48 protein-coding genes, 1 tRNA gene and 1 pseudogene are annotated in these 45,882 nt (G+C 58.7%); 17 read left to right on the top strand and 33 right to left on the bottom strand.

Annotated elements, in window-relative coordinates; genetic code table 11:
• The coding region (locus Q1J43_RS07145) for a DUF6701 domain-containing protein (RefSeq protein WP_301100814.1) at positions 1-433 on the top strand (433 nt) is incomplete at its 5' end.
• Positions 434-441: 8 nt separating this feature from the next.
• Here the strand turns inward: Q1J43_RS07145 and Q1J43_RS07150 are convergent.
• From Q1J43_RS07150 to Q1J43_RS07175, 6 genes are all read right to left on the bottom strand, one after another.
• Positions 442-1,179: an SDR family oxidoreductase gene (locus Q1J43_RS07150; protein ID WP_301101741.1), complete on the bottom strand. Its 738-nt coding sequence runs from the start codon at positions 1,177-1,179 to the stop codon at positions 442-444.
• Between the two features lie 160 nt (positions 1,180-1,339).
• Complete coding sequence (locus Q1J43_RS07155; RefSeq protein ID WP_301101742.1) at positions 1,340-2,614, bottom strand: FAD-binding oxidoreductase; 1,275 nt, start codon at positions 2,612-2,614, stop codon at positions 1,340-1,342.
• A 1-nt stretch (position 2,615) separates the two neighbouring features.
• A complete protein-coding gene (locus Q1J43_RS07160) occupies positions 2,616-3,551 on the bottom strand; it encodes a lysylphosphatidylglycerol synthase transmembrane domain-containing protein (RefSeq protein WP_301101743.1) in 936 nt (311 codons plus the stop codon).
• 139 nt (positions 3,552-3,690) lie between these two features.
• Positions 3,691-4,791, bottom strand: coding sequence for a tRNA 2-thiouridine(34) synthase MnmA (gene mnmA, locus Q1J43_RS07165; protein WP_301101744.1), 1,101 nt, complete (start codon positions 4,789-4,791; stop codon positions 3,691-3,693).
• Positions 4,778-5,332 carry a hypothetical protein gene (locus tag Q1J43_RS07170; protein ID WP_301101746.1) on the bottom strand — a complete coding sequence of 185 codons (555 nt, stop codon included), beginning with the start codon at positions 5,330-5,332 and terminating at the stop codon, positions 4,778-4,780. The genes mnmA and Q1J43_RS07170 overlap by 14 nt, the downstream gene beginning before the upstream one ends.
• Positions 5,329-5,775: an NUDIX hydrolase gene (locus Q1J43_RS07175; protein WP_301101747.1), complete on the bottom strand. Its 447-nt coding sequence runs from the start codon at positions 5,773-5,775 to the stop codon at positions 5,329-5,331. The genes Q1J43_RS07170 and Q1J43_RS07175 overlap by 4 nt, the downstream gene beginning before the upstream one ends.
• A gap of 103 nt (positions 5,776-5,878) precedes the next feature.
• On the opposite strand from Q1J43_RS07175, the gene Q1J43_RS07180 reads away from it, so the two are divergent.
• The 6 genes from Q1J43_RS07180 (at position 5,879) to Q1J43_RS07205 (ending at position 11,212) form a co-directional block, all read left to right on the top strand.
• On the top strand, positions 5,879-6,799 hold the full coding sequence (locus Q1J43_RS07180; protein ID WP_301101749.1) for a branched-chain amino acid transaminase: 921 nt from the start codon (positions 5,879-5,881) through the stop codon (positions 6,797-6,799).
• Positions 6,800-6,849: 50 nt separating this feature from the next.
• Positions 6,850-7,047: a zinc-finger domain-containing protein gene (locus Q1J43_RS07185; RefSeq protein ID WP_301101750.1), complete on the top strand. Its 198-nt coding sequence runs from the start codon at positions 6,850-6,852 to the stop codon at positions 7,045-7,047.
• 36 nt (positions 7,048-7,083) lie between these two features.
• Positions 7,084-8,133, top strand: coding sequence for a lipopolysaccharide heptosyltransferase II (gene waaF / locus Q1J43_RS07190; RefSeq protein WP_301101751.1), 1,050 nt, complete (start codon positions 7,084-7,086; stop codon positions 8,131-8,133).
• A complete protein-coding gene (locus Q1J43_RS07195; RefSeq protein ID WP_301101753.1) occupies positions 8,130-8,573 on the top strand; it encodes a nuclear transport factor 2 family protein in 444 nt (147 codons plus the stop codon). Before waaF ends, Q1J43_RS07195 begins: the two co-directional genes overlap by 4 nt.
• Before the next feature lie 94 nt (positions 8,574-8,667).
• Positions 8,668-9,927: an EAL domain-containing protein gene (locus Q1J43_RS07200; RefSeq protein WP_301101755.1), complete on the top strand. Its 1,260-nt coding sequence runs from the start codon at positions 8,668-8,670 to the stop codon at positions 9,925-9,927.
• Positions 9,928-9,955: 28 nt separating this feature from the next.
• Positions 9,956-11,212, top strand: a complete 1,257-nt coding sequence (locus Q1J43_RS07205; RefSeq protein WP_301101757.1) for an HDOD domain-containing protein — start codon at positions 9,956-9,958, stop codon at positions 11,210-11,212.
• A gap of 14 nt (positions 11,213-11,226) precedes the next feature.
• On the opposite strand, the gene Q1J43_RS07210 is transcribed toward Q1J43_RS07205, so the two are convergent.
• Together Q1J43_RS07210 and Q1J43_RS07215 are read right to left on the bottom strand one after the other, a co-directional pair.
• On the bottom strand, positions 11,227-11,871 hold the full coding sequence (locus Q1J43_RS07210; RefSeq protein ID WP_301101758.1) for a 3'-5' exonuclease: 645 nt from the start codon (positions 11,869-11,871) through the stop codon (positions 11,227-11,229).
• Positions 11,849-12,526, bottom strand: a complete 678-nt coding sequence (locus tag Q1J43_RS07215) for a carboxylesterase (protein ID WP_301101759.1) — start codon at positions 12,524-12,526, stop codon at positions 11,849-11,851. Before Q1J43_RS07215 ends, Q1J43_RS07210 begins: the two co-directional genes overlap by 23 nt.
• Before the next feature lie 946 nt (positions 12,527-13,472).
• On the opposite strand from Q1J43_RS07215, the gene Q1J43_RS07220 reads away from it, so the two are divergent.
• Positions 13,473-13,616, top strand: a complete 144-nt coding sequence (locus Q1J43_RS07220; RefSeq protein ID WP_301101760.1) for a hypothetical protein — start codon at positions 13,473-13,475, stop codon at positions 13,614-13,616.
• Positions 13,617-13,956: 340 nt separating this feature from the next.
• Here Q1J43_RS07220 and Q1J43_RS07225 read toward each other — a convergent pair whose 3' ends face one another.
• The 4 genes from Q1J43_RS07225 to Q1J43_RS07240 form a co-directional block, all read right to left on the bottom strand.
• Positions 13,957-14,835, bottom strand: coding sequence for a nucleotidyl transferase AbiEii/AbiGii toxin family protein (locus Q1J43_RS07225; protein ID WP_301101761.1), 879 nt, complete (start codon positions 14,833-14,835; stop codon positions 13,957-13,959).
• Positions 14,832-15,431 (bottom strand): AbiEi antitoxin N-terminal domain-containing protein, encoded by a 600-nt coding sequence (locus Q1J43_RS07230; RefSeq protein WP_301101762.1) that lies wholly within the window; start codon positions 15,429-15,431, stop codon positions 14,832-14,834. Before Q1J43_RS07230 ends, Q1J43_RS07225 begins: the two co-directional genes overlap by 4 nt.
• A 313-nt stretch (positions 15,432-15,744) precedes the next feature.
• On the bottom strand, positions 15,745-16,605 hold the full coding sequence (locus tag Q1J43_RS07235; protein WP_301101763.1) for a hypothetical protein: 861 nt from the start codon (positions 16,603-16,605) through the stop codon (positions 15,745-15,747).
• Entirely contained in the window at positions 16,602-17,129 is a 528-nt protein-coding gene (locus tag Q1J43_RS07240; RefSeq protein ID WP_301101764.1) for a hypothetical protein, read from the bottom strand. The genes Q1J43_RS07235 and Q1J43_RS07240 overlap by 4 nt, the downstream gene beginning before the upstream one ends.
• A 431-nt stretch (positions 17,130-17,560) precedes the next feature.
• Between Q1J43_RS07240 and Q1J43_RS07245 the strand changes: the two genes are divergently transcribed.
• Positions 17,561-18,169, top strand: coding sequence for a hypothetical protein (locus Q1J43_RS07245; protein WP_301101765.1), 609 nt, complete (start codon positions 17,561-17,563; stop codon positions 18,167-18,169).
• A gap of 130 nt (positions 18,170-18,299) precedes the next feature.
• On the opposite strand, the gene Q1J43_RS07250 is transcribed toward Q1J43_RS07245, so the two are convergent.
• Both Q1J43_RS07250 and Q1J43_RS07255 read right to left on the bottom strand, forming a co-directional pair.
• A tRNA-Ser gene (locus tag Q1J43_RS07250) sits at positions 18,300-18,392 on the bottom strand.
• Between the two features lie 53 nt (positions 18,393-18,445).
• Positions 18,446-19,672 (bottom strand): aspartate kinase, encoded by a 1,227-nt coding sequence (locus Q1J43_RS07255; RefSeq protein ID WP_301101767.1) that lies wholly within the window; start codon positions 19,670-19,672, stop codon positions 18,446-18,448.
• 250 nt (positions 19,673-19,922) lie between these two features.
• On the opposite strand from Q1J43_RS07255, the gene Q1J43_RS07260 reads away from it, so the two are divergent.
• Positions 19,923-20,225: a helix-turn-helix domain-containing protein gene (locus tag Q1J43_RS07260; RefSeq protein ID WP_301101769.1), complete on the top strand. Its 303-nt coding sequence runs from the start codon at positions 19,923-19,925 to the stop codon at positions 20,223-20,225.
• 12 nt (positions 20,226-20,237) lie between these two features.
• On the opposite strand, the gene Q1J43_RS07265 is transcribed toward Q1J43_RS07260, so the two are convergent.
• Positions 20,238-21,071, bottom strand: coding sequence for a radical SAM protein (locus Q1J43_RS07265; protein ID WP_301101771.1), 834 nt, complete (start codon positions 21,069-21,071; stop codon positions 20,238-20,240).
• 96 nt (positions 21,072-21,167) lie between these two features.
• Between Q1J43_RS07265 and queD the strand changes: the two genes are divergently transcribed.
• Entirely contained in the window at positions 21,168-21,611 is a 444-nt protein-coding gene (gene queD / locus Q1J43_RS07270; protein ID WP_301101772.1) for a 6-carboxytetrahydropterin synthase QueD, read from the top strand.
• A 36-nt stretch (positions 21,612-21,647) separates the two neighbouring features.
• On the opposite strand, the gene Q1J43_RS07275 is transcribed toward queD, so the two are convergent.
• The 8 genes from Q1J43_RS07275 to Q1J43_RS07310 form a co-directional block, all read right to left on the bottom strand.
• Positions 21,648-22,109: a hypothetical protein gene (locus tag Q1J43_RS07275; protein ID WP_301101773.1), complete on the bottom strand. Its 462-nt coding sequence runs from the start codon at positions 22,107-22,109 to the stop codon at positions 21,648-21,650.
• Positions 22,110-22,136: 27 nt separating this feature from the next.
• Positions 22,137-22,736 carry an ABC-type transport auxiliary lipoprotein family protein gene (locus Q1J43_RS07280; RefSeq protein WP_301101774.1) on the bottom strand — a complete coding sequence of 200 codons (600 nt, stop codon included), beginning with the start codon at positions 22,734-22,736 and terminating at the stop codon, positions 22,137-22,139.
• Positions 22,733-23,614: an MlaD family protein gene (locus Q1J43_RS07285; RefSeq protein WP_301101775.1), complete on the bottom strand. Its 882-nt coding sequence runs from the start codon at positions 23,612-23,614 to the stop codon at positions 22,733-22,735. The genes Q1J43_RS07280 and Q1J43_RS07285 overlap by 4 nt, the downstream gene beginning before the upstream one ends.
• 16 nt (positions 23,615-23,630) lie before the next feature.
• Positions 23,631-24,431 (bottom strand): ABC transporter ATP-binding protein, encoded by an 801-nt coding sequence (locus tag Q1J43_RS07290; RefSeq protein ID WP_301101777.1) that lies wholly within the window; start codon positions 24,429-24,431, stop codon positions 23,631-23,633.
• 161 nt (positions 24,432-24,592) lie between these two features.
• A complete protein-coding gene (locus Q1J43_RS07295; protein ID WP_301101779.1) occupies positions 24,593-25,393 on the bottom strand; it encodes an ABC transporter permease in 801 nt (266 codons plus the stop codon).
• Complete coding sequence (locus tag Q1J43_RS07300; RefSeq protein WP_301101780.1) at positions 25,386-25,715, bottom strand: STAS domain-containing protein; 330 nt, start codon at positions 25,713-25,715, stop codon at positions 25,386-25,388. The genes Q1J43_RS07295 and Q1J43_RS07300 overlap by 8 nt, the downstream gene beginning before the upstream one ends.
• 9 nt (positions 25,716-25,724) lie before the next feature.
• Positions 25,725-26,135 (bottom strand): ATP-binding protein, encoded by a 411-nt coding sequence (locus tag Q1J43_RS07305; RefSeq protein WP_301101781.1) that lies wholly within the window; start codon positions 26,133-26,135, stop codon positions 25,725-25,727.
• Positions 26,135-27,403, bottom strand: coding sequence for a GAF domain-containing SpoIIE family protein phosphatase (locus tag Q1J43_RS07310; RefSeq protein ID WP_301101782.1), 1,269 nt, complete (start codon positions 27,401-27,403; stop codon positions 26,135-26,137). The genes Q1J43_RS07305 and Q1J43_RS07310 overlap by 1 nt, the downstream gene beginning before the upstream one ends.
• 134 nt (positions 27,404-27,537) lie before the next feature.
• Between Q1J43_RS07310 and Q1J43_RS07315 the strand changes: the two genes are divergently transcribed.
• On the top strand, positions 27,538-28,092 hold the full coding sequence (locus tag Q1J43_RS07315) for a hypothetical protein (RefSeq protein WP_301101783.1): 555 nt from the start codon (positions 27,538-27,540) through the stop codon (positions 28,090-28,092).
• On the opposite strand, the gene Q1J43_RS07320 is transcribed toward Q1J43_RS07315, so the two are convergent.
• The 5 genes from Q1J43_RS07320 to Q1J43_RS07340 form a co-directional block, all read right to left on the bottom strand.
• Positions 28,054-28,758 carry a transposase gene (locus Q1J43_RS07320; protein ID WP_301101785.1) on the bottom strand — a complete coding sequence of 235 codons (705 nt, stop codon included), beginning with the start codon at positions 28,756-28,758 and terminating at the stop codon, positions 28,054-28,056. The genes Q1J43_RS07315 and Q1J43_RS07320 overlap by 39 nt on opposite strands.
• A 252-nt stretch (positions 28,759-29,010) precedes the next feature.
• Complete coding sequence (locus Q1J43_RS07325; RefSeq protein WP_301101786.1) at positions 29,011-30,180, bottom strand: FAD-dependent monooxygenase; 1,170 nt, start codon at positions 30,178-30,180, stop codon at positions 29,011-29,013.
• Positions 30,173-31,471 carry an aminopeptidase P N-terminal domain-containing protein gene (locus tag Q1J43_RS07330; RefSeq protein WP_301101787.1) on the bottom strand — a complete coding sequence of 433 codons (1,299 nt, stop codon included), beginning with the start codon at positions 31,469-31,471 and terminating at the stop codon, positions 30,173-30,175. The genes Q1J43_RS07325 and Q1J43_RS07330 overlap by 8 nt, the downstream gene beginning before the upstream one ends.
• On the bottom strand, positions 31,468-32,160 hold the full coding sequence (gene murU / locus Q1J43_RS07335; protein ID WP_301101788.1) for an N-acetylmuramate alpha-1-phosphate uridylyltransferase MurU: 693 nt from the start codon (positions 32,158-32,160) through the stop codon (positions 31,468-31,470). Before murU ends, Q1J43_RS07330 begins: the two co-directional genes overlap by 4 nt.
• The gene (locus Q1J43_RS07340) at positions 32,160-33,191 is read right to left on the bottom strand and encodes a phosphotransferase (RefSeq protein ID WP_301101790.1); all 1,032 of its coding nucleotides are present in this window, start codon (positions 33,189-33,191) and stop codon (positions 32,160-32,162) included. Before Q1J43_RS07340 ends, murU begins: the two co-directional genes overlap by 1 nt.
• A 125-nt stretch (positions 33,192-33,316) precedes the next feature.
• On the opposite strand from Q1J43_RS07340, the gene pagP reads away from it, so the two are divergent.
• Genes pagP through rsmA form a run of 4 tightly spaced genes read left to right on the top strand, consistent with a single transcriptional unit; the run spans position 33,317 to position 40,149 of the window.
• On the top strand, positions 33,317-37,039 hold the full coding sequence (pagP, locus tag Q1J43_RS07345; protein ID WP_301101792.1) for a lipid IV(A) palmitoyltransferase PagP: 3,723 nt from the start codon (positions 33,317-33,319) through the stop codon (positions 37,037-37,039).
• A 12-nt stretch (positions 37,040-37,051) separates the two neighbouring features.
• Positions 37,052-38,365, top strand: coding sequence for a peptidylprolyl isomerase (locus tag Q1J43_RS07350; protein ID WP_301101793.1), 1,314 nt, complete (start codon positions 37,052-37,054; stop codon positions 38,363-38,365).
• Between the two features lie 3 nt (positions 38,366-38,368).
• Positions 38,369-39,373 carry a 4-hydroxythreonine-4-phosphate dehydrogenase PdxA gene (pdxA, locus tag Q1J43_RS07355; protein WP_301101794.1) on the top strand — a complete coding sequence of 335 codons (1,005 nt, stop codon included), beginning with the start codon at positions 38,369-38,371 and terminating at the stop codon, positions 39,371-39,373.
• Positions 39,370-40,149 carry a 16S rRNA (adenine(1518)-N(6)/adenine(1519)-N(6))-dimethyltransferase RsmA gene (rsmA, locus tag Q1J43_RS07360; protein WP_301101795.1) on the top strand — a complete coding sequence of 260 codons (780 nt, stop codon included), beginning with the start codon at positions 39,370-39,372 and terminating at the stop codon, positions 40,147-40,149. The genes pdxA and rsmA overlap by 4 nt, the downstream gene beginning before the upstream one ends.
• A gap of 62 nt (positions 40,150-40,211) precedes the next feature.
• Here the strand turns inward: rsmA and Q1J43_RS07365 are convergent, their stop codons facing one another.
• Positions 40,212-40,409, bottom strand: coding sequence for a DUF2892 domain-containing protein (locus Q1J43_RS07365; RefSeq protein ID WP_301101797.1), 198 nt, complete (start codon positions 40,407-40,409; stop codon positions 40,212-40,214).
• 146 nt (positions 40,410-40,555) lie between these two features.
• Entirely contained in the window at positions 40,556-41,323 is a 768-nt protein-coding gene (xth, locus tag Q1J43_RS07370; protein ID WP_301101798.1) for an exodeoxyribonuclease III, read from the bottom strand.
• Positions 41,324-41,451: 128 nt separating this feature from the next.
• On the opposite strand from xth, the gene Q1J43_RS07375 reads away from it, so the two are divergent.
• Positions 41,452-42,681: an FtsX-like permease family protein gene (locus tag Q1J43_RS07375; protein WP_301101799.1), complete on the top strand. Its 1,230-nt coding sequence runs from the start codon at positions 41,452-41,454 to the stop codon at positions 42,679-42,681.
• Positions 42,682-42,807: 126 nt separating this feature from the next.
• Here the strand turns inward: Q1J43_RS07375 and Q1J43_RS07380 are convergent, their stop codons facing one another.
• The 3 genes and pseudogenes from Q1J43_RS07380 to Q1J43_RS07390 all read right to left on the bottom strand — a co-directional run.
• Complete coding sequence (locus Q1J43_RS07380; RefSeq protein WP_301101800.1) at positions 42,808-43,923, bottom strand: SDR family oxidoreductase; 1,116 nt, start codon at positions 43,921-43,923, stop codon at positions 42,808-42,810.
• The gene (locus Q1J43_RS07385; RefSeq protein ID WP_301101801.1) at positions 43,920-45,707 is read right to left on the bottom strand and encodes an AMP-binding protein; all 1,788 of its coding nucleotides are present in this window, start codon (positions 45,705-45,707) and stop codon (positions 43,920-43,922) included. Before Q1J43_RS07385 ends, Q1J43_RS07380 begins: the two co-directional genes overlap by 4 nt.
• A 3-nt stretch (positions 45,708-45,710) precedes the next feature.
• Positions 45,711-45,882: pseudogene (locus tag Q1J43_RS07390) on the bottom strand (IS630 family transposase); the annotation flags it as partial.

The raw sequence follows: 45,882 nt of genomic DNA on the forward strand, positions 1-45,882 counted from the left end.
CAAATTCGGCTCGGAGAAGTCGGCGCTTGGCCTGCCAGTGCAAGCGCAGTACTGGAGCGGCAGTACCTGGGTGATCAACGATGGCGACAGTTGCACAACCGTGCCGGCCAATGCCTTCGCCCTGTCTGGCGGCATCGCCGCCAACACCAGCGCCGCGGCGCTCACCTTAGTCGCCGGCAATGGCACCGTGACGCTGGCCGCGCCCAGCCCGCAGGCCGTCGGCTACGTCGATGTGGCGGCCAACCTGGGCAGCAGCGGGGCCGACCAATCGTGCCTGACCAGCCACGGCGGCACCGCCGCCAATCGCCCCTGGCTGCGCGCGCAGAACGGTGCGTGCGCAGCGACCTACGATCGCGACCCGTCGGCGCGCGCGACCTTCGGCATGCGCTCGCCTGAGTCGAGGAAAATTATTCACGTGCGGGAAATATTCTAAGGCTTGGGTTACAAGGACAGCCGTTTGAAGACCCGCTCGGGGATATGCCGGATGATGGTCATAATCAGCCACCAGAAGGCGGGCAGGTAGACTTCGTCGGACTTCTGCTCGATGGCCCGCACGATGCCGCGCGCGATGGCATCCGGTTTTGCCCATAGCGCGCCTTTGGGAAAGGCTGCCGTCATCGGCGTATCGACAAAACCGGGCTTGATCGTCAGCACCTGTACGCCAAGCCTGGCCAGACGATTGCGCAATCCCTGCAGGAAGAGCGTGACCATGCCCTTGGCCGCGCCATAGACGTAATTGCTCTGGCGGCCACGATCACCGGCTACCGAACTGATCACCGCCAGACTTCCCGCACCCTGGGCGGCGAATTTGTTGCCGAGCAGGGTCGCCAGCGCGATCACCGACAGACCGTTGACATTAATTTCGCGCAGCGTCAGGTCGACCGAAGCTTCGCACGCCTTCTGGTCCGGCAGCGAGCCGTACGCAATCAGCGCGACATCGAGCCCGCCGAGCGCTGCCACGGCGGCGTCGAGCATCGCCGCGTGACTCTCGCTGGCGCAGGCATCCATCACGCAGCAGCCGACGGCAGCGGCGCCGCGCAGGCGCAGATCGGCGGCAATGGCGTTAAGCCGCCCGGCACGGCGTCCGACCAGAAACAGAGCGTCGCCACGCGCCGCCCACAGCCGCGCCGTCGCTTCAGCGATGGCCGATGTCGCGCCGATGATCAGAATTTTTTGCATAGGGTTTCTCCGCAAACTACGGCTTCAGGAAATTCAGAAATCCACCGCAAAGGCGCTAAGGCGCGAAGAGCGCAAAGATAACGCAAAGGGAAGCAAGTTGTTGCTTCGCTCTTCTTCGCGGCCCTTTGCGCCTTAGCGCCTTTGCGGTAGGTGTTATGCATCACAAAACCCGGCGTGAAAAATTCGATGAGAACTTCGGGTCGATGAAGGGCAGGAACTCGGAAAGGCGCGGGTTGCTGCGCTGGAAAAACTCGCCGCTCATGCGTGTGTCCTTGGCCGCGTAGAGCCGGCCGCCAGCAGCGGCGACGATGGCGTCGAGCCGCTCGAAGAGCGCCAGCGTCGGCGCACTCCGGTTCGGAAAATCGAGCGCCAGCGTCACTCCCGGCATCGGAAAGGACAGCAGTCCGGGGCTTGGGACATCGCCAAAGGTCTTGAGCACCGCCAGAAACGAGCCCTGCTCGCTTGCCGCAATGCTCGCCAGGATATCGACCAGCGCCACGCGCGCCGCCAGCGGCACGACGAACTGGTACTGGTAGAACCCTCTTGGGCCGTACAGCCGGTTCCAGCGGGCAATCCCGTCAAGCGGATAGAAGAACGGCGCATAGTGCGTCACCGTCCGCGCCGGCAGCGGGCGATGGTAATAGGCCTGATTGAAGGCGCGCAGCGACAGGCCGTTAATCAAGGAAAACGGCGGCGTCAGTGGCAGGCTCAGCGGCTTACCGGGCGCGACGGCAAGTTCGCCGCCACCCAGGTGATCACCGGCCATGAAGATACCGCGCGGCCTTGATGCCAGGCAGTCGATCCAGGCCACCGTATACTCGTGGCTGGCCTCGGCGGCGGTATTGAGCGCGAAGAACTCATCGAGTCCGTCAAAGCGCGTGTTGCTGACTGCCATGCTAACGCCGTCAATGCGCCTAAGCCTGATCTCGGCCCAGGTGATCAGCCCGGTCAGACCCAGTCCGCCGATCGTTGCCGTAAACCATTCGGCATTTTCGTCCGGTGAACAGAGTCGGCGACAACCATCAGAGCGCAGCAGTTCGAAACGCCGCACGTGGCAGCCGAAACTCCCGGCGCGGTGGTGGTTCTTGCTATGGACATCGTTGGCGATGGCGCCGCCGATCGTGACAAAACGCGTTCCAGGCGTCACCGGCAGAAACCAGCCACGCGGCACAAAGATAGCGAGGATCTCGTCAAGCAAGACCCCGGCCTCGCAGGCGAGTACGCCACTTTGCTCGTCAAAGGCGATCAGGCGATCCAGGCCGCGCGTATGCAACAAGGTAGCGCCGCTGTTAAGACCAACGTCACCGTAGCTGCGCCCGTTGCCGTAGGCCAGCATGCTGCCATCGACGGACGGCAGCGCGGCGGAACGATCACCCCACCAGCGTTCATCGGCGGCCGGCTGGGCCGGCAATTGACCCCACGAGCGCAATGTCATATCAGCGTTGCCGGGCCAGAAAAATGGCGCCGAGCGCGACGGCAAACCACAGCGTCGCCAGACGGCAGATCAGCGTCGCGCTGACCGCGACCGGCTGCGGGAAGCCATTGATCACCAGCAGGCCGATCATCACCGCCTCGCTGCTGCCCAATCCGCCGGGCAGGAAGGAGATGCCGCCGACCAGCATGGCAAAGGCATAGATAAACACGGCCGTGGTCAGCGGCAGCGGATGGCCCAGCGCGCCGAGCAGCCACCAGAAGCCAAGACCTTCGGCGAACCAGGCCAGGGCGCCGAGCATCAGCCCCATCGCCAGCGCTGACAGGCTAAAACAGCGGCGAAAATGTAGCACGATCGCGCACAGATGGACGATCAGCCGCGCCCATTTCTGCGTGCGGCGTGCGGCCCAGTGGTCAATCGCCGCAATCAGCGCCGTCCATTGCACCAGCAGTAGCGCCACGACGACCGCCGCCAGCGCCAGGCCTACTAGCGGACGCGCTGGCGCGTAGGCCAACAGGCCGACAGCGGCGAGCACCAGAATCGACAGCAGGTCGCTGGCGCGCTCGGCAAAGAAGGCGGCGAGGCTGGCCGGTGTCGGAACGCCGTGCGGCTTGAGCAGTACCGAGCGCAGCAGCTCGCCGAGCTTGCCCGGGCTGGTGGTCAGCGCAAAGCCGGAAAAATAGACTTGAAGATTGATCCGCCAGGCCACCGGCGCGTCGAGCAGGGCCAGGTAACGCGACCAGCGCAGGAAGCGCAGCAGGTAGTTGGAGAGCGACAGCGACAGCAGCCCGACCAGCACCCACGGGCCAACCACGACAACCGCCGCCAGCACCTCCCGCCAGCCTGCCCACAGCGACAGGCCAAGATAGCCGAGCGCAGCCAGCGCGACGCTCCAGAAAACGGCGCGCAGCGGGAAGGTTGGCAAGGCCGAGAAAGTCAAAAGCAAGCTCTTTTAACGCAGAGAGCGCAGAGACGCAGAGAACGCAGAGTTTTTTTCGGAGGCTTTTCCGTTTGTTTTTTCTCTGCGAACTCTGCGCCTCTGCGCTCTCTGCGTTGAAAGAGGTTTTTGTTGCTAACTCTCAAGCAATCACCCCCCCACCCAGGCAAACGCGGCTTTCGTAGACCACCACCGACTGCCCCGGTGTTACCGCCCACTGCGGTTCGGCGAACTTGATGTGGCATGCAGCGGCATCGACGTGCTCGATCTCGCAGGGTGCATCGGCCTGCCGGTAGCGCGTCTTGGCGCCATAGACCCAGTGCGTGTGCGGCATCTGGCCGGAAATCCATGACAACTGGTCGGCGCGCAGTTCCTCGGCAAACAGGGCCGGATGATCGTGCCCCTGCACCACGTAGAGCACGTTGCTGGCCATCGCCTTGCCGGCCACGAACCAGGCATCATGCTCGCCGTCCCGGGCGTAGTTCTTCGTCCCGCCGATGTGCAGGCCCTTGCGCTGGCCGATGGTGTGAAAGGTCAGCCCGTCGTGCTCGCCGATGACACGGTCATCGTCAAGGCAACGAATCTCACCTGGCTTGGGCGGCAGATAGCGCATCAGGAATTCCTTGAACGGCCGCTCGCCGATGAAGCAGATGCCGGTCGAATCCTTTTTGACAGCGACGTGAAGATCGGCTTGCAGCGCCATTTTCCGTACATCGCGCTTGTAGATGTCGGCCAGCGGAAAAAGCGTCATCGCCAGTTGCTGCTGGTTCAGGCGGTGCAGGAAATAGCTTTGGTCCTTGCTGCCATCCTCGGCCTTGAGTAACTGGAACATGCCGTCAAATTCGCGCACTCCGGCATAATGGCCGGTGGCGATTTTGTGCGCGCCCATTTTGACGGCGTGTTCGAGAAAGGCGCGAAACTTGATTTCCGAATTGCATAACACGTCGGGATTGGGCGTACGTCCGGCCTGGTATTCTGTGAGGAATTGTGCGAAGACACGCTCCTTGTACTCCCTGGCGAAGTTGACCACTTCAACGTCGATGCCGATCTTGTCGGCAATGCTCATGACATCGATCAGGTCCTGACGCGACGAGCAGTACTCGTCGCTATCGTCGTCCTCCCAGTTCTTCATAAACAGGCCGATCACTTTCCAGCCCTGCGCTTTCAGGAGCAGCGCCGCCACCGCAGAATCGACGCCGCCGGACAAACCGACGACCACCGTCTTGCTCTCATTCACCGACATTCGGACTCTCTCCCGCACGCCATTGCGCCAGCGGCATCACCACCGCCGGCTGGCCGTTATCAAAAAACCAGCTATCCACCACGTAGCGCCGCCCGCCCGCCTGTTCAACTTCCTCGATCAGCGCCGTGTAGTGCTCGAAGATCAGGAAGCTTCGCCGCACCACCGGTTCGAGCACCCGGTGATAACGCAGCAAGCCCCGCCGGTCCATCAGATGCAGCAGGCGTGTCGTCGTCGTCGAGTGGTCGATGCAATCCATCTTGCCATAGACGCCATCATCGGCGTAGTTGCCGCCGCGATCGGCAAAAATCGGCGACTGCTTGCCCGCCCAGTCGAGCAAACGACCGACGGCAATGCCAATCGCCACCCGCTCCTGCGCCGCATCGTGCGCCTGCCCCAGAATCAGGCCGAGCTGGCGTAACTGCTCGTCGCCATAGACAACCTCCGCCTGCGCCAGGCAACCATAGTTGAAACACACCATGACCCGCTCTTCGGCCCTCACGCTCAGAGTGCAGAGCAGCAGGATGCAGGCCAGCCACCTCATGCGTAGTGCGTAATCAGTTCAAGCGGATAACGCTTGCCAGCCTGCCAGTCTTCGATGCAGCGCAGAATCAGCGGGCTGCGGTGCCGTGCTTCGAGGCCGCGAATTTCATCGAGCGCCAGCCAGCGCGCAGCGATGATTCCGGTGTCGAGCGGGCGTTGTGCATCGTGCCCGGTGATTTCGCCAGCAAAGGCAAAACGCAGGTAGGTCACGTCCCTGGCCTCGTTGCGCCAGTTATAGACGCCAACCAGAGACTTCGGATTGAAGCCGTAAGCAGTCTCTTCCAGCACCTCGCGGATCACCGCATCGGTCAGCGATTCACCGCACTCGAGGTGGCCGGCCGGCTGGTTGAAACGAATTCCGTCATCGCTTTCTTCTTCGACGAGCAGAAACTTCCCGTCGCGTTCAAGAACGGCGGCGACGGTCACATGCGGCTTCCAGATCATGGTTGGCTTCGAGACAATGCAAAGCGCCTATTTTACCGCCAAGCGGGCAGCGAAATCGGCTAGAATTCCGTTTTCGAAAATTGCGGCTGAGGAAGAGAACACCATGTCCATGGCGGATCGCGACGGATTTATCTGGCATGACGGCAAACTGGTGCCCTGGCGCGAAGCCACGACCCACGTCCTGACCCATACCCTGCACTATGGCATGGGCGTCTTCGAGGGCATTCGCGCCTATCAGGCCGAACAGGGCACCGCCATCTTCCGCCTGCATGAACACACCGAACGGCTGTTCAATTCAGCGCACATTTTCCAGATGAAAATGCCCTACGACCGGGCCACGCTGATTGAGGCGCATAAGGCGGTTGTGCGCGCCAACCGCCTCGAGTCCTGCTACATCCGGCCGATCGTTTTCTATGGCTCAGAAGCCATGGGCATCGCGGCAACAGCGCTGTCTACGCATGTTGCCATCGCCGCTTGGCCCTGGGGCGCCTACTTGGGCGCCGAAGGCATGGAGAAGGGTATCCGCGTCAAGACCTCGTCCTTCACGCGCCACCACGTGAACATCAATATGTGTCGTTCAAAATCGGTTGGCACCTACACCAACTCGATCCTGGCGCACCAGGAAGTCGCCCACGACGGTTACGACGAGGCCCTGCTGCTCGACGTTGATGGCTATGTCGCCGAAGGCGCCGGCGAGAACGTTTTCATCGTCAAGAACGGCCAGTTGTACACGCCGGACCTGACGTCCTGCCTTGAAGGCATCACGCGCGCTTCAGTGCTGACGCTGGCTGACGAACTTGGCCTGACGGTGATCCAGAAGCGCATCACACGCGACGAAGTGTATTGTGCCGACGAAGCGTTCTTCACCGGAACGGCCGCCGAAGTAACGCCAATCCGTGAACTCGACAACCGCCAGATCGGCACCGGACAACGCGGGCCGATCACCAGCCAGATCCAGAGCCTGTTCTTCGACTGCGTCAATGGCCGGGCGCCAGCGCATCAGGACTGGCTCAGTTACATTTGACCCGTCCGGCTTTTTTCACCGCTTGATTTCAGATCACAAGGTTGTGCACCATGGCTGAGAATACCGCATCGAAAACCATCAAAATTACTACCCATGATCTGCCGCTGCACTGCCCGCTGCCGGATGCACCGCTGTGGTCGCGCCATCCGCGCGTTTTTCTCGACCTTAGCCATACGGGCGAAGTCGTCTGCCCCTATTGCAGCGCACACTATGTGTTCACCGGCGAGTTGCCCAAAGGGCAGCACTGAGCTTGCCAAAACCCGGCAGCACCTGGGCGTCACACCATGAAAGCACTACTTGTCGCCCCCGCCTGGATTGGCGACACTGTCATGGCACAGCCACTGTTCATGCGTCTGCACGAACACACTCCGGGACTGCAACTTGATGCACTGGCCCCCCCCTGGGTGGCGCCAGTGCTGCACCGCATGCCGCAGATCGGGCAGGTCATGGACAATCCTTTCGCGCATGGCGAACTGTCCCTGGCAGCGCGTCACCGTCTGGCGCGCCAGTTGGCGCAGGCCGCTTACCAGCGCGCCTACATCCTGCCCAATTCGCTCAAGTCGGCGCTCATCCCCTGGCTGGCCGGCATTCCCGAGCGCATTGGTTTTACCGGCGAATTCCGCTACGGTTTGATCAACCGCCGCCACCGGCTTGATGAAAGCGCGTTGCCGCAAATGAGTGAGCGCTTCGCGCAGCTCGCCGAAGCCCCTGGCACCCCCTTGCCGCGACCGCTTCCCGTACCGCGCCTGGTCTCCAGCAGCGCGCAGCAAACGGCGACACTGGCTGCCCTGGGCATGGTGCGCCCGGAACGAGTCGCGGTTTTCTGCCCAGGTGCCGAATACGGCCCAGCCAAGCGCTGGCCGGCACGTCATTTCGCGACGCTGGGTGACGAACTGGCCAAACGCGGTTATGCCATCTGGCTTCTCGGTTCGCCGCAGGACAGGGCGATCGGCGACGATATTGTCCGCAGCGTGCGCCAGGCAGCGGGCGATGGCGCGCCAGTCAACCTCTGCGGAAGAACCTCGCTGACCCAGGCCATCGACCTCATCGCGGCGTCCAGCGTTGTTGTCTGCAACGATTCCGGTCTGATGCATGTCGCTGCGGCGCTCGACCGTCCTCTGGTCGCCGTCTACGGATCGTCGTCACCGGGCTTTACCCCACCGCTGTCGCCACATGCGCAAATCATCAGCCTCAACCTAAAGTGCAGCCCCTGTTTCGAGCGCGAATGCCCGCTCGGCCACCTCGATTGCCTGAACAAACTTGAGCCACAGCGGGTGCTGGCGGCCTGTCTGAATGCCCAACCCCTGGCTTACCCGACGGGAGCAAGTCGATGAGTGTCATTTTCACCACCGCCGAAGACGCTGAAAATGCCTTCTATGGGGCTATTGGTCGCGGCGACCTCGAAGCCTTGATGAGTGTCTGGGCAGATGACGAAGAAATCGTCTGCATTCACCCGACCGGGCAGCGCCTGACCGGGCCCGCGGCCATCCGCGACAGTTGGCGGGCAATTTTCGCCAACAATCCCCGCCTTACCGTGCACGTCAAGCGCAGCACCCGCTGGAAAAGTGTCATGCTCGACGTGCATAGTGTCGTCGAAATACTCTACCTCGGTGATGAGCCAAAACCACAAGGCCCGATGCTGTCGACCAACGTCTTCCAGCGTGGCCCCAACGGCTGGCGCCTGCTCTCGCACCACTCCACGACCGCCGCCGATGATGCCGCAGCGGAGCCCGGCAGTGAGCCGGACCACAGCCGCTTGCGCACACTGCATTGATCGTTTGAAGTCACCACGCAGCCGAGCACGGCCATTTCGCTAGTGCTAAGATTTGCCGCTAGCAGGTCGCGCCCGACGTCAAAAAGGAATCAACATGCCCAATAACGAGCAGCTGGAAGTTTTTCTCGGTCGCCAGCCTATCCTTGATCGCAACCAGCAATTGTTCGCCTACAAATTGCTTTTTCGTGATGGCCCGCTCGCTACCGGCAACCGCGCTGACATCCTTGACCCAACGCAGGCAACGGCAACGGTGATTGCCAATACCTTTACCGAATTGGCAACCAATAACGCGCTCGGCCCCTATCGTGGCTTCATCAGCATTGACCACGAGCTGCTGTTCAGCGACCTGATCGAAGCGCTGCCGCCGCAACTCGCTGCCTTTGAGATTCTCGATACTGTTGCGCCGACGACAGAAGTCGTCGCGCGTTGCCAGCAACTTCATGAGCATGGGTTTACCCTGGTCATCGACGACATCGAAGATATCAGCGCGGACTATCTTCCGCTGCTGGCCCTGGTCGATATCATCAAGGTCGACATCATGAAAATGGACGCCGATCGCCTGCGCGTCGTCGTGGCCCAGTTCATCCCCTTCGGTAAGAAGCTGCTGGCCGAAAAAGTGGAAACGATCGAACAGTTTTCCTTGTGCCACAGTCTGGGCTTCGACCTGTTTCAGGGCTACTTTTTTGCCCGGCCAACAATCATCGTCGGCAAAAAGCTCAATCCTTCACAACTGTCACTCATACGCCTGCTCGGGCTGATCCTTGAAGATGCTGAAACCGACGCCATCGAAAACGCCTTCAAACTCGAGCCCGGGCTAACCGTCAACATGCTGCGCCTGACGAATTCGGTCAGTTGCAGCCTGGCAACGAAAATCACCTCGCTGCGACATGCCATAACAATTCTCGGTCGCCGGCAGTTGCAACGCTGGTTGCAACTACTCATTTACACCGACCCCAAGGGCGCGACGCAAGATACCCCCCCTCTGCTACAGTTGGCCGCAACCCGTGGTCGGCTGATGGAGCTGCTGGCCGACCGCGAGCACGCCAGGAACCGCGAATTCTCGGATCAGGCCTTCATGGTCGGCATCATTTCCTTGATGCCCGCCCTGATCGGCATGGCGATGGAGGATATCGTCGAGCAGTTGCCCGTCGCTCTGCGGGTCAAACAGGCACTGACCGGGTACGGTGGAGCGCATGGTCAACTGCTGCGTCTGGTGGAAGCAACTGAACAGACCGACCCGGTGGTGCTTGAAGAAGCGCTGCACGGCCATCCGGCAATCAACATGGATTTTCTTGGCAATTGCCTCACGCAGGCCCTGTCCTGGGCCAATCACCTTGGCCAGGAGCAAGCGTAATCGCCCCTTAAGCAAACCCGCCATCCTCATGAGTGACTCAGCCATCAACGAAGCCCTGCTCAGCCGCCAGCCAGTTGTCGACCTGCAGCATGAACTCTTTGGTTACGAACTGTCGCTGCAATCGCCGGCGGAGGCCAGTCGGCCCGCCACCTACGACCGATCGCGTGCGGCAACGCTCGTCTGTGCGGTCTACGCCGAACTGGGCATCCGCAGCGCACTGGGGCGCAGCAAGGCTTTTCTGCGCGTTGACCCGGACTTTGTCCACGACGATGCGGTCGAGGCGCTGCCGTCCGATGCCGTCGTTCTCGAACTCGTTCTTAATGCCGCGCCGGATGAGCGTACACTCGAGCGCTGCCGCGCCCTACGCGATCGACACTATGCGCTGGCGCTGGCCGATTACGTCGGCCTTGATGAATGCAGCCGGCCGTTGCTGACCATGCTCGACATCGTCAAGATCGACATCACTCGATGCGACGATGCCATGCTGCGCGAACTCGCCGGACCCCTGGCCAAACTTCCGCTCAAACTGCTGGCCAAAGGCGTTGATACGCAAGAGCAAATGGAACGCTGTCAGAAGATTGGCTTCCAGCTTTTTCAGGGGCATTTTTTTGCCCGGCCTGAGATTGTCAGCGGACGTCGCCTTTCGGCATCGCAGGCCGCCCTGATTCAACTGATCAACCTCGCCGGCCGTGATTCGGATACCGCCAAGATCGAAGAAGCCATGAAACACGAGCCGGCGCTCGCGGTGAATCTGCTGCGCATCGTCAATTCAGTCGGCTACGGCCTGTCGCGACCTATCGCTTCCCTACGCCACGCCATCACGCTGCTTGGCCGACGCCAATTGCAGCGCTGGCTGCAATTACTGCTCATGGCCCCCTCAGGAAAAACACCCGACGCCAGCCGTTCCCCTCTGCTGCAACTCGCCGCGCTGCGCGGCCGGATGATGGAAATGCTAATCGCATACGACCGCCCGGCTGATCAAAAACTGGCTGACCAAGCCTTCATTACCGGAATCATGTCGATGATGCCGGCAGCCCTTGGCCTACCCATGAACGAGATTTTCGAGCAGATTGCCCTCGAAGCTGAAATCATGCAGGCACTGATATCCCGTGCCGGCAGGCTCGGCAAAACACTGGCGCTGATCGATTGCTTTGATGCCGATGACGGTGCAGGGTGTGACGCCCTGCTCGCTCAACTGTCCGACCCCAGCCTGACCCGCAGCACGCTCAATACCTGCCTGATGGAGTCGCTGCGCTGGGTCAACGGCAACAGCGACGAGAACTGACCTGAATCTTGCCATCACACAAGCTCAGCCCGCCCTTCCTGGCTCAGCAACCAGGCCCGATACACCCGCAGCGCGACATGGGCATCGTTGGCCGCATACAGTAACTGCCGCTCCGTCAGGCGGGGAGTGGCCCAGTTGCTGGTGCCAGTTTTCTTGGATTTGTGCAATTTCTCGCCGAAGAAATGCGCCACTGCCACTTTCGCACCTACCGTTCCCCGATGCCCTTGTCCGCGCAGAATCTCTCCCAGATCAAGGACGTTGGCAAGCTCGATGCCCAAACGGGATTTAAGGGCACTGCGATCATTGCCCAGGCCAAACCCGACCTTCAACAGGCGCGGCGACTCGAGCATGATTTTTAACTCGCGGGTACTGGGCAGTTGGGCGATCGGGAACAGGTAGGCCCGGTTTTCGCTCGCCATCTGGATCAGATGCGGGCCGGTCGACACCTCGCCTTTCAGAAAGGTCGGTTTTGATTCCGTGTCGAAGCCGATGACCTCGGCCGCCATCAGTGCCGCAAATGCCTCGGCCGCCAGCAGTTCCGAAGTGACCAGCGTAATATTGGCCAAGGCAATGCCCACGTAGGCTGGAAGCTCGGCGGCACTGAGCGCGGCACGGTTGAGGACGACGCCGCTCAACTCAGCATGCTGCCATGATGTCACCGAGCCATTTTCCGATCACCTTGATCTCTTCAAGGCATACCGAGTGTGGCATCGGGTAGTCATGCCACTCAAGCCGGTAACCGCGCTCGAGCAGGAAATCTCGTGCCGCCAGACCAAGCTCGATCGGCACCACCTCATCCTCAGTGCCATGGGCAGCGAAGATCGGAATCGCCCGATTGGCCAGCACAGCTTTGTCGGCGAGCAGGCCGGGGAGCGGGAGGTAGGTTGACAGGGCGAGGACTCCAGCCAGTTTCTCCGGATACGTCAGCGCTGTGGCGTAGGCGATGGCGCCACCCTGCGAGAATCCGGCGATGAAAATTCGATGGCTCGGAATCCCGCGCTGATTCTCGCGTGCAATCAAACGGGCAATCGCCTGGCAAGAACTGAGGATTCCGGCTTCGTCAACCAAGCGGCTGCTGATCTCCAGCGAAATAATGTCATACCACGCCGGCATCACGTAGCCCTCGTTGCAGGTGACCGGGATCGATGGCGCATGGGGAAAGATGAAACGGATTGCAAGCTCGTCAGGCAAGCCCAACTCGGGCACCACTGGCACAAAATCGGAGCCATCCGCTCCCAGGCCGTGCAACCAGATCACCGAGAATTGCGGGTTTGCGGCGGTTTCCACTTCGCTGGCGGGCAATAAGGTTTCCAATGAAAGCTCCTGTAAAGATTAGTCCGGGCATTATCGCAGATGTGCGGGCCGCATCGGTGTAGCGTTGCCGGCGGCGTAAATCCGCATAAATCTGGCGGCATTAATTGACGAGGGCGTTGGGCGGCGCGAACGGTAGCGGAGCAGACAACACAGGGGCCACGAAGCCCCTGTGCGTAACTGAGTCTGATGCCGGTCAGAAAGGTCAGAGCACCTGATCTCGAAGATATGCAAATTCACTTGCGAAGACTCAAGAAGCCAATAGGCATAAGCGTTACTCGAAATTTTTAGCGCAAAAGTCAAAGAGTAGTACGCAGCGGGGTGCGGAATTTGCGACGATACGGTTTTCAGATTGACGACACGTTCAGTGCCTCATTTCGCAAGGACTTCCCCGTGCCACAACTTCATTTGCCGATATTTCCGCGAGGCTCGACCGAGATCACGGCCAGCTTGTCGTTTAAGCGGGAAGACGATTGTCACGCACCCTCGACGATTACCCAATCCTCAACGACTGCCCATTGTCCTTTGCCGTCAGTTTAAGAAAGAACGGTACCGCCCGTTTCATCCACACATTCGGCGCATCGTGTTTGTTGGCGTCAGCTCCAAGCACCCGTATGAGCATGTCAGTGGCGATGACACCGGGACTCACCGCGATGGCCGTGAATCCCTTGCCAACAGGGCGATTGAAAACCTGCACCGAGATGCTCGTAGTTAACAGGTTTCGAGAAAACTGGCGTCTAAGAGCGCAGAATTCAGAGAATGCGGGGAGGCGAGGTTAACAGGTAGAAACGAAAAACCCCGCACAGACTGGCGTCTGGTGGGGGTTTCGTGGTGGTCTAGAACATTTGAGTTGCTACTTATGTTCTGGCGGGCCAGAAGGTACGCCAACACAAACCGTCTACGTTTCCTTGAGTACGCCTTCAGCAGAATGGTAATTAGGAAATATATTTTGAATCAGCAGATTAAAGGAGTTTCTCCTAACTCGTTTGATTCGGCTCATCTCTTAGCCATGCAGGTATATCTCGGCTATCGTGAAGCACACGCCACACTACAAGATTTGGCAAATATTGGCAAGACGACGAGCCTCGCTTGAAGCCTTATTTGTTGTCCGTGCTCAGGCCACAATCCTGAACGATGGCTTTCATTTTTGTCTCGCCTCCTTCAAACCCGGGCGACCTCTTCTTCCCTTGGTTATAGCCGTCAACCGCAACATCCAATCTTGACGACGTCTGCACCCACCTTTGGCGTCCTTGACTTCTGAGCCCGACTACGCGGTTATGCGGGCACGTTATCAGAGGGGAAAATCATGCCGACCACTTCGTATCCGATGTCACCTATCCGTGCGATTGCCATCATTCTTGCCTATGGTGCCTTGCGCTCAATGAGGACCCGATCAACGGGTTTGAGCGCCACACTGGTTGGAACTGCAGCAGTCACGCCTCCGTTGCTCCTTGGACCTTTGCCGCTGATGCCAGCACTGGCATCAGGAATTCACGTAGATACGTTACTACCTCTGACAGTGGCTTTGGATCGATAGCATTTTTTCTCAAGAAGGCGTTCCACTGCTTGACCTTCTGCGGATCACTGGCGAATTCGTTGCTCAATCCGATGGGCACTCCATCAGGAAATCCGGTCTGCCGGCGTTGAAAGGTTGCGGCAATCGCTCGTGTCAAAATCTGGCTGTCGAACTCGGAATGCCTCGCCAGTACCCACAGATCGAAATAGTCCTTCATCCGGCTGTTGAGTATGCCGAGTGACGTCAGCGCCTCGAACTTCTCGGCAACCACTGTGTAACGGGGATACACCCGCAGGTGGGGTGCCGGCAACTCAGCAAGGAGAACCGGGTAATCAACTTCATCGGGGCCGGGAACGACGGCATCCCCGAAGCCGATGTCAGCTTGGACCGGGCAACGCGCCTTGTCGAGCATGCCCAACAGCGTGACCCGGACTCCGGCGTAGTTGGCTTCCTTACGAATTTCAGACGCCTTTACAGAATCCGGATCGAACACGATCCCATCTGCCACCTCGATCCGGCAGATGTCCCGGAATACCGCTTCTACCTGCGGAATTTCCGCCGAACCGAAACCAAGAAAATCGGCGTCGTGTGTCGGACGGTGCGGCACATCGAACCACAAGTCGAACAGCAAAGCTCCCTTCAACAGAAACCGATCCCGCTCTGACGAGATGCTCAGACGGTAGATCATGCGCTCCAGCGCATACCGGATTAGCAGCAGGTTGTAGTCCAGTTTTTCCGCTCTGGCCTTGTTTAGCAGCCGGTCACGGATCGACGCCGCAAGGTTCCGACCGCTCATGACAGGCTATCCAGATATGGGCGCATTACGTTGGCCACACGGCAGACCTTTGCGTAATGCCAGAGGTCATCACTGGTCATGCGTTTCGCGTGCCACGCATCACGCAGGGCTTCCAGGGCAACGTCGAGGCCAATCTTGTTACGGTACTTGAAGCAGTCGGCGACGGTCTTGGCGACAGCAGTAACGCGGACCGTGACGCCGTCGACACCATGCTCTTCAATGCCCTCCGTCAGCGCCGCGCCGGAGAACCGGACAATTCGCAGCTTCGGGTAGTCCAGTTTGGGGGCCAGTGCTTTGTTTTCGATGGCGAGCCACACCTCGAAGGGGGCTTGAGTCGTCAGGCCGTGAAACCTCAGTGCCGAGAGCAGGCACACGACCCCTTTGGGGACGCGGCGAGCCACCTCGGCGAGTGATCCGTGTTCCGACACCTGCCGGCCCGGCAGTCTGTAAAGTCCCCGACCGACGCGCTCCAGATCTCCACGGCGGACAGCCCGAGTCAGGGAAACCCGCGGGATTCCCTGCGCAGTCAGATCTCTGGGACGAAGCAGTCCCAGAGATCGCACGAGTTCGATAAGCCGGTCGGTGGTGGTGTTCATATGGTGCATAGTGTTGCACAACATCGGTAGAAGTCAATATTTACCAATGTAGCGAAACAGCCATGGGAGAACATCTCTGTGCTGCGCAGCCTTGACTTCCTTCTGGGAGTAGGTGAGTTATACGGCCATCGCGAAACCAAAAGGTATCCATATGCAGGCACCGGCTTACCCCATAACTCCGCTGCGCCAAATCGCAATCATTCTGGCGCACTGCGTCTTGCGAATTCAGAACAAACGATTGACTGACTTACCGCCTGCTTGATCCGTACCGGTGCCCGATACAAGCTTCATGCAGTGGGTAGCAACTTTACGCCTAGGTCCAAAAGGAACTGCGGATTTCGATCAACCGCTTCATCATGACGGTGTCTTCATCGTCATAGGCTTGCTCGATCTCGTGGGTCTTGTCCAGGGCTTGCTTGCTCATGGCCCGTTCTTCATCCGTGCGCTCTTCATGGAGGACTTCGTCGCCATATCTGACGCGCATGTAGTCGCAGTAGGCCGACCAACCTCCCACATCCATGGGATCCGGGCGCTTCGGGCGGACATTTACCCACCAGTCGTAGAGTTCGCCAATTTCGGTGGCATTCTTGGCTTGTGGCATCAGCTGCCCGTAGTCCGGGTAGTTGGCTTTTTCTGCATCCGTGAACACGCGATCGGGATAGCCATACCAGCTTTCGTTGTACGCCAGGCCCTTCTCCCACTCCAGGTACACCAGCCCCAACTCGGGATAGTTGAAGTGGGTGAAGTGGCGAAAGGGCCACGTTGTCTTCCAGAACGGAAGGTGGCGGTACTTGTCGGAATGGCTGATGTATTCCATCCAGGATTTCTGCTCTCTCACGAACCAGACCAGTTCGTTGAACAGGCCGTGCAGCATGCGTTCGCCGGTCTCGTGCCACTCCCCCTTCTTCAGCCCGGTGCGGCACACGTGGGTCTGCTCGACGAACCGGTTGTTGATCCAGTACGTCAGATTGTGTAGCCGGTCCATGGGCCAGTTGACAAAGTCCTGGGCTTTATCGAGAAACTCCTCTGCAAGCCAGAAGCGCAAGGGTTTCCGGGCTTTCGCATCCTCCTTCCAATCACGCCAGCCCCCGGCGGTTTCGCTGTGCGGCTTCGTAGTGCCGCGCATCCAGTCGGCAAGCCGGGAACAGCTCCAGTAGCGAATTCGCTGTTTCATGTGCCCTCCGCCACGTTCACGATCTTCAATCCCAGCGTCTCCGGCGCATGATCCAGCCAGAGGTCATCACCCGCACGATAGAGGAAGGCATCGTTGTCGACGATCCGGATTTCCACGTCAGAGTGGGCCAGTCGGTAGTCCCGAAACTCCGTTCCGTGACGCACGCGCAGAAAGTACCCGTCGTCCGCACCGGAAACCAGCAGCATGCCGTTCACGAAATAAGCCGAGAACTCGGTGCACTGGTTTTCGCCGACGTGGCAGTAGAAGCGGATCTCACCAGTAAACGGCACAGGCTCCCAGCGCTCGTTGACGCGGCTTAGCCTGCCGACCAGGCGAGCGAGTCCCTCGGCATTCGAGTCGCTCCTGTCCTCGATATCGTATTCCAGGTGCCACAAAGAGCCGTCCGCGCGGATTTCGTAGTTGTCCAGAAACTGTGCCGGCGTGTCCTTGGTCTGGAATTCCAGATCGTTATCGCCGGCATCAGGCAATGGATATTTGCACTTCAGGTGATCGAACATTCCCATGATGTCATCCTTTTCTATAAACGGCCGGGACCTTGAAAAGCACGAGGCCCGGAGTCCTTTCGGAGCATCCGGGCCTCGTAGCCTGAGACCTTTCGGTCTGTCGGGCTAGGCTATCCATTTCCCTCCCGGATGCTTTTTTTTGCGTATTCGTTCCAACCGTTGCACTGCGCGCGATCGTGATCGTATTCAAACTGGGCGAACGTACTGGTCGGGCAAACGGGTGACGGACCAAGTACGCACGGCAACGCACGTAGGGACATCACCGCTACAGGCTGCCGCTTGTGTGATCTGTCGATGTCGACACGCGTGTGTTGCACGTCATACTCCTGGATGGTTTTCGGGAACTATTGCCCGTGACACATTGGCGCGAATTGTGCCGGAAAGGGTGGCATGCAGCAAGTAACAGGCTGGTAGGCTTCCATATTTCAATCATGAAACCAACTGCCAGCAAGAACAAACGCAAACCGAATGACGGTTACGAACCTCTGACGTTCAGGCAGAACGACGTCAAGAAGATGACGGCCAAGGAGCAAGGCGAGGATCTCTTGCGCATCCTGATCACCGGTCTGCAACGAAAACTCAACCTCCCGCAGACGACAACAAATCCGCAAGCTGCGAGGCCAAGAAAGAAGGTGGCAGATGAATCTGTTCAGTCACCCCTGCCTCCCTTGCCTGATCGCCCGCAGGAGATTTGCAAGTTCCATTCGGTGATGGTGATCATCTCGGAAGAACTACTGGCCGAACGCTGGTTCTGTTCGGTTTCGCGGATTCAGCGCTGGCGCTCACAGAAGATTGGGCCACCCTACATCAAGATGATGGGCCGCATCCTGTGTCGGGTGAGTGACATCGAGGCTTACGAACAGTCCTGCCTAGTTATCCCAGGGGCGGAGAATTATGCCTATTTTTGCAGCTCAGATGCAAGCCGTTACAAGTATTTCCAACAAACCGCGGCCATTTCCAAGCAATGGCCAAAAACCTGCACTAAAGACGGTTTGAAGTACAGAATTTTGGGTGCCAAAAGGCGAAAAAGCCGCTTCTGAACGGTACAGTTCAGGTTCGTCAAAAACTCGGAAGATCATGAGGTTTTGCTCGGAACCCCTTGCTGCAAGGGGCTCCGGCAGTTTGATACGCCAATTTCAGAGAGTTCGCGTTGGCGTATCTCTTGGTATTTGGCGGAGACGGAGGGATTCGAACCCTCGATTCAGGTTTTGCCCGAATGCTCCCTTAGCAGGGGAGTGCCTTCGACCTCTCGGCCACGTCTCCAGAAGGGCGCGATGATAGCTTTTCCAACACGCTCGGTCAAACCATAACCGGAATCAATCCGCTTTTTCGAGACCGAAGGCCTTGTGCAGGATGCGCACGGCCAGTTCAAGGTATTTTTCTTCAATGACAACGGAAATTTTAATTTCGGACGTGGAAATCATCTGGATGTTTATCCCCTCGGCACCCAGCACACTGAACATCTTGCTGGCGACTCCCGGATGGGATCGCATGCCGACACCAACCGCCGACACCTTGCAGGTTTTGTTATCGCCGGTCACACCGCGCGCATTCATCCTGGTGGCGACGTCCTTGAGCAGTTCCAGCGCTTTGGTGTAGTCGGCACGATTGACTGTAAACGAGAAGTCGGTGGTGCCATCGTGACCGACGTTTTGAATGATCATATCAACGTCAATGTTGGCGTCAGCAATCGGGCCGAGAATCTGATAGGCGATACCCGGGCGATCAGGAACGCCGAGTACGGTGAGCTTGGCCTCGTCGCGATTGAAGGCGATTCCGGAGATGATCGGTTGTTCCATTTTCTTGTCTTCCTCAACAGTGATCAATGTGCCTTCGCCTTCGTCCTGAAAACTGGAAAGCACACGCAGTTTGACTTTGTATTTGCCGGCGAACTCGACAGAGCGTATCTGCAGGACCTTTGAGCCCAGGCTGGCCATTTCCAGCATTTCTTCAAAGGTAATGGTGTCGAGCTTGCGGGCCTCTGGGACAACGCGTGGATCCGTGGTATAGACCCCGTCGACGTCGGTATAGATCTGGCATTCGTCAGCCTGCAACGCCGCAGCCAAGGCCACGGCCGAGGTGTCGGAACCGCCGCGACCGAGTGTGGTGATGTTGCCATGCTCATCGGCGCCCTGAAATCCGGCAACGACAACGACATGGCCTTCGGCCAGATCCTTGCGAATTCGCTCGTCGTCGATATGCAGAATGCGCGCCTTGGTAAAGGTGCTGTCGGTCAGCACGCGAACCTGCGGGCCGGTATAGCTTTTCGACTTGAGGCCCTCTTCGTGCATGGCCATGGCCAGCAGGGCGATGGTCACCTGCTCGCCAGTCGAGGCAATGACGTCGAGCTCACGTGGATCGGGCGTGGAAGAAATCGCTTTAGCCAGCCCGATCAGGCGATTGGTCTCGCCAGACATGGCCGAGGGAACAACGACAATGTCATGCCCCTCTGCTTTCCAGCGCGCCACCCGCTTGGCTACATTTTTGATGCGGTCCGTTGTGGCAACCGACGTGCCGCCGAATTTCTGAACTATCAGCCCCATTAACAATCCAATTTTTACTTTTCGAAAGGTCGCGATTTTACCTCAATGCCTGGTTGAAACGTAAAGGGTTTTTCTTTTTCAGGATGCTGGCCCTATTAGTCATATGGTCTTATTAAATGCTGCTTGCAATTTTTATGTATTTGTTCTACGCTGCGTGCGCTATATTGAAGGTTGTAAGTACAGGATCATCGAACGAGGTCGAAAGAGCCTCGACTTCACTACTGCAGGCTAACCGCACGAAAGGAAAAAAATGAACAGCACCAAAACCATGGACAAAACCGATCCGCGCGAGATTCGCCGCAAGCTTGGTCTGAATCAGCAACAATTTTGGTCAAAGATTGGCGTCACGCAAAGCGGCGGTTCCCGCTATGAGAGCGGTCGCAACATGCCGCGCCCGGTACGTGAGTTGCTTCGCCTGGTGCACGTCGAACAGATCGACATCCAGCGCATCAAGCGCGAAGATGTAGATGTCATCGAGTACCTGAAGAGCGAAGAGTCCGAGTTGTTCAAGACCCTGAAAAAGTCCGCCAAGAGCAAGAAAAAAGCGGCCTGATCTAACTAGGCATCAGGGGTTGGCAACAACTTCGGTGCCCTGGGAGGAGACACGTTTGGCAAAGCGTTGAAAATTTTCCTGACTCAGATTCGACAACCTTGATGCATCAGGCTGCAACGAAGGGCGTGCCAGACCGTAAAGGTGCACGCCCTTTATCTTTTCCTTGACTGATTCGATGAGCTCAAGATAGGCCGACTGCTCCGTTTCACTGGCTACTTCGCCATCAATGGCGAAGTAGCAGGTTTGCACCCAGGTTGGCGCCAATTCCGCACACAGCAAAAGCGATTCCCTGATTTTCTCCGGCGTCAGGCGGACACCATTGACGCACTCGATGCCGTCCGCTGTGGCGCGATCAATTTTGAACCAGACCTCCCCGCCCAGCGCACCGATGCGGGCAATCCCCTGCCGCACCAAAGGACGGTGCATGAGGCTGCCGTTGGTAATCAAACGTATTTTGACGCTCTCCAGCAGACCAAATTCCAGCAGCACACCCCCGACACGCTCCACAGCTTCGGCAAACTCCGGCGCGCTGGTTGGCTCGCCATTTCCGGAAAAAGCCACATCGACCAGTCGCCGCGCTTTCGGCGGGGCGTTTCTGAGCAAGAAATCGCCGTCGGTGGCGTCGTGCAGAAAGCGCCTTAGCTCAATTTCAAGCAACTCCAGATTAATCGGTGGCGGCCCGCCACGCGTCAGGTTGGGAACCTGGCAATACACGCAGGCCCAGTTGCAGGCGTTGTTGACGTTCAGGTTGATGCCCACCGAGACACCGCCGGCGCGGCGTGATACGACGGGGTATACATAGGTCATTCCTGCACTTTCGCGGCTGTGATCGTTAATAGTCAACATGCTTGGCAAACTCCTCGGCGCGCCAGACAAGGCGCGACGGGGCGCCCAATCGGGCAATGATATAATCCGCGCTGCTCTTTGCTCCGAGTTTTTTCAATGCTCGTCACCCGCCGCCTTGAATTCGATGCCGGTCATCGCATACCTGACCACAAAAGCCAGTGTCGCCATCTGCATGGTCATCGCTATGCGCTGGAGGTCACGCTGGCGGGTAACATCATCGAGCAGGCAGGCGATCCGGCCAATGGTATGGTGATGGATTTTGGCGAAATCAAATCGTTGGCGCAACAACACCTGGTTGACCACTGGGATCACTCCTTTCTGGTCTATGCCGGCGATACGCCGGTTGTCGAGTTTCTGCGAACCCTGCCGGACCACAAGACCGTGGTGCTCGATTGCATCCCGACGGCCGAGAATCTCGCCGGGCAGGCTTTCGCCCTGCTCAATGCCGTTTATCGCGACACCTACGGCAATCATCTTCGCTTGGAGCGTGTACGCCTCTACGAAACACCCAACTGCTGGGCAGATGCGGTTCGCCAGTAGGAATTCAGGCGTGAGACTGAACGGCTTTGGACAGTCTCATTTCACGTCGAACTCAAAACTTGCCGCCACCTGGCCTTCAATGATCACCTGAAGATGCCGATGGCCGGCGGGTTCGCTTGGCCCCACAGCCCATTCGCCGTAAATCTTGCCGTCTACGGGAACCAGTTGTCTTTGGCTGACCTGGTTGCGCCGCTGTGGTCGAATGCTCAAGCTTTCGCTTACGGGGTCGGTGTCGTTCGGAATCTCGACTTCGGTGGGCAGCAGGTATTCTTCGCGTACACTCAAGGTACGCCTGGCGGTGCCGACTTCGATGATCCAGCCGTAACGCTGACCCACCTTGTGGGGAACAACATTGGCCGGCTCGAAGCGGAGTTCACGCGGATTACTGGCGTCGAAGAGGCCAAACTCGGCCTGAAGGACAGCAACGGGTGTTTGTGCCGACAGCGGTGTTGCGGCAACAGCCATGAAGACGACAATCAGGATCAAAATTTTTCGCATCAGACACCCTTCCATGATCGGTATGACCTACAGTTCCCGACTTGATCCGCTGCGCGCCAGGTCGGCCAGAAACTCCGCATAGATCCTGCTCAGCGCCTGCTCCATGGCCACGACAAAAGCGTCTAGCGAGTCGTCGGCGGCGGCCTGTTCCGCCTGATAAGTCTTGTTCAGCAGTGGTTTGCCGGCGGCATATAGAGACAGTTCAAGTGCGACTACGGCTACGGCTACGGCCTTGCTATTCTTGCCCGACAGCACGCGTTCGAAGTTGAGAATGCGCCCATCCAAAACATTCGCTGCCGTGTTGCCGCCGGAAAGGTCCACCGCGTTGCCAAGGCTGGCCAGCAGATGCTCACGCACCATCTGTGCCGGCGGATAGAGCCACAGGTGATAGTAGTACTGGCGTAACTGGCGCAGGCTGGTCGCTTCGCTATAGACGATGGGGCGTTCCGCGTACAGGCTGTCGGCGCGGAACGGCTGAACGGCCACCGCACCAGGTAACGCTTTGGCGGAGGATGAAAGACTCACCGGCTGCAAGCGGTAGAAGCGATCGATCGGCGCCGGCGGCACGTTGCCACAGGCGGAAAGTAGCAGGGAAAGCGACAGAAGGATGGCGTGCAGTCGGTTCATTGCGTTGCTCCTGCGGCATCGGTTGGCGGTCGGCTTTGCAGCAGCGCGGCCGGATTTTCGCGGATGGTGCGGGAAAACTCGTTGAGGTTGCGTCCAGCCGCCTCAAGCTGGTAGAGCGTCGCATCGACGCGGCGCAATGCATCTTTCAAATCCTTGCCACTGCTCGAGACGATGCCGCGGGAGTCCTTGATCAGCGCTTCCACCTCGTAGCGTACCCCCGACAGATCGGTCGACAGTTTCAGGGCATTGGCCGACGCCCCATCGGCATTTTGCAACAGCCGGCCCCAGTGCTTCACGTTCTCGTCGTTGAACAGGGCGTCAATGCGCCCTGCCGTGCGGTTGATGCGTTCCATCATCGAGCGCATATCGGCCAACGCTGGCGACACGTTCTGGTTGATTTGCGCGAGCATTGGCTTGATGCTGGTTTCGGTGATCTTTCCAAGATCGGCGGCCAACGCAGCGACCGTCTCCATCAGATCAACGCGGAGGCTGCCGGGAATATCCTCACCGATGGCCACGATGTCGCGGCTATGGCCTTCCTTGATCTCAACTACTGGCGCACTGAGCAGCCCCGGCGTGGCAATCACGGCGCGACTGTCAACCGGAATCCTGACTGGCGCGCGCAGGTTGAGGGTGATGCGGTACGTGGTGTGGTTGTCACGTGTCAGCGGGCTGATCTGTGCCACGTTCCCCACTTCAAAACCCTCGTAGGTCACTACCGTCCCCTCCTTGATGCCGGCCACGTTTGGGAAATGGGTGAAGTAGATATCGCCCTCTTTACTGTGACCGGTGATCCGGTACAGCGCGTAGAACAGCATGGCGGCCATCAGCAGCACAAAGCTGCCGACCAGCAGGTAATTGACGTTGTCGCGCTTCATTCGATAAGCCTCATGGTCAGAAAATCTCTCGGGTCAGTCGCTCCATATACTCATCCGGGTTGATGGCTTCGTTTCTTGGCGTGCGGTTGAGGAGCGACTGGATGCGTTCATTGTCGCTGGCGCGCACGGCGGCAACGGTATCCGACATCAGGATGCGCCCCTGATCAAGGACGGTAATGCGGTCGGCGATCTTGAAGGCGCTCTCCAGTTCGTGCGTGACCACGACAATCGTCATATTCATCGCATCGCGCAGAATCAGGATCAGCTCATCGAGTTCGGCCGAAACCACCGGGTCTAGTCCCGCCGAAGGCTCGTCAAAAAACAGCAGGCGCGGGTCCATGACAATGGCTCGGGCCAGCGCCGCGCGCTTGATCATGCCGCCTGACAACTCCGACGGCATCAGGTTTTCAAAGCCGGCCAGATGCACCACCTCGAGCTTCATGCGGCTCATGATGCGCATGGTATTTTCGTCGAGCCGGGTATGTTCGCGCAGCGGCAGTTCGACGTTCTCGCCGACCGTCATCGAGTTAAACAGCGCGCCGCCTTGAAACGCCACACCCATGTTCTTGCGCAGGTCGTACATCGCGTCGGCACTGAGCTGGGTAATGTCCTTGCCAAGCAGACTGATGCTTCCCGAGGTCGGCTGATGCAGGCCGAGCAGATGGCGCAGCAGGGTGCTCTTGCCCGAACCGCTGCCGCCCATGATGACCATGATCTCGCCCTGCCGTGCCTGGAAGCTGATACCGTCGAGAATCTTCCGAGTCCCGTAATGGGTGACCAGATTTTTGACGTCGATGGCGAGGTCGGAGGCGTTCATTAAATGCCCAAACTCTTCAAACGCAGAGGGCGCAAAGAGCGCAGAGGAAGAGTCTTGAAGTCTTGATACCCCTTCAAGAAAACTCGCCTATTCATTCTGTTTCATCTTTCAAGTATTTCTCCGCGCACTCTGCGCCTCTGCGTTCTCTGCGTTGAAAGAGCTTACCTGCTCATCAGGAAGGTAAAAACCATGTCGGCGAGAATGATGCCGATACAGCCGAGCACGACCGAGCGCGTTGTTGCCTGCCCCACGCCTTCGGCGCCGGCGCTCACATTGAAACCGTTGGCAGTGCCGATCAGGGTGATGATCACGGCGAAGATGAAGCTCTTGAGCACTCCGTGAATGACATCGTCGGCGACCAGCACTTCGAAGCTGCGGTCGAAGAAAATTCCCATTGGCAGACTCAGTTCGCCAGCGCAATACAGCGCTCCGCCGAACAGCGCAATCAGGTCGGAGAGGATAGTCAGTGCCGGCAGGGTAAGCAGCATGGCGGCGAGCAGCGGCGCCACCAGATAACGCACCGGGTTGATGCCGATCACACGCAAGGCGTCGATCTCCTGCGAAATCTGCATGGTGCCGATACGTGCGGCAATCGCCGAACCGGAACGTCCGGCGACGAAGATGCCGGTGATCAGCGGCGCGAATTCGCGCGTTACCGACAGCGAAATGCCGAGCACCACCTGCCCCTCGGCGCCAAAGGTACGCAGCGTATAAATGCCCTGGATGGCCAGCATCATGCCGACGGCAAATGAGGCCAGCGCGACAATCGGAATGGCGTTCACACCGACGCCAACTGCCTCCTTGAACACCGCAGAGAGGCGCACCGGCTGCCGGCGCCAGCGCCCGAACAATAGCCAATAGAAGGCCTCGACCAGCAACGCGGCATGATAGCCGACCTCCCTGACCGCTTGCAGGCTGCGCTGACCGACTAGAGCGACAAAGGACGTGAGAGGATCAGGCACTTTCCAGGCGCTCCTCGATTGACGCGTGGATCGGGAACACCTTGTCGAGCCGCGCCAGCTTGAGCACGTTCATCGCCGACTGCGCCACCGCGACCAGACCGAATTCCAGCCCCTGCTTCTTGGCAGTTTGATAGCCCTCGACCAGGCTCGCCACACCGGAGCTGTCCATGTAGCTTACCGCCGAGAGCTCGACGAGCAGTGGCGCCTTCAGCTTGAGGCAATCCAGGATGGCCTCGCGCGCCCGGGGCGAGGAATGCAGGTCAACGTCGCCGCAGAGTCGGACAATCTTGAATGGCGGCCAGTCTTCGATCTTAATATCCACTGCGATTCCTCAATAAATTCGTTTGGTGAGTTGCAAGCAGTTGGTAAAGCCTTGCGGCGCTTCAATGTAAGCCACGCTGTCCATCAACTCGCGCATGAAGCGCACACCGAGCCCGCCAGGTCGTAATTCATCGAGTTCCCTGGGGCGCAAATCCACGTCGCTTACCGGCAGGCCATTATCCAGTAAATGCGCCACCAACACAGCGTCATCAACAGCAAGACGCAGCGTGAAATGCTGCCCATCGGCAAACCGATAAGCATGCTGGATAACATTCATGCACGCCTCGTTGATTGCCAGCACGACCTGCTCGCCGCATTGTTCACTATTGCCCGCGTGCTGGCAGGCAGCGCGCACCGCCGCGCGAACTGCGGCAAGTACCCCGGTGCTTGCCGCAAAGTTTTGATCGAGCAGGGTCTCCATCAGCCGATCACCAGCAGGGTCAGGTCGTCATGCAGACGCACGCCGGGGCGAACCAGCGCCTCGGCGACGCGCGCCAACTGATCGGCCGCTGGCAACGCGGCATGCCGATCGAGCAGCGCTTGCAGGCCGGCAAGCGCCAGCATTCTGCCATCATCGGCCCGGCCTTCCGTCACCCCGTCGGTAAACAGATAAAGGCGTCCGCCATCAAGTTTCAGGCGCTGTTCGGCGTAGCTCATGCCCGGCACGATGCCAAGCGGCGGCGAGGATTCCTCAAGCTCGTGGTAGGCGCCCATCCGGTCCCGATAGAGTGGCGGCTGGTGCCCCGCGTTGGCAAACAAGATCTCTCCGCTCGCCGGATCGAAGACCCCCAGCGCCATAGTGACGAACATGCCGCGACTGGCTGTCTCGGAAATTTCGTCGTTGAGGATGGACAGCAATTGTGCGCAGTCATGCACTGTCTTGCCGAGGCAACGGAACAGACTGATTGTCTTGGCCATGAGCATGGCCGCATTCATTCCCTTGCCCGACACATCACCCAGCCCCCAGGCGATACGCCCATCAGCGAGAGTGAAGAAATCATAAAAATCGCCGGAAACCTCCAGCGCAGACAGGTTAAGCCCCTGCAAGGGAAAGTCGACCTTCGGCGGGGCCGGCAGCAGATCGCGCTGAATCTCGCGCGCTAGATCGAGTTCGCGCCGCATGCGTTCCTGCTCAACCAGCGCTTCGGTCATCTGAGCGTTGTGCACGGCCAACGAAACCATTCCGGCCAGCACCTGCAGAAACCGCTTGTCAGCCAAATCAAAAAGCCCGTCGCCCTTGCGCTTGTTGATAACTTCCAGGGCGCCCAGCATGCGCCCCTTGACCATCAGGGGAGCACACAGGATAGAGCGGGTGGTAAAGCCGGTATGGTCATCGACAGCGGTGCAAAAATCGCCATCAACCGACACGTCGCGCACCATCTGGACTGAATTGCTGGCCAGCGCGCGGCCGATAATCCCCTGATTTCTGGCGATGGTCAGCCCTTCGATGGAGACCGGTCCGGCGCAGGCCAGGCAGGTCAGCTTCTCGTTCGGCGCATCGAGCAGGAAGATCGAAGCCGCTTCGGTATTCATGTAGGCCATGATCTGGTGAATCGCGTTGGCCAGCGTTTCACTCATCGCGGGAGATCCCACGAAGTCCTGGCTGATCGCCAGAAGCAGTTCCATATCGCCCGTCAACGGTGGATTGGCGCTGTTTTCGACCCGTTGTTTAGCGTGTTCGATCGTCACTGAACGAAGCTCCGATTCGGCATGCGGTGATTATCGCATTACGTAACCGCTGCGTACGTTTTCCAGAATTTGCCATGCAGTTAAGTACAAAGGCATAATGCGAAGGCAGCACTTTACCAACAAGGACAAAACCAATGAACAAGACTTCATCACTGCCATGGCACAATTTTCTAGTGCTTGCCTTGGCCCTGGCCTCCGCCACAACGTACGCTCGCAATACAAGATTGCTGTTTCCGATCACTGAAGTGACAAAATCGTCGCGCGCTCAACAGATCATTGGGCAGGACATGCGGCTCTATTTTGGGGAGTCTCTACCAAAAGAGATTGGCACGCCCGACATAATCGAAGAGGTTTCGGTAAAGGCTGTGGCAAACCCGGTGCGATCCCCAGGAGCAAAATATAACGAAGAAGAATCCGATCAACGAACGTGTCGTGAAGCATTCCGTATGGCCCTGTCGGACCTTAGCCAGAAAAGTCGGAACAAAGGCGGGGATGCGGTTATAAACATTGTCAGTTTTTATAACAGTGTCGAAATGAGCAGTCCTACAGAATACGAATGTCATTCCGGAATGACACGTTCAGTGGTTGAATTGAAAGGGCGTATCGTAAAGCTCAATCCGTCCGCTGCCCTCCATAGCGGATCACAGAGGCTACAGAGCAACGCTGGTGAAATTATGCCTCGTCAGTAGAATCTGTGGATAAGTTCGGACCGTCGTGAGGTTGTAGCGAAGCAGATCACGCAGGCGAACGCGCTGGTTGCCGGTAAGCTTTGTCTTGCGCTTGAGCAGGCACCATCGCGACTTATGGAAGACCGGTTCAAAGCCATCCTGGACGAGTCGGCGCGCCTCGGCGGCGCGAACCTCATCGAGCGCGTCATTCATCTTGGCGACGATATGAAAGCGGCCGAGGATATTGAGGGCGTTAGTACAGCGCTCGCGGATGACGCGCAGGTACGGCTTCCACATGTCGGAGCAGACGAACTCGATCTTCGCGGAAAGCGCCTTGCCGATCCACAGTAGCCGAGTGCAGTGCCCGTCGATCTGGTAGACCAGGGTCAGGTACTTGTGGCCCTTGGCATACGTCACTTCGTCGACGCCGATCGCCTGGATCGGTCCCAGGGTTCGCTGTTCGAGGCCCCAGGCAACGCCGTATTCGACGGCCTGGCAGACCTTCTCCCATGACGTATGGAATGACCGTGCGGTCTCCGTCCACGACAGCTTTCTCGCCCAATGGGCAAGAAACAGCATATAGGCCGTCGTCAGTTGATGCTTGCCGCAACCCCACGGCACCTGCTCGACCTTGACGCCGCAGGTCCGACAATCGATCCGGCGCATGCGGTAAAGTAGCAGGACCATGAAACCCCAGAAGGGGACGAATTCGAAACGACGTTGCGCCAGATGATCGTAGGTGGGGCCGGGTACCGCGTTTATTACGCGCAGGTTGGCAATCAGGTGATATTGCTCACCAGTGGTGGTGACAAGAAGTCGCAGAACAGGGAAATCCTGAATTGAAAACGCTTTCTGCGATTCTCAAGGCCATGGGGATGCGGCTGGCCGTACAGCCGATTTATCAGTTGCATGCCTGACCACATTTACGCATCGCCAGCTTCAAGGCCAGGCGCGTGCGCCCCAGATCATCCGTTTGGCGACGAAATGACGCAGTGGCGGGTAGAGGTCAAGGGCCAGCAGGCCGAGACCGCGCGCGCAACGTAGCGGCGCCAGGTCATTGGAAAAGAGGCGCACGATGCTATCCGTGAACGCCATGCTGTAGCGTCGGTCGATCCGGCGACCGCGCGCGTAGGCGGCTAGCGCTGTCGTGTTGCCGGCATCGTCAGGGCCATGATCGAGCAGCGCTGTGGCAAGTTCGATGGCATCGCGCAGGCCGAGGTTGAAACCCTGGCCGGAAACCGGGTGCAGGGTTTGTGCGCAGTTGCCGATCCATACCTGACGCGGCCGGGTGATCTGCGACCGGACGCGCAGCGCCAGCGGGAAGCCGGAACGCGGGCCGCAACTGACGAAATCGAGGCGCTTGCCAAACTGCTCGCGCAGCGCGGCGAGGAAGGCTTCGTCGCTGTACGCGAGCAGCCGTGCCGCCTTATCCGCAGGTGCGGTGAACACCACCGAGTAGTCCTGCCCAAGCGGCAACAGCGCCAGTGGACCATCCGGCGTAAAACGCTCCCAGGCGCGGTTGTGGTGCGGCGATGCCGGGCGGGCTTGCGCGACGATGGCGTGCTGGTGGTAGTCACGTACCCTGATGTCGGGGTTGCCCTCCGGCGTGCCCTCGGCATGGACGATAAGTTTGGCCGTGATGCGCATCGCTGCGCCTTGGTGCGCAAGCGTTGCGGTGATCTGATCTTTACTCATTTTGCTGCCGGTTTCGATAGAATCGACGACGCACTCGGAGATCAACTGCCCGGGCGCGATGCGTGCGGCGAGAGCGGCGGCGAGGTCGCGGTAGGGCATGACATAACCGAGCGCCGGGGCGCCGTAATCCTTGGCGGTCAGCAGCGTTCGCCCGAAGCCGCCGCGCTGCGACACATGGATTTCGCTGATCGCTGTGCCGGCACGGGCATTCCAGGCGTGCAGTCCTTCGAGCAGTTGCTGGCTGCCGTGCGCCAGCGCCAGGGCGCGCGGGTCGTCGGCCCAGGCGTCGCGCCGACGTGCGTCAATCAGCAATACGCGCAGCGTGCTGTCGGCCAATGACAGCGCCAGCGCCATGCCGACCGGGCCGGCGCCGATGATCAGGACGTCGGTATCGAGTGCGGTGGGGTCAGTCACGACGCATCACTTCTTCAATCTCGGCAATGGTTTTCGGCGCACTGGTGTAAACATCGCAGCCATCGGTCGTAACAAACAGGTCATCCTCGATGCGGATGCCGACGCCGTGCAGCTGCTCCGGAACGCCGGCGGCGGGGCGGATGTAAAGGCCAGGCTCAACGGTCAGCGCCATTCCCGGCTCAAGTCGAACCCAGTCGTCGCCGGCCTTGTAGTCGCCGGCATCGTGCACGTCAAGGCCAAGCCAGTGCCCGGTACGGTGCATGTAATAGGGCTTGTAGGCTTCACTTTCGATAGCGCCATCAACGCTGCCGGTCAGTAGCCCGAGGTCAATCATTCCCTGCACCAGAACGTGCAGCGCGGCTTCGTGGTAGGCAATGAAGGGCGCGCCGGGTTTGACTTCGCTGACTGCCGCGTTCTGTGCGGCGAGAACGATTTCATAGGCGTCGCGCTGGACGCCGCTGAAGCGGCCGTTGACCGGGAATGTTCGCGTAATGTCAGAGGCATATCCCTGTACTTCGCAGCCAGCGTCGATGAGTACCAGCGCGTGCTCGGCCAGCAGCTTGTTGTTTTCGATGTAGTGCAGGACGCAGGCATTGTGACCGGCGGCGACGATCGGTGAATAAGCATGGCCGTCGGCGCCACGTTTGCGAAATTCGTAGCCAAGCTCGGCTTCGAGTTCGTATTCGACCATGCCTGGACGGCATGCGCGCATGGCGCACGCATGCCCGGCCGAGGCGATGGCGGCGGCGTGGCGCATGATTTTTGTTTCGTAACTGTCCTTGAGCAGGCGCATGTGGTCGAGCGTTCCTCGCAGGTCGTAAAGTTCGCCGGGCGCGCGCTTGCCGGCACGGCTTTGCGCGCGCACTGCGTTGAGCGCGCTGACAATTTTTGTGTCCCAGGCGGGGTCGTGGCCAAGGGCGTGCCATAGTGCGCTGCGATTGGCAATCAGCTCGGGAAGCTTTTGCTCGAAGCTGGTGAAGTCATAGGCTTCGTCAAAACCGAAGGCATCGCGCGCCGCTTCCGGGCCGTAGCGAAAGCCATCCCAGACTTCGCGTTCTTCATTCTTTTCGCGGCAGAAGAGGATGGCTCTGGGTTCCTTGCCGCCGACCAGAATGATAACTGCCTCGGGTTCGGGAAAGCCGGAGAGGTACCAGAAATAGCTGTCAAAACGGTAGGGGTGGTGCGAGTCGCGATTGCGTACGCGTTCTGGCGCGGTCGGAATGACGGCGACGCCATCGCCAATCCGTTTGAGCAAGGCATTGCGGCGTGTCGAGTAGGGTTCATGCTTCATGATGTTGTCCTCAATTGTGCGCGCACTTCCTGGTCGAGTTCGGCAAGGCGTTGGGGTGTTCCTACGTCGACCCAGCGGCCGGTGTGGCGTTCCCCGCTGACGGTGCTCCGGGCGATTCCGGCGTCGAGCAGGGGGCGCATTTTCATGATTGCACCAGGGGGCACACCGGCGAAAAACGCCGGCGAGAAAACGCCGGTGCCGGCGTAGGTCAGCGTCGGGCCGATACCGCTACTCGCGTATCTGACGGTCTCGCCGTCGAGGCAGAAATCACCGCCGGCATGTTGTGGTGGGTTGTCGACAAAAACCAGATGTGCGGTACGTCCGGCCAGCGCGTGGGCGCGTTTGAAATCCCAGTCGCACCAGACATCGCCATTGACTACCAGAAACGTGTCGTTGCCAAGCAGGCCCAGGGCCTGGGCAATGCCGCCTGCGGTTTCCAGGGCGCCTGGCGGTTCCGGCGAGTAGCGGATGTGCAGGCCGAATTGGCTGCCGTCGCGCAATAAGGCTTCGATCTGCTCGCCAAGATGGGCGTGGTTGATGACGACGTCGTGGAAGCCGCTGGCGGCAAGCCGCTCAAGATGCCAGACGATGAGCGGCTTGCCGCCAGCGCACAGTAGTGGCTTGGGCGTGCTGTCGGTGAGTGGTCGCATGCGTTCACCGCGGCCTGCGGCGAGAATGAAGGCTTTCATTAGAAGGTATAAGCGGCATCGACCGGCCGCTGTTTGAGCTGGTCGAGCAGGCGCGCCAGGGGCCGCAGTTCGAGGTAGCGTTCGCAGGTCTGGCGCAGATAGGCCATGACCGTCGGCATGTCTTTGAGATAGCCATCCTTACCGTCACGCTGGCTAAGACGGGCAAAAATGCCGAGAACCTTGATCTGGCGTTGCGCACCCATCCATTCGTAATCACGGTAAAAATCGTGAAAGTCGGCATGCACCGGCAGCCCGGCCTGGCGCGCCATTTCCCAGTAGCGGATGACGAAGTCGAGTTCTTGTGCCTCTTCCCAGTGGATGTAGGCGTCACGGTAGAGCGAGGCGAGGTCGTAGGTGATCGGGCCGTAAACCGCATCCTGAAAATCGATGATTCCGGGATTGGTGGGAAATGAGGAAACACCACCTTCAGCACAAACCATCAGGTTGCGCGAGTGGTAGTCGCGATGGACGAAAACCTGCGGCTGCGCCAGGTTGTTGGCGAGGATCTTTGCGAATACCGAGCGCAGCGTGGCCTGCTGGCCGCTGTCAAGCGTGATGCCAAGGTGGCGGGCGACATACCAATCGGGGAACAGATCGAGTTCACGGGAAAGCAGTGCGTGGTCGTAGGCGGGGAGGACGCCAGGCCGGCTGGCGAGCTGGATGCCGACCAGCGCGGCGTTGGCGTCACGATAGAGCGCGGGCGCGGTGCTGGCGTTGAGGACGTCGAGGTAGGTGGTGTGGCCGAGGTCGGAGAGGAGCAGAAAGCCCTGCGCCAGGTCTTGGGCATAAACGTCAGGGACGTGCACGCCGGCATCGCGCAAGAGCATTGCAACCTTGAGAAAAGGGCGGCAATCTTCGTGCTCGGGAGGCGCATCCATGACAATACGGGTGCTGTTATCCGGCAAGGTGAGACGGAAATAACGACGGAAACTGGCGTCGGTCGATGCCGGCGCCAGGGACAATTCCTGATCTGGGTACTGGGGCAAGAAGTGGCGATCAAGCCAGTCGCGCAGCAGGACAGTACGCGGCATGCCGCTTCTCCTTGAGCTATGGTGCTAAAATGCGACGATTTTACCACTCGTACCACTTGCCCCGCTGGTCGCTGCGCTGTCGGGAAACAACCCGAGTTCGCTGCATTTTTTACTGATGGTTCCGGATGAATTTTCCTTCCCGGCGCAAACCGCTCGCGCTGTTCTTCTATTACGGTTTTGTCAGCGTTCTGGTCGGCGGATATGCCGGGCAGGTACAGGCGCAGGCGCCTGTACCGCTGCGCGTTGACCCGGCACTGCTTGGTCTGCCACCGATAAAGCCGGCAGAAGCGCCCACGCCGGCGGCTTCTCCGGGCCCGGTCGACAGGCCGCGCAGCGAAGTCATGCCGGTAGAAGCGCCTGTTGTTGAGGCCCGTCCGGTCGAGGCGCAGCCGCAGGCCAGCAAGGCGTCGGCGCAGGAGATTTCCGCCCGTTCGCCAGCGCCGCAAGCGGTGCCCAGCGTTCCTGTAACTTCGCCGGCGAAACCGCCAGACTCCGTGCCGCAGGCGCCGAGGCCAACGGTTCAACCTTCGGCTCAGGCCGCTGCGACAGCCTCTTCAGCCACGAATTTTTCCACATTGGCGCCCTTGCGCGTCGACCCGGCGCTGCTCAGGCAGCCCACGGTTTCGGCGACGACACCCGTCGCTCAAGAAGCTCCCGGCGCGGTCGTCGCCGGTCGACCAGCGACTGTGGCTTCAGCGGCCCACGCCGCCAGCGGGGCAAAATCGGCTGGTGCTGACAAATCCTGGTTCCGGCGCATCTGGGATCCAGTTGCCGACGCTTATGACAATGGGGCCTGGGAGTTTTATCTGCCCGTGCACACACACCATTTGCGTAGCGCGTATAGCGCAGAAAAAATCGCCACCTACCAGGAAAGCCCATTGGGTTTCGGTGTGGGAAAAGGGCTTTATGACGAGAAGGGGAACTGGCAGGGCGTTTATGCGATGGCTTTCCAGGATTCGCACTTCAAACCAATGTACATCGCCGGTTACGGCTGGAAGGCGATCTGGCGCCCGGCCGAGGATGTCCGCCTGGGTCTGGGTTATACCGCCGGCCTGATGTCGCGCACCGATATTGCGCACTACATTCCATTCCCGGCCGTCTTGCCGTTGGCTTCGCTGGCCTACAAGAATCTCAATCTGGAGACGACTTTTGTTCCGGGTGGGAACGGAACAGGCAATATTTTCTTCATCTGGGCCAAGTGGGAGTTGGGCAAGACTGGAGAAGCCGTCGGCACGCCGGCACGTCCGCCAGCGCCGAGCGAAATCGCCAACACGGCCTTTGGTCAGGCCACCACGCCAGCTCATCAGCGCGTGCCCTATGGCCCTGCCCTAGAGGTTGGTGCAGGCTCGCGCCTGGCATCGTCAGCACAAACCGTTCCGCCGCAGGTGCCGGCCACCGGTTCGCGCGACGAGGAAGAAGTTCCCGATGCCCTGCCGCCGCTGGCCTTGCGTAGCGCGAAGACCATGGTGCCGCCAGCGAAAGACAGTGCTGTGCCGCGACCAGTATTCCTCAGTGCATTGCGCATGGGCGGGGATGTTGATCGAGAGTTCAATGCCGAGGGTGATGCAGAGTTACGCAAGATTGGTACCGTCGTCAATTCTGATCGCCTGACCTACTGGCCGATTGACGATGAGATCGAGGCCGAGGGCAATGTGCGCCTTGAACAGGGCGCGGATCGGATTACCGGTCCAAAAATGCGACTCAAGCTGGAAGACCAAATTGGTTTTTTCGAGCAGCCTTCGTACACCATCAAGCGACAACCGCAAGCCGGGAGCAAGGCGGCCGCGGACAAGGCCTTTGCAACGAACTTTACCGAACAGTTGCGCAACGACGATTCATGGCTGACCTCAGGCTTCGCCTCGCCGCGCGCTTTCGATATCAGACCCGGCCAGACCACCCTCGACGATTCGACCCGGATGCCCAAGGGGATGACCGAAGGGCGGGGTGATGCCGACCGTATCGATTTTGAGGGCGAGAATCAGGTCCGGCTGACCAACGGAAGTTATACGACCTGCGCGCCGGGAAATAACGATTGGTATCTCAAGGCGAGTGAGCTCAAGCTCGATTACGACCGCGAAGTGGCCGATGGTCGCGATGGCGCGGTGTATTTCAAAGGTGTGCCGATTATCTATTCGCCATGGCTGTCGTTCTCGCTCAACAACGAACGAAAATCGGGCTTTCTGGCGCCGACTTTTGGCACCAGCAGTACCAGCGGCATCGATCTCGCGCTGCCCTACTACTGGAATATCGCGCCGAACATGGATGCGACGATTGCGCCACGGGTATTCACCAAGCGCGGCGTCCAGATCGGTAGCGAGGTCCGCTATCTCAATACTGCGTTCGGTGGTTTGTATGGATCGCAGGCGCGTTTCGAGCTGCTGCCAGACGATAAATTACGCAACGGCGATAACCGATATGCATATTCTCTGATGCATACCCAGGCCACGGCAAATGGGTTTTCCGGGCTGATCAACTATAGCAAGGTATCCGACGACAACTACTACACCGACTTGTCGAGCAGAATTGCCAGCACTTCGCAGGTCAATCTTCTGCAACAGGGTATGCTGAGCTATGGCGGCGGTGGCTGGTGGACTGCAACGGCCAATTTTCAGTCTTACCAGACCCTGCAACCCGATCAGGCCACGGTGAATCCGAATCCGTACCGGATGTTGCCGCAGATCACCTTCACTGCCCGCAAGCCCGATCTGTACACGACCGACAGCAGTTTCCTTGGCCAGTACACGGCGTTCACCAAGCCGAAACAGGTGATCAACGGCGTTGTGACGACCGATCCAGACGGACAGCGCACCGTGCTCTATCCGCAGGTGGCGCTGCCTTACGTGACGCCGGGCTGGTACGTGACACCCAAGATCGGCGTCAATGCGACCCATTACGCACTGTCGGGTCAGGCGGCGGGCATCCCGGATGCGATCAGTCGCACCCTGCCGATTTTTAGTGTCGATTCGGGAATGACCTTTGAGCGCTCAAGCAACTGGTTCGGGCGGGATTACACGCAGACCCTTGAGCCGCGGCTTTTCTATCTGAACGTTCCGTACAAGAATCAGGACCAGATTCCGATTTTTGATACCGGTCTGGCCGACTTCAATTTCGCGCAGATTTTCTCGGAGAACCAGTTTTCCGGATGGGATCGCGTTAGCAACGCCAACCAGCTAACTGCGGCAGCGATGACCCGCTTGCTTGAACCGTCTACCGGCAACGAAATCATGCGCGCGATGCTCGGGCAACGTTTCTATTTTACGCAGAACAGGGTGAAACTCCCTGGCGCCGCGCCTGATAGCGGAAAGTGGGACAAATCCGATTTTCTGGCCGCCTTTAGTGGGCAACTATTGCCCAGGGTCTATGCCGATACCGCAGTGCAGTACAACCTGAGTGATCAACAGGTCAAGCGCTATTCGATCGGGACGCGCTATCAGCCTGAACCGGGCAAGGTGCTCAACCTGGCGTATCGCTACAATCGTGATTCGAATGCACCAATTGACCAGATCGATCTGTCCGGGCAGTGGCCTATCACGGGAGGCTGGCATGCTGTTGGCCGGATCAACTACTCGTTCAAGGATGATGCAAGCAATACCTCGACCAGCAGCCAGGGGGGGCGTCTTATCGAGTCGATCGGCGGTCTGGAATACAACGGCGGTTGCTGGGTAGTGCGCGGCGTTATCCAGCGCATCGCCCTGACCCAGGCGAGTAACTCAACGGGATTTTTCATCCAGCTTGAACTCAGTGATTTTTCGCGCATCGGCTCCAATCCGCTGAATCTTCTCAAACGCAATATTCAGGGTTACAGCCTGATCAATCAGCCAACGGCCGACCCTGTCTTTGGTCAATAGAAGGTGTTACGCATGACGCTACTGCTTCGTACTCTGGTTCTCTTCCTGTGTTCCGTCGGACTGGTTTCGGCGCAATCACCACAACGTCAGACCAACAATGCGCCCCTGCCGGCTGACCGCATTGTTGCCGTCGTCAATGACGAAGTGATTACCCTGCACGAGTTGCGCACGCGCCTTGAACTGGCTCTCCAGCAACTACAGCGGCAGGGTACGCCATTGCCTGCGCGCGATGTGCTTGAGCGGCAGATGCTCGAACGTCTGGTCATGGACAAGGTTCAGTTGCAGCATGCGCGGGATATCGGTCTGCGGATTGACGATACGCAACTCGATCAGGCGCTACAGCGCATTGCCGCCAGCAACAAGATGTCGCTCACCCAGTTTCGCGAGGCGCTGCAAAAAGACGGTATTGCCTTCGTGAAGTTCCGTGAGGAAATTCGCGAAGAAATGGTCATTGCGCGGGTTCGCGAGCGTGAAGTGGAAAACAAAATTGTCATATCGGAAGGCGAGATCGACAACTATCTCTCCGATGATTCGGCCAAGGGCAGCGGACGTGAAGAGTACGAGGTCGCCCATATTCTTCTGCGCACTCCCGAATCGGCGAGCCCGGAGCAGATTCAGCGGCTCAAGGCCAAGGCGGATCAGATTTTTGACCGGATCGGGAAGGGCGACGATTTCTCGCAGCTTGCGGCGTCCTTTTCCGATGCGCCGGATGGCTTGCAGGGTGGAAATCTGGGGCTGCGCCAACTTAATCGTCTGCCCGCCATTTTTTCGGAAATTGTCGTCAAACTCAATGTTGGTGAGGTGGCGCCGATTCTGCGCAGCCCCAACGGTTTCCATATCGTCAAACTGGTTTCAAAGCGGGGCGGGGCGGTGGCGACTGCGGTTCAGCAAACGCATGTCCGGCATATTCTGATCAAGGTCAACGAAGTGGTTTCGGAATCCGATGCCAAACATAAACTGACCGGTCTGTATGAACGAATCAAGAATGGCTTCAGTTTTGCTGAACTGGCCAAGCTCTTTTCGCAGGATGGTTCGGCGTCCAAGGGTGGCGATCTTGGCTGGATCTATCCCGGCGATACGGTGCCTGAGTTCGAGCGGGTGATGAACCAGTTGCAACCTGGTGAACTGAGTCAGCCTATCCAGTCGCCGTTTGGTTATCACCTGATCGAAGTGCTTGAGCGACGCGTTCAGGACGCCTCGGCTGACCGTCAGCGCTCGGCAGCACGCCAGGTCTTGCGCGAACGCAAAATGGATGAGGCGTATCAGGACTGGTTGCGTCAGGCGCGCGACCGCGCCTACGTCGAGCTGCGCCTCGAAGAGCGCTAAGCCATGCCTCCGGCGATCTTGCCAACCATCGCCGTCACCTCGGGTGAGCCAGCCGGGATTGGCCCGGAAATCTGCTTGCGTCTCTTTGAGCGTGCTTTGGGAACGCTCCCGGCACACCTGCTAGTCCTTGCCGATCGAGAGCTTATGGCCGAACGGGCGCAGGTGGTCAATTTCCACGGGCAACTGCGCGACTGGACGCCCGGTTTGCCAGCAGCCCCGGGAACGCTCGACATTCTGCATAGTCCTCTGGTCATCACTTCGCATCCCGGTCAGCTTGATCCGGCCAATTCACCTTATGTGCTGCATTTGCTCGATCGGGCTATTGAAGGGTGTCGCTCAGGCGCGTTTGCAGCAATGGTCACAGCACCGGTGCATAAAGGGGTGATCAACGATGCCGGTGTGGGCTTTACGGGACATACCGAGTATCTGGCCGAGAAAACCGCGACTCCACGGGTGGTGATGATGCTCGTCGGCGGCGGCCTGAGGGTTGCGCTGGCGACTACCCATTTGCCGCTGAAGGACGTATCCGCAGCCGTGACGCAGGAATCACTTGAACAGACACTGCGTATACTGCATGCCGATCTGGGCAGGAAATACGGCATCTCCAGCCCGCGCATACTGGTCGCTGGGCTTAATCCACATGCCGGTGAGGGGGGCTATCTTGGGCGTGAGGAAATCGAGGTTATTACGCCGGTGCTTGATCGTCTGCGTGCCGAGGGCATGGCGCTGATCGGCCCCTTGCCCGCCGACACGATGTTCACTCCACCGCTGCTGGCGCAGGGGGATTGCGTGCTGGCCATGTACCACGATCAGGGGTTGACGGCGCTCAAGTACGCCAGCTTCGGTAATGGCATCAACGTGACGCTTGGCCTGCCGATCATCCGTACCTCGGTTGACCACGGTACGGCGCTCGAATTGGCGGGCACCGGTCGCGCTGACCCGGGCAGCCTCTTCGTCGCCGTCGACCAGGCCATCGAGATGGTGCAACGGGCAGGATTGAGCCGATGAGCAAACATATTGCGCGCAAGCGCTTTGGGCAGAATTTTCTGATTGACTATCAGGTGATCGCCGACATCGTTAATGCCGTTGCGCCAAAGCGCGGCGATTGTGTCGTCGAGATCGGTCCCGGGCTCGGTGCGCTGACCGACCCGCTACTGAACAGACTGGACCATCTGCACGTCATCGAGATTGATCGCGATATCATCGCTCGTCTGAAGCCACGTTATTCGCCTGAAAAGCTCACCATCCACGAAGGCGACGCGCTGAATTTTGATTTTGCGTCGCTGCTTGATGATTCTGGCAGCCGACTGCACGTGGTCGGCAATCTGCCCTACAACATTTCGACCCCGCTGCTTTTTCACCTGGCCAGCTTTGCCAACGACGTTTACGACATGCACTTCATGTTGCAGAAAGAAGTCGTCGAACGCATGGTTGCCGAGCCGGGAAGCTCGGATTTCGGCCGCCTGTCGGTAATGCTTCAATACCGTTTTGTCATGGACTGGCTGCGTGATGTGCCGCCGGAGTCCTTTGCGCCAGCGCCGAAGGTTGACTCGGCCGTGGTGCGGTTGATTCCCCGTCCGCCCGAGGAACTTTTGGCAAAGGACGAAGCCAAGTTTGCGGCGCTAGTGTCGGCGGCGTTCGCGCAGCGACGCAAGATGCTGCGCAACAACCTCAAGGGAATTCTTGGCGGTCTTGGTTTTGAGCAGCTCGGCATCTCCCCGACGGCGCGGGCGGAGGAGTTGTCGGTTGCCGACTACATTCGTGTTGCCAACACGCTGCAATGAATCAGGCTGAAAAGTCGCGTGCGAGTCGTGATGCGTCGTTTCCGCTTACCCAGCGATTTGACTCAGCTACTCTTCTTTATCGTGCAGGTGCTCATGCCGAGCAGCGGATAGAGCGGACACCAGCCAATCAGCCCGGTCAGCAAGGGAACTACGCCGATCCAGCCCCAGTCGCCAATGGCGCCTGTTGCCGCCAGCGCGATGAGCACAATGCCGACTACGATGCGCAGGATTTTGTCGATGCCACCAACATTTGTTTTCACGATGTGTTCCGCAAGGGGTGTTGATCAGAGGAGCAGTTTATGCCTCTGCCGGAGCCCTGTATATACGACAACAAATCAGCACCACCCGCACCATCTGCTACTTGGCAACGCAGCGTACGAACTGGCTTCTCCTTTGCGGTGAGGATTTAGTCGGCAATGTCTGCGGTAACAGGTGCGTGGTCGGACGGGCGCTCACGCTTGCGCATTTCGCGGTCTATCCCCGCTGTCGTGCAGCGTTCGGCCAGTGGCGCCGAGAGCAGGATGTGGTCAATACGCAAGCCCTGGTTCCGCTGGAAGCCAAGCATCCGGTAATCCCACCAGGAAAAGCTTTTTTCCGGCTGTTCGAAGAGTCGGAAGCTGTCCTTTAGACCGAGCGCCAGCAGACGCGCAAAGGCAGCACGCTCCGCTTCTGAGCAGAGAATTTGTCCGGCCCATGCTGCCGGGTTATGCACGTCGCAGTCTGCGGGAGCGATGTTGAAGTCGCCGGCCAGCGCCAGCAAGGGGTGTTTGGACAACAACTCGCCGATCCAGGCATGCAGGGCATCCAGCCAGGAAAGTTTGTAGGCATACTTTTCGCTGCCTACCTCCTGGCCATTGGGTATGTAGGCACAGACCACGCGCACGCCACGCACCGTGGCAGCGATTAAACGCTTTTGCGGATCGGGGAAAAGAGGGTTGCCGCAGACGACGTCGGTCGGCGCTTCTCGTGCCAGCAGGGCGACGCCGTTATAAGTCTTTTGACCAGAGAAGACGACGTGATAACCAGCCGCCTTGATGTCATTGTGCGGGAAGTTGTGATCCTCAAGCTTTGTTTCTTGCAGGCAGACGACATCTGGACGTTGCGCGGCAAGCCATTCGAGCAGTTGCGGCAGTCGAACCTTGAGCGAATTGACATTCCACGCGGCAATCTTCATTTGTCGCTACATCCTTTGAAAATACTCACCAGTTTGAATCGCACCCTGCGGATGTTGCGGATGGCTTTGCGCGAACTCAGGTTGTCGTATGATAACAACCTTGCGACTTTGCGACCTAATATCGACAGATGATTATCGTAATTGAAAATTTTCGTCTTGCCGCCCGCAATCTCCGGCGTAACTCAAAGCGTACGTCGGTGGCCGTGCTGACTGTAGCCGGCGGTATTATTGCCTTTCTCCTCGCTGGTGGGTTCATCAACTGGATATTCGACAGCATGCGGGAAGGCGTGATTCATTCGCAACTGGGCCACATCCAGATTGTTCGCCCCGGATATTTCGAGAAGGGAATTGCTGACCCCTATGCTTTTTTGCTGCCAGAACAGTCTGAGGTGCAGCAACTCATAGAAAAAGTCCCAAGTTTCAAGTCGCTTGCGCCTCGTCTGGCATTTAGCGGACTGGTCAGCCATGGTGATACCACCATTGCTTTCGTCGGTGAAGGCGTCGACCCCGTGCGTGAGAAACCGGTGAGTACCTTTGTTTTCATTTTTAGCGGTAGTGATCTTCAGTCAGCCAATGACAAGGCAGTTCTATTGGGAGAGGGTCTGGCCAATAGCGTGGGAGTGAAGACGGGGGATACTGTCGTTCTGCTGACTACTGCGGCCAATGGGAGCGCCAACGCGGTCGAGGTGAGCGTAGCCGGTACATTTTTTTCAGGTTCCAAGGGCTACGATGATGTTGCGCTACGTTTGCCGATAGGCCTGGCGAGAAAACTGATGAAGGTCAATGGCGCGACATCCTGGGTTGTCTTGCTCGATAAAACAGGACACACAGCAGAAGGTGCAAACCAACTGGGCGCCGTATTGTCGAACCGAAACTTCGAGATTGTTCCATGGACTACTCTGGCAGATTTCTATAACAAGACCGTTGTCCTGTTTACAAAGCAGGTCAATGTCGTGAAATTCATCATCGGACTGATCATTGTGTTGACCATTTCCAATACGCAAACGATGAGTGTTCTGGAGCGCACAACTGAAATCGGAACCAGCCTTGCCATCGGGCAGCGACGCAATAAGATACTGAGCATGTTCATTACCGAGGGCGCGTTGATCGGGTTTTTCGGTGGACTGTCAGGAATTGCTCTGGGCTATGTCCTGGCGCAGGGGGTTAATGCACTTGGCATACCTATGCCGCCGCCACCGGGAATGACGCATGGATTCGCTGCGATGGTCCTGATTTCACCACAACTGGTTATTGACGCGCTGATTCTGGCGCTGGTCAGCACACTTCTTGCCAGTGTCATTCCCGCCTGGAAAGCCAGTCGCATGGCTATCGTCGATGCCTTGCGACACAATCAATGAGAGAGGATGGTCGGCCCTGCTGCCCGCATCTGACACGTTGATGAAGAGTTAGGCTGTGCAGTGTCGACCCGGGCGACGCGAAGCGGAGTAAGACAAGGGTTGTGCGCGCTCCTGGGCGGCCTGCAGTCATCGCCTGGAATTTTCCAGATAGTAGTTCAGCACCTTGTCGAGGTAGGTGGAGGGTGCCGGCAGGCCAAGTCCAGCGGCAGAAAGCAGGGCTTGCGTACGGCTGTTGGCAAAGGTCTGCTCGGTGGCCAGGTAATCGAGAAATACTGGCAGGGTCTTGATCGCCCGCCGGGTTTCAGCGGGCATGAAGACACTGACTCCGTTGAGAAGTGCCCGAAAAACGCCAGTCGGCAAATTGATGACTGGAGGAAGCCTGCGACCGGCAGAACGAAAGGCGCGTCGTACGTTTTCGCGCAAAGGCTCGAGAAGCAATGCCATTTCCGGCCCCGAGCAAGAGTGAATGATCCGGCCGGTGGTCGCGGTAGTCGTGCTGGACCAGGCGATGGCCTTGGCGACGTAATCTGCCGGCACGATATCGAGCCGGGCAACACCGAAGCCCGGGGCCAGCCCCAGCGTGCGTCGTCCGCAGAGAAACTCGCATAGGTGATAGAAAATCTGGAAATGAATGATGCGCCCACTGCGTGTGTCGCCGACAACCATGCTGGGTCGATGAACGGTGAGCGGCAGGCCACGTTCAAGCGCTCCTCGTATCGTGTCTTCGGCTTCCGCCTTGGCTTGTTCATAGGTGTTGTGGAAGCCGCGCGGGGTCAGGATCCAGTCTTCGGGAACCGTGCCGTTGGTGCGTCCGCCAACGCCAACGGTACTGACGAATTCAATTTTTTCCAGGCGCGGGCAGTGCTGTGCAAAATCAATGATATTTTGTGCTGAATCGACTGAAGAGTGCCGCGCCTGTTCGATCGGCAGGTTCATCCGAACATTGCCTGCCGAGTGAACGATGTGGGTGCACTCACGGCAAAGTGACTGGTAGGCCGCATCATCAAGGGCAAACTTGGGCAGGGAGACATCGCCACGCAAGGCCTCCACCCGGCTACGGGTGGTCACGTCAGCGGGTTCGATCTGCCAGAAACTGAACAGGTCTTCAAGTCTTGACGGCAAGTCTTCGGCGGATTTCGCACGCAACAGGATGCGGACACTGCTTCTTGCATCTTGCAGCAGGATGGGTATCAGCGCACTGCCGATAGCGCCGGTGGCGCCGGTGACAAAGTAGGTTTTCATAGGCTGAAGAATAGTACGCGACCATCCTTGCTTTGCGCTTCAAAGGGAGCGCCGGCAGCGTTATCGATGGTCATGCAAAGCTCGTTCAAGGCAGAAGAAAAATTTTTCTCGATCGTGCCTCTGCGCAGTTTCAGATTAGCGGTTAGCTCCCCGCCGGCGATTGTCAATGCTTGTGGCGTGACGGCCAATCCGGCCGGGCGCAGGTAAGTGGGTAACGCCGCCAATGCGAGTGCCGCTGCCGCCCGCAAATGCTCGCAAAGCTGATGCCGATCTGCCTGCCAGGCGGCTTCACTGACGACTAGCAGAGCCGTTGGCAAAGTACGGCCCGCACCAAATACTACGGCGTAATCAACCTGTGGTAGTCGGTGCAAAAGGCTTTCGATGCTTGCTGGTGCGACCCGGCGGCCGGTTGAGGTCTTGAATATCTCCGATTTTCGACCGATCAGCGTGATGAAGCCGTCATCATCAATGCGTGCAAAATCGCCACTCGATAGAAAACCGTCCTGGTCTATTCCGGTATCGGCCGCGTCTTCACCAAAGTAGGCGCTGAAAACTCCTGGTCCGCGCACGAGTAGTTCACCGTCGCTGGCAAGGCGAATATCGCATCCTTGCAGTGGGCGGCCAACGGTGCCAAAACGGAATTGGCCGGGCCGGTTCATGGATACCGGGATGATGTTTTCACTCAAGCCGTAGGCTTCGAGAATTGGCAGCCCCATGGCGTGAAAACGTTCAAGCAACCACAGGGGCATCGGTGCCGAGCCACTGACCATGCACTGGAGGTTGACACCCAAAATTCCCCTCAGTTTTCTCAGAACCACGAGTTCAGCCAAGGCAAATTGCAGCTTGAGTAAAAGGCCCGGAAGCTGACCGGCGCGCAGGGCGACTTGGTGCCGGTCGCCAACACGCAAGGCCCATTGCGCAAGCCGTTGCTGCCAGGCAGGCTTTGTTGCCAGGGCCTCCTGGATGCCGACGTAGAGCTTTTCATAGAAGCGTGGAACACCAATAAAAAGGCGTGGCGAAATATCGGGCAGGAAGCGCATGATCTGTCGTGGATCGGCGACGTAGAACGTCTGCGCACCGCAGCCGATGGCGCAGAGGTTGATCATGCGCTGGAAAAGGTTGGATAGAGGGAGCCAGCAGGCCAGATGGCTGCCCGCGCGGATATCGGAAAAAGCGGCCAGGACGGAGGCAGTGGCCAGGCACATCTGGCGATGGCTGTATTCGATGCCTTTGGGGGCGCCCGTTGTGCCAGAGGTAAAAATAATGGTCGCCACCGCATCCGGTTGGGCGTGGTTCCAGTCCTTGTCTTTATCGTCGACATTTTGAGAAACAAGGGAATCAAGTGCTATGACGTCAGGTTCGGAGCCAGTCTCGATGCTGACGACGAAGCGCAGGTTTTTGCGAACTTCACTACCCAGCTTGTCGAGAAGCGCCTGATTACCGACCACTATGCCAGTCAAATCGCAACGACGGGCAATCTCCTGAATGTGTTCATCAAGTCCGTAAGGGTCAAGGCCGATGGCGACGCCACCCGCAGCCAGAATGCCAAGCTGGGCATAGTCCCACTCTTTGCAACTGGCGGCCATGATGCCTACGCGATGGCCTTGAGCCACCCCCAGTGTTCTGAGGCCAATGGCAAGGGAGGCAACGGCCTTGTGGTAATCGCCCCAGGTACTTGCAAGCCATTTTCCGTCTGCAGCCATTTGCCATAGCGCCACATCGTCCGGATTGGCAGAGTTGCGGACACAGAGCAGACCGGGAACGGTCCAGCCGGCACTTTCCATTACTCAGCAGTCGGTAATATAGGCGACAGACGGTGCCTTGAAAAATGATCGGACGAGGTTGGGCAATTTTTGAAGTGTTGCAAGTTGCGCCTCTATTTTGTCGCGCAGTTTTTCGCCCTTTTGCAAAGGACGTCTTGCCGTGCCAGTACGTTTGACATGGCTCCATACCAGTTCA

The organism is Propionivibrio sp. (assembly GCF_029255185.1).
Taxonomy (GTDB): Bacteria; Pseudomonadota; Gammaproteobacteria; order Burkholderiales; family Rhodocyclaceae; genus Propionivibrio.

What these genes read in the sequence shown, in the direction of transcription:
- Q1J43_RS07340 (WP_301101790.1), bottom strand. Translation starts at nt 33,191, where the DNA reads ATGCCGCGTACTGTCCTGCTGCGCGACTGGCTTGATCGCCACTTCTTG.
- Q1J43_RS07315 (WP_301101783.1), top strand. Translation starts at nt 27,538, where the DNA reads ATGAACAAGACTTCATCACTGCCATGGCACAATTTTCTAGTGCTTGCC.
- Q1J43_RS07195 (WP_301101753.1), top strand. Translation starts at nt 8,130, where the DNA reads ATGAGTGTCATTTTCACCACCGCCGAAGACGCTGAAAATGCCTTCTAT.
- murU (WP_301101788.1), bottom strand. Translation starts at nt 32,160, where the DNA reads ATGAAAGCCTTCATTCTCGCCGCAGGCCGCGGTGAACGCATGCGACCA.
- Q1J43_RS07175 (WP_301101747.1), bottom strand. Translation starts at nt 5,775, where the DNA reads ATGATCTGGAAGCCGCATGTGACCGTCGCCGCCGTTCTTGAACGCGAC.
- Q1J43_RS07330 (WP_301101787.1), bottom strand. Translation starts at nt 31,471, where the DNA reads ATGAAGCATGAACCCTACTCGACACGCCGCAATGCCTTGCTCAAACGG.
- Q1J43_RS07350 (WP_301101793.1), top strand. Translation starts at nt 37,052, where the DNA reads ATGACGCTACTGCTTCGTACTCTGGTTCTCTTCCTGTGTTCCGTCGGA.
- Q1J43_RS07255 (WP_301101767.1), bottom strand. Translation starts at nt 19,672, where the DNA reads ATGGGGCTGATAGTTCAGAAATTCGGCGGCACGTCGGTTGCCACAACG.
- Q1J43_RS07305 (WP_301101781.1), bottom strand. Translation starts at nt 26,135, where the DNA reads ATGGAGACCCTGCTCGATCAAAACTTTGCGGCAAGCACCGGGGTACTT.
- waaF (WP_301101751.1), top strand. Translation starts at nt 7,084, where the DNA reads ATGAAAGCACTACTTGTCGCCCCCGCCTGGATTGGCGACACTGTCATG.
- Q1J43_RS07185 (WP_301101750.1), top strand. Translation starts at nt 6,850, where the DNA reads ATGGCTGAGAATACCGCATCGAAAACCATCAAAATTACTACCCATGAT.
- Q1J43_RS07375 (WP_301101799.1), top strand. Translation starts at nt 41,452, where the DNA reads ATGATTATCGTAATTGAAAATTTTCGTCTTGCCGCCCGCAATCTCCGG.
- Q1J43_RS07265 (WP_301101771.1), bottom strand. Translation starts at nt 21,071, where the DNA reads ATGTTGACTATTAACGATCACAGCCGCGAAAGTGCAGGAATGACCTAT.
- Q1J43_RS07230 (WP_301101762.1), bottom strand. Translation starts at nt 15,431, where the DNA reads ATGAACACCACCACCGACCGGCTTATCGAACTCGTGCGATCTCTGGGA.
- Q1J43_RS07155 (WP_301101742.1), bottom strand. Translation starts at nt 2,614, where the DNA reads ATGACATTGCGCTCGTGGGGTCAATTGCCGGCCCAGCCGGCCGCCGAT.
- pdxA (WP_301101794.1), top strand. Translation starts at nt 38,369, where the DNA reads ATGCCTCCGGCGATCTTGCCAACCATCGCCGTCACCTCGGGTGAGCCA.
- queD (WP_301101772.1), top strand. Translation starts at nt 21,168, where the DNA reads ATGCTCGTCACCCGCCGCCTTGAATTCGATGCCGGTCATCGCATACCT.
- Q1J43_RS07280 (WP_301101774.1), bottom strand. Translation starts at nt 22,736, where the DNA reads ATGAACCGACTGCACGCCATCCTTCTGTCGCTTTCCCTGCTACTTTCC.
- Q1J43_RS07150 (WP_301101741.1), bottom strand. Translation starts at nt 1,179, where the DNA reads ATGCAAAAAATTCTGATCATCGGCGCGACATCGGCCATCGCTGAAGCG.
- Q1J43_RS07260 (WP_301101769.1), top strand. Translation starts at nt 19,923, where the DNA reads ATGAACAGCACCAAAACCATGGACAAAACCGATCCGCGCGAGATTCGC.
- Q1J43_RS07240 (WP_301101764.1), bottom strand. Translation starts at nt 17,129, where the DNA reads ATGGGAATGTTCGATCACCTGAAGTGCAAATATCCATTGCCTGATGCC.
- Q1J43_RS07320 (WP_301101785.1), bottom strand. Translation starts at nt 28,758, where the DNA reads ATGGTCCTGCTACTTTACCGCATGCGCCGGATCGATTGTCGGACCTGC.
- Q1J43_RS07170 (WP_301101746.1), bottom strand. Translation starts at nt 5,332, where the DNA reads ATGAGGTGGCTGGCCTGCATCCTGCTGCTCTGCACTCTGAGCGTGAGG.
- Q1J43_RS07290 (WP_301101777.1), bottom strand. Translation starts at nt 24,431, where the DNA reads ATGAACGCCTCCGACCTCGCCATCGACGTCAAAAATCTGGTCACCCAT.
- rsmA (WP_301101795.1), top strand. Translation starts at nt 39,370, where the DNA reads ATGAGCAAACATATTGCGCGCAAGCGCTTTGGGCAGAATTTTCTGATT.
- xth (WP_301101798.1), bottom strand. Translation starts at nt 41,323, where the DNA reads ATGAAGATTGCCGCGTGGAATGTCAATTCGCTCAAGGTTCGACTGCCG.
- Q1J43_RS07225 (WP_301101761.1), bottom strand. Translation starts at nt 14,835, where the DNA reads ATGAGCGGTCGGAACCTTGCGGCGTCGATCCGTGACCGGCTGCTAAAC.
- pagP (WP_301101792.1), top strand. Translation starts at nt 33,317, where the DNA reads ATGAATTTTCCTTCCCGGCGCAAACCGCTCGCGCTGTTCTTCTATTAC.
- Q1J43_RS07245 (WP_301101765.1), top strand. Translation starts at nt 17,561, where the DNA reads ATGAAACCAACTGCCAGCAAGAACAAACGCAAACCGAATGACGGTTAC.
- mnmA (WP_301101744.1), bottom strand. Translation starts at nt 4,791, where the DNA reads ATGTCGGTGAATGAGAGCAAGACGGTGGTCGTCGGTTTGTCCGGCGGC.
- Q1J43_RS07205 (WP_301101757.1), top strand. Translation starts at nt 9,956, where the DNA reads ATGAGTGACTCAGCCATCAACGAAGCCCTGCTCAGCCGCCAGCCAGTT.
- Q1J43_RS07385 (WP_301101801.1), bottom strand. Translation starts at nt 45,707, where the DNA reads ATGGAAAGTGCCGGCTGGACCGTTCCCGGTCTGCTCTGTGTCCGCAAC.
- Q1J43_RS07200 (WP_301101755.1), top strand. Translation starts at nt 8,668, where the DNA reads ATGCCCAATAACGAGCAGCTGGAAGTTTTTCTCGGTCGCCAGCCTATC.
- Q1J43_RS07180 (WP_301101749.1), top strand. Translation starts at nt 5,879, where the DNA reads ATGTCCATGGCGGATCGCGACGGATTTATCTGGCATGACGGCAAACTG.
- Q1J43_RS07235 (WP_301101763.1), bottom strand. Translation starts at nt 16,605, where the DNA reads ATGAAACAGCGAATTCGCTACTGGAGCTGTTCCCGGCTTGCCGACTGG.
- Q1J43_RS07380 (WP_301101800.1), bottom strand. Translation starts at nt 43,923, where the DNA reads ATGAAAACCTACTTTGTCACCGGCGCCACCGGCGCTATCGGCAGTGCG.
- Q1J43_RS07275 (WP_301101773.1), bottom strand. Translation starts at nt 22,109, where the DNA reads ATGCGAAAAATTTTGATCCTGATTGTCGTCTTCATGGCTGTTGCCGCA.
- Q1J43_RS07285 (WP_301101775.1), bottom strand. Translation starts at nt 23,614, where the DNA reads ATGAAGCGCGACAACGTCAATTACCTGCTGGTCGGCAGCTTTGTGCTG.